The sequence below is a fragment of the Actinomadura rudentiformis genome, assembly GCF_008923185.1.
GTDB classification, from domain to species: domain Bacteria; phylum Actinomycetota; class Actinomycetes; order Streptosporangiales; family Streptosporangiaceae; genus Spirillospora; species Spirillospora rudentiformis.
This window is the reverse complement of record NZ_WBMT01000032.1, coordinates 57,672-115,342: the sequence shown is the minus strand read 5'-3', so window position 1 is coordinate 115,342 and position 57,671 is coordinate 57,672. Positions and strand designations below refer to the sequence as shown.

General features: G+C 69.6%; 49 protein-coding genes and 1 riboswitch. Of the genes, 30 read left to right on the top strand and 19 right to left on the bottom strand.

Translation table 11 applies throughout. The features are described from left to right. Positions 1-31 precede the first annotated feature (31 nt). Entirely contained in the window at positions 32-301 is a 270-nt protein-coding gene (locus tag F8566_RS46580) for a hypothetical protein (protein ID WP_151570335.1), read from the top strand. 282 nt (positions 302-583) lie between these two features. On the opposite strand, the gene F8566_RS46575 is transcribed toward F8566_RS46580, so the two are convergent. Then, on the bottom strand, positions 584-1,237 hold the full coding sequence (locus F8566_RS46575; protein WP_151570333.1) for a hypothetical protein: 654 nt from the start codon (positions 1,235-1,237) through the stop codon (positions 584-586). Positions 1,238-1,748: 511 nt separating this feature from the next. Here F8566_RS46575 and F8566_RS46570 point away from each other — a divergent pair. Beyond that, on the top strand, positions 1,749-3,479 hold the full coding sequence (locus F8566_RS46570; protein ID WP_151570331.1) for an alpha/beta hydrolase: 1,731 nt from the start codon (positions 1,749-1,751) through the stop codon (positions 3,477-3,479). A gap of 99 nt (positions 3,480-3,578) precedes the next feature. Here F8566_RS46570 and F8566_RS46565 read toward each other — a convergent pair whose 3' ends face one another. The 9 genes from F8566_RS46565 to F8566_RS46525 form a co-directional block, all read right to left on the bottom strand. Then, positions 3,579-4,343 carry an enoyl-CoA hydratase-related protein gene (locus F8566_RS46565; protein ID WP_151570328.1) on the bottom strand — a complete coding sequence of 255 codons (765 nt, stop codon included), beginning with the start codon at positions 4,341-4,343 and terminating at the stop codon, positions 3,579-3,581. 17 nt (positions 4,344-4,360) lie between these two features. Beyond that, positions 4,361-5,695: a ferredoxin reductase domain-containing protein gene (locus F8566_RS46560; protein WP_151570326.1), complete on the bottom strand. Its 1,335-nt coding sequence runs from the start codon at positions 5,693-5,695 to the stop codon at positions 4,361-4,363. Continuing rightward, entirely contained in the window at positions 5,692-7,302 is a 1,611-nt protein-coding gene (locus tag F8566_RS46555) for an amino acid adenylation domain-containing protein (RefSeq protein WP_151570324.1), read from the bottom strand. The genes F8566_RS46560 and F8566_RS46555 overlap by 4 nt, the downstream gene beginning before the upstream one ends. 248 nt (positions 7,303-7,550) lie before the next feature. Further along, the gene (locus tag F8566_RS46550) at positions 7,551-8,234 is read right to left on the bottom strand and encodes an SDR family NAD(P)-dependent oxidoreductase (protein WP_151570322.1); all 684 of its coding nucleotides are present in this window, start codon (positions 8,232-8,234) and stop codon (positions 7,551-7,553) included. Next, on the bottom strand, positions 8,231-9,121 hold the full coding sequence (locus F8566_RS46545; protein ID WP_151570320.1) for a cupin domain-containing protein: 891 nt from the start codon (positions 9,119-9,121) through the stop codon (positions 8,231-8,233). The genes F8566_RS46550 and F8566_RS46545 overlap by 4 nt, the downstream gene beginning before the upstream one ends. Further along, positions 9,118-10,476 (bottom strand): amidohydrolase family protein, encoded by a 1,359-nt coding sequence (locus tag F8566_RS46540; RefSeq protein ID WP_151570318.1) that lies wholly within the window; start codon positions 10,474-10,476, stop codon positions 9,118-9,120. The genes F8566_RS46545 and F8566_RS46540 overlap by 4 nt, the downstream gene beginning before the upstream one ends. Before the next feature lie 23 nt (positions 10,477-10,499). Then, the gene (locus tag F8566_RS46535; protein WP_151570316.1) at positions 10,500-11,483 is read right to left on the bottom strand and encodes an alpha-ketoacid dehydrogenase subunit beta; all 984 of its coding nucleotides are present in this window, start codon (positions 11,481-11,483) and stop codon (positions 10,500-10,502) included. Beyond that, positions 11,471-12,451 (bottom strand): thiamine pyrophosphate-dependent dehydrogenase E1 component subunit alpha, encoded by a 981-nt coding sequence (locus F8566_RS46530; protein WP_225994157.1) that lies wholly within the window; start codon positions 12,449-12,451, stop codon positions 11,471-11,473. Before F8566_RS46530 ends, F8566_RS46535 begins: the two co-directional genes overlap by 13 nt. Further along, positions 12,448-13,785 (bottom strand): M24 family metallopeptidase, encoded by a 1,338-nt coding sequence (locus tag F8566_RS46525; protein WP_151570314.1) that lies wholly within the window; start codon positions 13,783-13,785, stop codon positions 12,448-12,450. Before F8566_RS46525 ends, F8566_RS46530 begins: the two co-directional genes overlap by 4 nt. Before the next feature lie 121 nt (positions 13,786-13,906). Here F8566_RS46525 and F8566_RS46520 point away from each other — a divergent pair, with 121 nt between their 5' ends. The 3 genes from F8566_RS46520 (at position 13,907) to F8566_RS46510 (ending at position 15,947) form a co-directional block, all read left to right on the top strand. Then, positions 13,907-14,557 (top strand): helix-turn-helix domain-containing protein, encoded by a 651-nt coding sequence (locus tag F8566_RS46520; RefSeq protein WP_151570311.1) that lies wholly within the window; start codon positions 13,907-13,909, stop codon positions 14,555-14,557. 10 nt (positions 14,558-14,567) lie between these two features. Then, positions 14,568-15,485, top strand: a complete 918-nt coding sequence (locus F8566_RS46515; RefSeq protein WP_151570309.1) for an NAD(P)-dependent oxidoreductase — start codon at positions 14,568-14,570, stop codon at positions 15,483-15,485. Positions 15,486-15,539: 54 nt separating this feature from the next. After that, positions 15,540-15,605: riboswitch (guanidine-III (ykkC-III) riboswitch) on the top strand. 18 nt (positions 15,606-15,623) lie between these two features. Then, entirely contained in the window at positions 15,624-15,947 is a 324-nt protein-coding gene (locus F8566_RS46510; RefSeq protein WP_151570307.1) for a DMT family transporter, read from the top strand. A gap of 80 nt (positions 15,948-16,027) precedes the next feature. Here F8566_RS46510 and F8566_RS46505 read toward each other — a convergent pair whose 3' ends face one another. After that, on the bottom strand, positions 16,028-18,400 hold the full coding sequence (locus F8566_RS46505) for a glycoside hydrolase family 3 C-terminal domain-containing protein (protein ID WP_151570305.1): 2,373 nt from the start codon (positions 18,398-18,400) through the stop codon (positions 16,028-16,030). A gap of 288 nt (positions 18,401-18,688) precedes the next feature. On the opposite strand from F8566_RS46505, the gene F8566_RS46500 reads away from it, so the two are divergent. Further along, entirely contained in the window at positions 18,689-19,696 is a 1,008-nt protein-coding gene (locus F8566_RS46500) for a helix-turn-helix domain-containing protein (protein WP_151570303.1), read from the top strand. Positions 19,697-19,731: 35 nt separating this feature from the next. On the opposite strand, the gene F8566_RS46495 is transcribed toward F8566_RS46500, so the two are convergent. After that, a complete protein-coding gene (locus tag F8566_RS46495) occupies positions 19,732-20,781 on the bottom strand; it encodes a LacI family DNA-binding transcriptional regulator (RefSeq protein ID WP_151570301.1) in 1,050 nt (349 codons plus the stop codon). Positions 20,782-20,817: 36 nt separating this feature from the next. On the opposite strand from F8566_RS46495, the gene F8566_RS46490 reads away from it, so the two are divergent. The 3 genes from F8566_RS46490 to F8566_RS46480 all read left to right on the top strand — a co-directional run bounded on the left by F8566_RS46490 (position 20,818) and on the right by F8566_RS46480 (position 26,050). After that, the gene (locus tag F8566_RS46490; protein ID WP_225994156.1) at positions 20,818-22,041 is read left to right on the top strand and encodes an MFS transporter; all 1,224 of its coding nucleotides are present in this window, start codon (positions 20,818-20,820) and stop codon (positions 22,039-22,041) included. 122 nt (positions 22,042-22,163) lie between these two features. Beyond that, on the top strand, positions 22,164-24,944 hold the full coding sequence (locus F8566_RS46485; protein ID WP_151570299.1) for an ATP-binding protein: 2,781 nt from the start codon (positions 22,164-22,166) through the stop codon (positions 24,942-24,944). A gap of 152 nt (positions 24,945-25,096) precedes the next feature. Next, on the top strand, positions 25,097-26,050 hold the full coding sequence (locus F8566_RS46480) for a phosphotransferase (protein ID WP_151570297.1): 954 nt from the start codon (positions 25,097-25,099) through the stop codon (positions 26,048-26,050). Positions 26,051-26,063: 13 nt separating this feature from the next. Here the strand turns inward: F8566_RS46480 and F8566_RS46475 are convergent, their stop codons facing one another. Continuing rightward, entirely contained in the window at positions 26,064-27,209 is a 1,146-nt protein-coding gene (locus F8566_RS46475; RefSeq protein WP_151570295.1) for a cyclic nucleotide-binding domain-containing protein, read from the bottom strand. Between the two features lie 819 nt (positions 27,210-28,028). Here F8566_RS46475 and F8566_RS46470 point away from each other — a divergent pair. The 7 genes from F8566_RS46470 to F8566_RS46440 all read left to right on the top strand — a co-directional run bounded on the left by F8566_RS46470 (position 28,029) and on the right by F8566_RS46440 (position 36,644). Then, positions 28,029-28,250 carry a hypothetical protein gene (locus tag F8566_RS46470; RefSeq protein ID WP_151570293.1) on the top strand — a complete coding sequence of 74 codons (222 nt, stop codon included), beginning with the start codon at positions 28,029-28,031 and terminating at the stop codon, positions 28,248-28,250. A gap of 125 nt (positions 28,251-28,375) precedes the next feature. Then, positions 28,376-28,705, top strand: a complete 330-nt coding sequence (locus F8566_RS46465) for a hypothetical protein (protein ID WP_151570291.1) — start codon at positions 28,376-28,378, stop codon at positions 28,703-28,705. A 113-nt stretch (positions 28,706-28,818) separates the two neighbouring features. Beyond that, on the top strand, positions 28,819-30,072 hold the full coding sequence (locus F8566_RS46460) for an MFS transporter (protein WP_151570289.1): 1,254 nt from the start codon (positions 28,819-28,821) through the stop codon (positions 30,070-30,072). Then, a complete protein-coding gene (locus F8566_RS46455) occupies positions 30,073-33,153 on the top strand; it encodes an AfsR/SARP family transcriptional regulator (protein WP_151570287.1) in 3,081 nt (1,026 codons plus the stop codon). A 283-nt stretch (positions 33,154-33,436) separates the two neighbouring features. Continuing rightward, positions 33,437-34,081 carry a helix-turn-helix transcriptional regulator gene (locus tag F8566_RS52745; RefSeq protein WP_151570285.1) on the top strand — a complete coding sequence of 215 codons (645 nt, stop codon included), beginning with the start codon at positions 33,437-33,439 and terminating at the stop codon, positions 34,079-34,081. Positions 34,082-34,193: 112 nt separating this feature from the next. After that, entirely contained in the window at positions 34,194-34,667 is a 474-nt protein-coding gene (locus F8566_RS46445) for a response regulator transcription factor (RefSeq protein ID WP_192810241.1), read from the top strand. Between the two features lie 105 nt (positions 34,668-34,772). Further along, the gene (locus F8566_RS46440; protein WP_151570281.1) at positions 34,773-36,644 is read left to right on the top strand and encodes an AfsR/SARP family transcriptional regulator; all 1,872 of its coding nucleotides are present in this window, start codon (positions 34,773-34,775) and stop codon (positions 36,642-36,644) included. A 55-nt stretch (positions 36,645-36,699) separates the two neighbouring features. On the opposite strand, the gene F8566_RS46435 is transcribed toward F8566_RS46440, so the two are convergent. From F8566_RS46435 to F8566_RS46410, 6 genes are all read right to left on the bottom strand, one after another. Beyond that, on the bottom strand, positions 36,700-38,661 hold the full coding sequence (locus F8566_RS46435; RefSeq protein ID WP_192810240.1) for a TOMM precursor leader peptide-binding protein: 1,962 nt from the start codon (positions 38,659-38,661) through the stop codon (positions 36,700-36,702). 68 nt (positions 38,662-38,729) lie between these two features. Next, the gene (locus F8566_RS46430) at positions 38,730-38,948 is read right to left on the bottom strand and encodes a hypothetical protein (RefSeq protein WP_192810239.1); all 219 of its coding nucleotides are present in this window, start codon (positions 38,946-38,948) and stop codon (positions 38,730-38,732) included. 13 nt (positions 38,949-38,961) lie between these two features. After that, a complete protein-coding gene (locus F8566_RS46425; RefSeq protein ID WP_151570277.1) occupies positions 38,962-39,135 on the bottom strand; it encodes a thiazolylpeptide-type bacteriocin in 174 nt (57 codons plus the stop codon). 73 nt (positions 39,136-39,208) lie between these two features. Continuing rightward, positions 39,209-39,391 (bottom strand): thiazolylpeptide-type bacteriocin, encoded by a 183-nt coding sequence (locus F8566_RS46420; RefSeq protein ID WP_151570275.1) that lies wholly within the window; start codon positions 39,389-39,391, stop codon positions 39,209-39,211. A gap of 50 nt (positions 39,392-39,441) precedes the next feature. Beyond that, entirely contained in the window at positions 39,442-39,624 is a 183-nt protein-coding gene (locus F8566_RS46415; RefSeq protein ID WP_151570273.1) for a thiazolylpeptide-type bacteriocin, read from the bottom strand. 85 nt (positions 39,625-39,709) lie between these two features. Continuing rightward, the gene (locus tag F8566_RS46410; protein WP_151570271.1) at positions 39,710-39,892 is read right to left on the bottom strand and encodes a thiazolylpeptide-type bacteriocin; all 183 of its coding nucleotides are present in this window, start codon (positions 39,890-39,892) and stop codon (positions 39,710-39,712) included. A 244-nt stretch (positions 39,893-40,136) separates the two neighbouring features. Between F8566_RS46410 and F8566_RS46405 the strand changes: the two genes are divergently transcribed. The 14 genes from F8566_RS46405 to F8566_RS46345 all read left to right on the top strand — a co-directional run bounded on the left by F8566_RS46405 (position 40,137) and on the right by F8566_RS46345 (position 57,595). Further along, on the top strand, positions 40,137-41,030 hold the full coding sequence (locus F8566_RS46405; RefSeq protein WP_151570269.1) for an ABC transporter ATP-binding protein: 894 nt from the start codon (positions 40,137-40,139) through the stop codon (positions 41,028-41,030). Positions 41,031-41,076: 46 nt separating this feature from the next. After that, the gene (locus tag F8566_RS46400) at positions 41,077-41,814 is read left to right on the top strand and encodes an ABC transporter permease (protein ID WP_151570267.1); all 738 of its coding nucleotides are present in this window, start codon (positions 41,077-41,079) and stop codon (positions 41,812-41,814) included. A gap of 162 nt (positions 41,815-41,976) precedes the next feature. Next, entirely contained in the window at positions 41,977-44,259 is a 2,283-nt protein-coding gene (locus tag F8566_RS46395) for a TOMM precursor leader peptide-binding protein (protein ID WP_192810238.1), read from the top strand. Next, on the top strand, positions 44,256-46,196 hold the full coding sequence (locus F8566_RS46390) for a TOMM precursor leader peptide-binding protein (RefSeq protein ID WP_151570263.1): 1,941 nt from the start codon (positions 44,256-44,258) through the stop codon (positions 46,194-46,196). The genes F8566_RS46395 and F8566_RS46390 overlap by 4 nt, the downstream gene beginning before the upstream one ends. 43 nt (positions 46,197-46,239) lie before the next feature. After that, a complete protein-coding gene (locus F8566_RS46385; protein WP_151570261.1) occupies positions 46,240-47,880 on the top strand; it encodes a SagB family peptide dehydrogenase in 1,641 nt (546 codons plus the stop codon). 25 nt (positions 47,881-47,905) lie between these two features. Continuing rightward, positions 47,906-50,698, top strand: a complete 2,793-nt coding sequence (locus tag F8566_RS46380) for a lantibiotic dehydratase (protein ID WP_225994155.1) — start codon at positions 47,906-47,908, stop codon at positions 50,696-50,698. Then, positions 50,695-51,822: a lantibiotic dehydratase C-terminal domain-containing protein gene (locus F8566_RS46375; protein ID WP_151570259.1), complete on the top strand. Its 1,128-nt coding sequence runs from the start codon at positions 50,695-50,697 to the stop codon at positions 51,820-51,822. Before F8566_RS46380 ends, F8566_RS46375 begins: the two co-directional genes overlap by 4 nt. Beyond that, positions 51,819-52,967: a M50 family metallopeptidase gene (locus tag F8566_RS46370; protein WP_151570257.1), complete on the top strand. Its 1,149-nt coding sequence runs from the start codon at positions 51,819-51,821 to the stop codon at positions 52,965-52,967. The genes F8566_RS46375 and F8566_RS46370 overlap by 4 nt, the downstream gene beginning before the upstream one ends. 244 nt (positions 52,968-53,211) lie before the next feature. Then, positions 53,212-54,150, top strand: a complete 939-nt coding sequence (pfkB, locus tag F8566_RS46365; protein ID WP_151570255.1) for a 1-phosphofructokinase — start codon at positions 53,212-53,214, stop codon at positions 54,148-54,150. Between the two features lie 61 nt (positions 54,151-54,211). Beyond that, complete coding sequence (gene mtlA, locus F8566_RS46360) at positions 54,212-55,411, top strand: PTS mannitol transporter subunit IICB (RefSeq protein ID WP_225994154.1); 1,200 nt, start codon at positions 54,212-54,214, stop codon at positions 55,409-55,411. A gap of 33 nt (positions 55,412-55,444) precedes the next feature. Next, a complete protein-coding gene (locus F8566_RS51995; protein ID WP_225994153.1) occupies positions 55,445-55,753 on the top strand; it encodes a PTS sugar transporter subunit IIB in 309 nt (102 codons plus the stop codon). Then, positions 55,746-56,234: a PTS sugar transporter subunit IIA gene (locus F8566_RS46355; protein WP_151570253.1), complete on the top strand. Its 489-nt coding sequence runs from the start codon at positions 55,746-55,748 to the stop codon at positions 56,232-56,234. The genes F8566_RS51995 and F8566_RS46355 overlap by 8 nt, the downstream gene beginning before the upstream one ends. Then, on the top strand, positions 56,231-57,268 hold the full coding sequence (locus tag F8566_RS46350; RefSeq protein ID WP_151570251.1) for a zinc-dependent dehydrogenase: 1,038 nt from the start codon (positions 56,231-56,233) through the stop codon (positions 57,266-57,268). Before F8566_RS46355 ends, F8566_RS46350 begins: the two co-directional genes overlap by 4 nt. Positions 57,269-57,307: 39 nt before the next feature. Further along, positions 57,308-57,595: an HPr family phosphocarrier protein gene (locus F8566_RS46345; RefSeq protein ID WP_151570249.1), complete on the top strand. Its 288-nt coding sequence runs from the start codon at positions 57,308-57,310 to the stop codon at positions 57,593-57,595. Positions 57,596-57,671: the final 76 nt, after the last annotated feature.

Sequence of the window (57,671 nt, the reverse complement as noted above, 5' to 3'; positions counted from 1 at the left end):
TGATGTACCTGTGTGAGGCAAGGGCCTTGCTGTGCAGGTCCGGCGTCTGTGGCGGAGGCTTCGTCCGCAGAGACTGCCCACCTACCGTGCCATCGGCATCTCCGCAGACCTGCATATCCTGGTCAACCCGCCCGCCGGCACGGGCACCACCCGCCTCGCCGCCACTGCCGCCCGGCGCGACATCCTCACCCACCACCGCGCCGGGCCCGCGCACGGCCGACCCGCAGCCCTGGTGATGGGCTACAGCAGAATCACACCCCACCAATCGAGGAAGGCACCCACCACCTCGCCACCACCCTGAACTCAGACAGCATCCACTTGCCCCACCGAGGGCAGCCACGGGTAACGACGGTGCAGTGGTGGACGAGACTGCGCGAGGCGGTGGCGCGTCATGTGCTGGTCATTGATGCGCTGATCGTGCAGCGTGGATCGATCGTTTTGGAAAACAGCCAGTGCGACCGCGCAGCGCAGCCTGTCGGAGCCGCTCCCATTACAAGCCCCGGCACGACTTCCGCCGCCCGGAGGACGGACGGCGGAAGAGAGCACGATCAGCGGAGGCCCGGGGTTCAGTTCCGGGCGCCGGTCACGCCGTCGGCCGGAACCTGACCTCCATCGCGCCGGGTCCTCCGCACCAGCCTGCCTCGCCGGTCCCCTGCCCGATGTTTGCCCTGCGCTGGAAAACGCCGTATCCCCCCGAGAACTTCACCGTCTTGTTGACCCTGATCGTCTGCGTCAAGGATCGGCCTCCGCGAATCTTCACGATATTGCCGACGTCATTCCGCAAGAGGTGCTTGCCGTTGTCCTGCCAGAGATTCTGAGCACCCAGGAAGACATTCTTCGAAGGAATCGGGGCCGAGTACTTCGTGACGATTTTGACGATGTGGGCGCTGGTCCGCGTCACGTCCTTGACCGTGAAGATCGCGACCATCCTCCATGAATCCCCGCGGATACAGGAGCTCTGAGTGCCCATGGACACCGACATCCCGTCGCTCTGATGAGTGAATGGTCCCTTCCCCCGGAGGAAATTAAGGAAGGAGACGGGACGCTCAGCCATGCCCGCTGTCGTGGAGGTGCCACTCCCGGTCGCCGCATCGGCGCCCGTACCGCCCGCTAGGCCGCCGTTCCCGGAGGCAGTCGCCGCCGTCGTGTCCTCCCGATCGGCGACCGCCCAGAGGCCTCCGCCCGTAGCCGCCATTCCCACGGCGCCCGCCGCGACGAGCAACGCCATCTTTTTCATGTGCCACCTTTCTCTTTTAGGGCCAGCTGGCTTGCGCTCCACTGTTACAGCCCTGTTTTCTCCAACTGTCAGGACCGTACTGAGCGCAACGAAGCTCCCACTAGGGCCCTAAGGCCCTACTGCAGACCTCAACGCCAAAGGGCCGTACGATTTTCCTAAGAGAAACAGATGCAAATTGACACGACCAGAGAAATCTCCATACCAACGCGCATTACGCACTGACGGCGACTCTTCCAGAACTGCATGCTGAACGAGTGCAGTAAAGGCGCTGTGCCTCAACGGCGGCGGACTCATGTTGGCACTGTGATTCAGATCTCACAGGCTCGTGTACTCCGGATCGTTCAGGTAGGCGTCCTAACCACTTGACCTGCGGCTCCCCTGGAAGGGCCGGCGAGTTCGCATTCACCGGGCCCGACAAGGGTTGATTACAGAACGTGAAAAGCCAGAGGGAACAGCGTGGCGGCCGTCGAGGTCTCGGCACTGACGGTGATCAGGAAAGGTTTATTGGTTGATGCGCAGGTCGTGGCAGGTGGCCGTGCTTGGAGTGGCACTGGTCGGCGCGAGCGTGGTCGTTCCCATGGCACTGTCGGAGGCTGCGGTCAAACACTCCGCGACCTACGCCTACGGGTCACATGTGCGGCAGAAGCTGGATGCCTACTGGAACGACCCCAAACCGGGTACCACGCAACCAGGACTGATCATCATCCACGGCGGCTACTGGAACAGCGGCGCGCGAGGCGACTGGAAATCCGCCGCGCAGTGGTATGCCAACCGGGGATTCGCGGTCTTCTCGATCGACCACCGGTTCAACACCGACGCGGCCTGGCCCGCGCAACGCGACGATGCCACCGCCGCGATCAGGTGGATCAAAAGCCGGGCCAGGACCTTCAAGGTGCATCCAGACCGGATCGCCGTGCTGGGCTCACAAGCCGGCGGGCAACTGGCGACCCAGGTCGGCAGCCAGGTGCGAGGCGTGATCGGGTTGTCCCCGATCGCCGATCCCGCGTTCGCGTACGAGGCGGCGCAGACCACCGGGGCCAACACTCATCGGCGGAAGATCCGTGACCAGGTGGTCGTTCTGGCCAACTGCGCCCCGAGCTTCACCGAAGCGCGATGTACCGGGCGCCTCCAGGACATGGCCGCCGCCTGGCCCGTGCCGCACTACCTCATCCACTCTGCCGGGGACACCGTGCCGGTGGCACACAGCGAACGGCTACGCGACACCCTCGCACGCAAAGGCATGCTTGACGTGAGGGTCCAGACCGTGCCCGGTTCAAGCAGCGGCGGCACGCTGTGGACCGACCAGATCAAGACACGGACCCTCGCCTGGCTGCGGGCCAAGACGGCGGCACGGGCAACCCCGCCGGCGGCTGCGGACCTGCCCACCACACCCGCTGAACGCATACCGGCCATGCGCGCCAGCGACGACGGCGCGGTGACACAGCGCGCCGCAGCTCGGGCGACGCGGATCGAGCACAACGGGCTTGCGTACGGCCGCCACCCGCGGCAGAAAATCGACGCCTACTTCTACAAGCGCACCTGGAAACAGCCCGCGATCCTGATGATCCACGGTGGTTACTGGTATGAGGGAGACAAGTCCAACTGGGCCATGCACGCCCGCTGGTTCGCCGACCGCGGCTACGCCGTCTTCTCCCTCAACTACCGGTTCAACACCCAGGCCCCCTGGCCCGCGCAACGCTCCGACGTACTGGCAGCGATCAACTGGATCAAGTCCCGCGCCGCCACCTACACCCTCAACCCCAGCCGGATCGTCCTGCTCGGCACCTCCGCCGGCGGCCACCTGGCCACCAACACCGGCACCTACGGCGACGGACGCAAGACCGTCAAAGCGGTCGCCGCCCTCTCCCCCGCCGCCAGTCCCTACCACGCCTACTGGGACGGGCAGACCGCGACCGCCGACAACACCCGGCACAGACTCCGCGACACCTCGATGCTGCTCCTGCGCTGCACACCCGACAAGGCCAACACCACCTGCTGGAACCGCTGGGTCGACGCGGTCAGCTTCAACCGCGCCAGTACCTACGACCCGCCCATGTACCTGATCCACTCCCAGCAGGACTTCGTCCCACCCCACCACTCGACGAGGCTCTGCGAACGGCTCCGAGCCAAGCGCGTACCCTGCACCGCCCGCACCGTCGCAGGAGACGCCCACGGCATGGGCCTCCTCGTACTCCCCGGCGAACGCGACACCCTCCTCAAATGGATCAACGCCAACGACTGACCCCTGCCGGCCGACACCTCGCTCGCTCATGGAGAGGGCGTGCCCCCTCGCCGGGCGGCGGCGAGGGGGCGTTCTCGTGGGTTGCCACTTATGTCAGTCTCATCGGCCTGTGAAACGCGGCTCCCTCTTTTCCAGGAAGGCGCGCATGCCCTCGGTCTGGTCGTCGCCCGCGAACAGCGCGTGGAAGAGCCGCCGTTCGAACAGCACGCCCTCCCGCAGGGAGGTCTCCTCGGCGCGGTTGACCGCCTCGCGGGCGGCCAGGACCGCGGGCTTGCTGTACGAGGCGATCGTCGTGGCCGTCTCGGCGGCCTCGGCCCGGAGGCGGCCGGCGGGCACGACGCGGGACACCAGCCCGGCGCGTTCGGCCTCGGCGGCGTCGATGGTCCGGCCGGTGAGGATCATGTCCATCGCACGGGCCCGGCCGACCAGGCGGGTGAGCCGCTGGGTGCCGCCGATGCCGGGGATCACGCCCAGGCGGATCTCGGGCTGGCCGAACCGGGCGTCGTCCGCCGCGATGATCACGTCGCACATCATCGCCAGCTCGCAGCCGCCGCCGAGCGCGTGGCCCGCCACCGCGGCGAGCTTGGGCGTGCGCAGCGCGGCGAACGCCTCCCAGCCGGAGAAGAAGTCCTCTTCCAGCAGTTCCATCGGCGTCTTCGGCGCCATCTCCCTGATGTCGGCTCCGGCCGCGAACGCGCGCTCGGATCCGGTGATGACGAAGCAGCCGACGTCCGGGTCGCGGTCGAGCGGCGCCAGCGCGCCGACCAGGTCCTCCATGAGCGCGGTGTTCAGCGCGTTGAGCACCTCGGGACGGTGCAGGCGCGCGGTGACGACCCGGCCCTCGCGTTCGATCTTGACGTTCATGTGTCCCTCCGTGTTCCTCAGGAGTCCCAGATCGCGCCGAACGCGGGGATGCCGCGCCGTTCCATGCCCTGCACGACCTGCCAGGTGAGCTTCTTGTTGGAGATGCAGATGACGGCCTCGGCGCCGAACTCCTCGTACGCCTGGTAGGCCAGCCGCACCATGTCGGGCTTGCCGCGGTCGGCGGTGTCCCACAGCACCGCGTCGGGCTGGACGGAGAGGATCTCGTCGAGGAGCGCGTCGCCGAACGTCTCCCGGTGCCGCCGCGCCGACCACACCAGCCGGGCGGGCACCTCCTGGGCGAGCAGATGCGGCAGGCACGGCCCGATGCCGCTGCCGGTGGCCACGTAGACGACCTTCGTGAACAGGGTCTCGATGTTGGCGACGCCCGCGGTGGTGATGCCCTTGACCCACACGTGCGAGGGCATGTCGTCGATGAACGATCCCGTCCAGTCGCCCGCGCGGGAGATGGTGAGGCGGAACCCCGACCTGCCCGGCGAGGGAACGTTGGCGAACGAGTGCCATTCCAGCAGCGGGTTCCGGCTGACCGCGGTCGAGGATCCGGCGAAGGGGGTCACACCGTGGTCGAAGTGCGCCAGCACCACATGCGACGAGGGACGGTCGAGGACGACCGGCACCCGCCGCAGCCGCAGCCACGGCAGCGCGATGCTGAACGTGATCACACTCAGGACCCACACGCTCGGCGCCGTCGCCAGATCCTGCCCGGTGGCCCGCGCGAACAGGATCGTCTGAGCCCAGAACAGCGCGAGCACGGCCCAGCCCGCGAAGCGGTGCGTCCGTTCGAAGACGTCGTGGTGCTTGGCGCGCAACGGCGGCAACGCCGTGACGACCATGGCGGCGAGCAGCCCGACGAGCGCATAGGAGACGGCAAGTGTGCCCGCCGTGGCACCGCCGCCCAGGTCGCGTGCGGCGTGGTGGGTCAGCCCGCCGACCAGGGCCAGGAACCAGAGCGTTCCCGCGACGGTGCCGCCGACGTGCATGCCGCCGAAGTGGTACACCTTCCCCAGCGTCCAGCGGATCTTCAGCGGCCAGCTGGTGGGCGGTCGCGTGGCGATCCAGAAGAACAGGTTGATGACGTACTGCTGGCGGACGATCACGGCGAGCGCGACGTTCGCCAGCGCCGCGTACGACAGGGCGCGCAGGTCGACGCCGCCGCGCGTCCACCACCCGCCCGCGCCCAGCCCGTACGCGAGCGGCACGAGGTTGGCCGCGAGCACCAGGGCGGCGAGCCGGTTGTAGTGCATCAGGCGCGGATGTTTGAACGCGCGCCGCAGCGGCGAGGCCGGCGGTGGTAGCTCGACGTTCGTCCCGAGGTCGGCGTGGGTGGTCGTCATGAGGCGACCTCCGCCCTCGCGGTCGCCAGGCGCAGGAGCGCGCCCTTGTCGACCTTGCCCCGGCTGGTCATCGGGAGTTCCGGCAGCATGTGCACGGCTGCCGGGACGCAGTAGTACGGCAGCGCGTCGGCGACCGCGCGGCGAGCCGCCTCCGGATCGATGTGAGCGGGCGCGACGAACGAGACGAGCGTCCGCTCGTCCAGCTTGAGCGTGGCCGCGCGGCCGCATCCCGGCACCGACTCCAGGACGGCCGAGACCGAGTCCAGCTCGACCCGGAACCCGCGGATCTTGACCTGGTCGTCGGTACGGCCGAGGTGTTCCAGCTCGCCGTCGGGGGTCCAGCGGCCGAGGTCGCGGGTGCGGAACATCATCCGTCCGCCCCCGAGGAACGGGTCGGGGGCGTAGCGTTCGGCGTTCAGCTCGGGATCGCGCAGATACCCGGCGGACACGCAGTCGCCTCCGGCCCACATCTCGCCGACCTCGCCGATCGGCAGCGGACGCCGGTGCTCGTCGAGCACGTAGACGGTGTTGTTGGGCGTGGGACGTCCGATGGTCAGGCGGATCGCGGCCGGGTCGTGCCGCTGCATGGTGTTGACGATGGTGGTCTCGGTGGGGCCGCACGCGTTGTGGAACGTGCAGAAGGACGCCCAGCGGTCGGCGAGCGTGCGCGGGCACGGCTCCCCCGCCACGGCCGCCACCTCGACACCGCCGCACCGGGCCGGGTCGACCGAGGCCAGGATGGTGGGAGTCGCGATCACCACGTGCACGGTCTCCACGGTCTCGGCGATGTCCTTGCCGCGGATCACGACCGTCGCGCCGTGGCTCAGCGCGCCCAGGATCTCCCAGGCGGCCATGTCGAACGCGATGTTGAGGATCTGCCCCACCCGCTGCCCGGGCCGCATGCCGAGATCGCCCGGCGCGGTGAGCAGGATGTTGCAGACGTTGCGATGCGTCACCTTGACGCCGTTGGGCCGTCCGGTGGTGCCCGAGGTGAACAGCACGTAGCAGCCGTCGTCGGGACTCGGCTCCGGCGGCTCGCCGTCGACCGGACGGTCGTCGATGTCGACGGGAAGGCGGTCGACGGGAAGGCGGTCGACGGGAAGGCACACGTGCCCATCGGGGACGGGCACACGATCGCTGACGTCCGACTGCGTCAGGATCACCCGGGTCCCAGCCGTGGCGATGACATGACGGAGCTGGGCCTCCGGGGCGACGCCGACGTCCTGCGGCACGTACGCGGCGCCCGCCTTCAGCGCGGCCAGCAGGCCGACCACCATCGGGACGCCGCGCCGCACGAACAGCGCGACGTTGTCGCCGGGCCGGACGCCGTGCCGGGCCAGCAGGACGGCCAGCCTCCCCGCCCGCCGGTCGAGCTCGCCATAGGTGATCGTCTCGTCGCGGTGCTCGACGGCGACGGCGTGCGGGATGTCGGCAGCCCATTGTTCGACCGCGTGATGGATGCGCGTGTGCGGGACGGGCTGCGCCGGCCCCTGTCCGAACCGCCGGAACAGCCGGCGGTCCTCCGGGGAGAGGTGGTCGAGGAGTGGCGTTGACCAGGGGATTCCGCTTGATCCGCTTGGGCAGGGGAGGGTTGTGTGATCTCTCATGACTCTCCTTAACGGGAGGTGTCAGAGATCACAATGAGAACAAAAGGTTCATTCTTTAACAACCGTCACAGGCGTTATTTCTGTATTTTTCAACCACCTACGTCCCCACCACGTGCGTCGCGCGAGCCTGGTTCACCCGGCCTGAAAGATCGTGAAAACATGCCGTGATCGTGCTGCCGGTCCCGTCAGATCTCGACGGCGGGACGGGATCCCGTTCGCTCTGGGCGGCGGGCGGGGTCCCGTTCGTTCTAGGTCAGCAGCCAGCCTCCGTCGATGCTGAGGTTCACGCCGTTGACCGAGCGGTTCCGCAGGAGGAAGGCGACGGCGTCGACCACGTCCGCCATGGTGGTGAGACGGCCGAGCGGGGTCCGGGAGACGATGGCGTCCAAGGGCTTGTCGCGCCAGAACGGGCTGTCGCCGACGATGCCGGGGTGAACGGCGTTGACGCGGATCGGCGCCAGTTCCACGGCGAGGGTGTGGACGAGTCCCATCACCGCGCCGTTCACGGTGGAGACCGTGGTGGAGCCCGGGTAGGGGCGGTCCTTGGCCAGTCCTCCGAAGATGACGATCGACGCGTCGCGGCTCATGCGCGGGAGCAGTGCGTGCACGACCTCGGTGTAGCCGACGAGCTTGAGGGTCGTCAGGCGTTGCGCGCCGTCGAGACGGTAGTCGGCGGCGGTGTTGTGGTCGCGGTCGATCGCGGTGAGCACGAGGTGGTCGACCTGCTCCACGTCGGCGAGCGCGGGCGCGATCTCGTCGGGTCGGGTCAGGTCGAACGCGACGCCGCGGGCGCCGTCGATCTCCTTCGCGGCGGTGGCGGCACGCGATGCGTCGCGCCCGGTGATGACGACGTCGGCGCCCTCCGCGGCGTAGTGGCGGGCGAGCTCGTGGCCGATGCCGGAGGTGCCGCCGACGATCACGATGGTGGTCATTGCCCTGTCCCTTCGGTGCGCAGAGGTTCCCAGTCGCGGACGAATCTGTAGGAGTGGCGGGACGGGGGTTGCGGTGCCTGCGTCTCCAGCCAGCGGACGCGACCCGGTCCCGCATTGGTGAAGGAGTGGACGCATCCGGCGCCCGCCCAGGCGATGTCGCCGGGGCCGAGAAGGTGGCGTTCGCCGTCGAAGACCGCTTCGGTGCTGCCCTCGAGGATGAGGTAGGTCTCCTCGAACGGGTGGTCGTGCGGGCCCGCCACCCCCTCGGGGTCGTACTGGACCATGAACATGGTCGACAGCCGGGCGCCGAGGTCGCCGTCGACCATCATCTTGACGGTGATGCCGCTGTAGACGAGCAGGGCGGTGCGCATGCTCGCCGAGACGGCCAGAACGTCCTGGGTCTGCTTGTCCGGGTCCATGTTGGCGGGTTCGATGTGCCCGTAGCGGCGCGTCCGAGGGTCGCGGACGTTCACCGGAACCGGCGCCGGCATCGGCATCGGCATCGGAGGCGAGGCCACCAGGAACGTGTCGTCGTCGTAGCGCGATCGGGGCTGCGGCGCCTGCATCTCCGCCCAGCGGCACAGGACGTCGTCGTCGTTCCGCCAGGTGTGGGGCACGCCGACAGGGACGATGCCGTAGTCGCCCGGAGTCAGCCGGACGGAACCCTCCGGTGTGGTGAGGACGGCCGAGCCTTCCAGCACGAAGAAGGACTCCTCGAACGAGTGCAGGTGCGCGGCCAACGTCCCGCCCGGCGGCAGTTCGCAGATCGCGAAGCCGGTGTGCACGGCGCCGGTCTGCTCCCCGACGGCTGGCCACACGCGGCAGCCGGAGGCGCGGGCGGCGAAGTCGGCCTCCGCCGCCCGGCGCACAACGTGTCGTACCGTCATGCCTTGCTCTCCACAGCGGCGACCAGACGGTCGCGGGACGCCTCGACGAGGCCGCGCGCCCGGTCGACATCGGCCAGCAGGCGGCCGTCGCGCTTGCGGAAGGTCCCGCCCACGATGACGGTCTCCACGTTGGAGACGTCGGCGCACAGCGTGACGGCGGCGACCGGGTCATGGACGGGCGCCATGTTGAGCGACGAGGCGTCCAGGACGACGATGTCGGCCTGCTTGCCGGGCGTCAGGGAGCCGGTGCGATCTTCGAGCCCGGCGACGTGCGCGCCATGGACGGTGGCCATCTCCAGCATCTGGCGGGCGGTGAGCATGGTATCCGGGACGGGTGTGTCGGCCTCCCAGCAGGCCGCGTTGACCCGTGCGCGTTCCGCGCCGAACGCCGCGCGCATCTGGGTGAACATGTCGCCGGGAACGGTGGTGACCACGTCGATGGACAGGCTGGGCCGCAGCCCGTTCTCGATGGCCTTCATGACGGGCGGCCAGCCGTGCCCCATCTGCAGCTCGACCTGGGGCGCGATGGAGATGGTGCCGCCGCTGTCGGCGACCAGCCGCCATTCCTCGTCGGAGAAGTAGCAGCAGTGGATGAAGGTCGTGTCGGCGCCGAGGAGGCCGAGTGCGTCGAGCTGCTTGACCATGCCGAAGCGTCCGGCCAGGCGACCCATTCCGACGTGGACGGTGATGGGGATGTCCAGCTCGCGCGCGAGGGCCCATTCGGCGCGTACGACGTCGTCGACGCAGAAGCCGGGGCCGCGGGTGGCGAGCGCCATGGTGAGCAGGCCGTCGCCGGAGGAGAAGTACGTGCTGCGGATACGCGCCACGTCGTCTTTCGGGATGACCAGCTTGCTCTCGAACCAGTAATCCGCCAGCGAGGTGTTGGCGGACCCGTAGGCGTACTGCGCCCGTATCCCGGCCTCCTGCAGGCCGCGGATCGCGGCGTCGGGATGTTCGGGTGTGTTGTTGATGTGGGACCAGTCGACGAGCGTCGTGATGCCGGCGTTCAGGCATTCGAGGGCTCCGGCGAGGTTGCTCGCGTAGACGTCCTCCGGGCCGTAGACGGGCGCGAAGGTGTCGAGCACCTCGACGAAGTAGTCGTCCAGGGTGGCATCGGGCGCGCAGCCGCGGATGGCCGCCTCCCACGTGTGCCGGTGGGTGTCGACGAAACCGGGGATGACGATGCGTCCGCCGACGTCGACCACGTCGGCGTCGGCGTCGATCCGCCGGTCCACGGCGGCGATCGTGTCGCCCTCGATCAGGACGTCCCCGACCGGCAGGTCGCCCAGGGCCGGGTCCATGGTGAGCACGTGGCCGCCTCGGAGAAGCGTGCGGTTTTTCGCGGACGGGGTCATGGCCGCCTCCAGAAAAGGGGGGATCAGTAGCGGACGAGGGCCTGTGCGGCCTCGGTGACCTTGTCGACGGTCGGGATCACCTCGTCCTCCAGGGCGTCCGCGAACGGCAGCGGAACGCAGGCGGCGGCGACCCGGCGGACGGGCGCGTCGAGCAGCTCGAAGCCCTCGTCGGCGACGATCGACGCGACGGTGGCGCCCCAGCCGCCCTGGTACGGGTTCTCCTCGACGATCAGCAGGCGGGAGGTGCGCTCGACCGACTCCAGCACGGCGGTCATGTCGAGCGGCACGAGACAGCGCAGGTCGACGACCTCGGCGTGGACGCCGTCCTGCGCCGCGAGCCGGTCGGCGGCCGCCAAGGCGGTGGGCACGGTGGAGGCGAGCGCGACGATGGTGAGGTCGCCGCCGGGACGCGGCACGGCCGCCCGGCCCAGCTCGACGACATGGTCGCCGCGCGGCAGCGGTCCCTCGACCGCCAGCAGGCCCTTGTGCTCGAAGAACACCACCGGGTCGTCGCTGCGGATCGCGGCGGCCATCAGCCCGATGACGTCGGCGGCGGTGGACGGCGCGGCGATCTTCAGTCCGGGCACGGTGAGCGCCCAGTTCTCCACGGCCTGCGAGTGCTGGGCGCCGAAGCCGAGCCCGCCGCCGTTGGCGGTCCGCACCACCAGCGGTACGGTGACCTGCCCGCCGGTCATGTACCTGACCTTGGGGATCTCGTTGGCGAGGTAGTCCCAGCAGCAGGCCAGGAAGTCACTGAACATGATCTCGGCGACGGGGCGCAGCCCGGTCATGGCCGCGCCCATGGCGGCGCCGGCGATCGCCTGCTCGGAGATCGGGGTGTCCCAGACGCGGTCAGGCCCGAATTCCTTGTAGAGGCCCACCGTCGTCTTGAAGACGCCCTCGGCCTCGCCGATGTCCTCGCCGAGGCACACCACGGCCGGGTCGCGGCGCATCTCGCGGGCGATGCCCTCGGCGACCGCCGCCCGGTAGGTGATCACGTCCGCCATGCCGCGCCTCCGTCGGCCCATACGTCCGTGAACGCCTCGGCGGGATCCGCGTCCGGTGCCTCCTTGGCGGCCGTGACCGCCGCCTCGACCGTTTCCCGGGCGCGTGAGTCGGCCTCCGCGACCGCGCCGGCCGGGACGCCGAGGGCTTCGAGCCGCGACCGGGCGATGTCGAGCGGGTCGTGCTTGAGCCACCGCTCGACCTCCTCCCCCGGCCGGTACTTGGCGGGATCGGTGCGGCTGTGCCCGTAGTGCCGGTAGGTGTGCGCCTCGATCAGCGACGGGCCGCCGCCGTCGCGTGCTCGGGCCGCCGCGCGCGAGACGGCCTCGGCGACCACGATCACGTCGTTGCCGTCGATCACCTCGCCCTTCAGCCCGTACGCGGGCGCGCGGTCGGCCGCCGGGTTGGCGACCGCCGTCACCCGCCCGATCGGCGTGTACTCCATGTAGAAGTTGTTCTCGCAGAGGAACACCACGGGCAGCGACCACACCGCCGCCAGGTTGAGGGCCTCGTGGAACGCTCCGATGTTGGTGGCACCGTCGCCGAAGAACGCCACCGCGATCTGGCCGGTGCCGCGCAGCTTCGCCGACCAGGCCGCGCCCGCCGCCATCGGGAGATGCGAGCCCACGATGGCGTACGAGCCGAGCATCCCGGCCGACGCCTTGGTCAGGTGCATCGAGCCGCCTTTGGCCCGGCATATCCCGGTGGCCTTGCTCATCAGCTCGGCCAGGCATTCTTCGGCGCTCGCGCCCCTGGCCATGGCGTGGTGGTGGCCGCGGTACGTGGCGAACACGTAGTCGTCGGTCCGGAGGGCGGCGGACGCACCGACCGCCACCGCCTCCTGCCCTGCCGCCAGGTGCGTCGTGCCCTTGACGAGCCCCGCCATGAACAGGTCGTGCGCGGCCTTCTCGGTCCGGCGGATGAGCGCCATCTGCTCGTACAGGCCCAGCAGTTCCTCCGCCCCGATCACTGCGGGCCTCCCCCGTTCGGACGGCTGAGGTGCGGGCCCTCGTTCGGACGGTTGAGGTGCGACTCGGGCTCGCGCAGCGTGTCGAGAGGGCCGGCGGCGGTCCAGTAGCGGCGCCCTGCCACCAGCAGATCCTCGGCGGGGAACTTGGTGATGACCTCGCAGCCGTCGGCCGTGACGACGACCTCCTCCTCGATCCTGGCCGCCGACCAGCCGTCGGACGCGGGCCAGTACGTCTCCAGCGCGAACACCATCCCCGGCTCCAGCGTCTCGGGATGGTCCAGCGAGACGAGCCGGCTGAAGATCGGCTTCTCCCAGATCGACAGGCCGACGCCATGGCCGTACTGCAGCGCGAACGCGGCGGTCTCGTCGGCGAACCCGAACTCCTGCGCGCGCGGCCAGACCGACACGATGTCGGCCGTGGTCGCGCCGGGCTTGACCAGCGAGATCGCCTCGTCCATGTACTCGCGGCAGCGCGTGTAGGCGTCGCGCATCGCCCGCGACGCGCTGCCGACCGCGAACGTGCGGTAGTAGCAGGTGCGGTAGCCCAGGTGGCTGTGCAGGATGTCGAAGAACGCCGGGTCGCCGGGACGGACCAGCCGGTCGCTGTAGACGTGCGGGTGCGGGGAGCAGCGTTCGCCCGAGATCGCGTTGACACCCTCGACGTACTCGCTGCCCAGGTCGTAGAGCACTTTGCTGACCAGGCCGACGCACTCGTTCTCGCGGACGCCGGGGCGCAGGAACCCGTACAGCTCCTCGTAGGCCGCGTCCACCATGGAGCATGCCTGGGTGAGCAGCGCGATCTCGTCGCGGGTCTTGACGCGGCGGGCCTCCAGGAACACCTGCTGCCCGTCGACGACCTCGATGCCCTCGTCCCGCAGCGCGAACAGCACCGGCGGTTCGACGACGTCGACGCCCAGCGGCGCGTCGGCCAGGCCGTGCTCGCGCAGCACGGCGGCGACCTTGCGTGCCACGTCGGCGGCGATGCCCGCCTCCGGGTGGAACGCGCCGCGCAGCGTGGAGATCCCCGCGCGCGCCCCGTCGCCCAGCCACGGGTTGTAGATCTGGTGGTGGCGCGCGGCCGACCCGAAGTCCCAGATGACCGGGTCGCCCTCCCGGGTGAGCAGCGCGAAACGGATCAGCTTGTCCATTGCCCACGTGCCGATGTGCGTGGCCGTCATGTAGCGGATGTTGGCGAAGTCGAACGAGAGCACCGAGCCGAGGTCCGAACGGGCGAGTTCGGCGCGCAGCCTGGCCAGCCGGTCGCGCCGGAGCCGATCGAGGTCCACGCGTTCTTCCCAGTCGACGGCGTTCGGCCCGAAGGTCTTGATCGCCATGGCGGGTCACCTCCCAGCGTGGTTTTGAGTGAAGTCTCACTGAACACTGCTGTCAATAGTGGTGGACGTTCCCGGCCAGTGTTCATGACTGCTGTACACTCGGGGCGGAAGGAGGCCGCCGATGAACGTCCCGCCCGTCGGCGCGCGCATCCGGGAGGAGCGGCGCAAACGCGGCCTGTCCCTGCGCGCCCTGGCGCGCGCCGTCGGCGTGTCCGCGAGCCTGATCTCGCAGATCGAGACGGGCAAGAGCCTGCCGTCCGTGAGCACGCTCTACGCGATCACCCAGGCGCTGGAGATCTCCGTCGAGGACGTCTTCGACGCGGCCGAAACCGCCGAGGCGGCCCCCGCCGCAGTCACTGTCGTTCCCGCAGCACCTGCGGGAGCGGTGGCCGAGGCACTCCGCCCGCCGGCGCCGGGCACGGGGCCGCTCGTACGGCCCGGCGAGCGCGAGGTGCTGGAGCTGGAGTCAGGTGTCACGTGGGAGCGGCTCGGCCACGTCCCCGGCACGGACGTGGACTTCCTGCTCGTCACCTACGCGCCGGGCGGATCGTCCTCGGGCACCGGAAAGCTCATGAGGCACGGAGGCGTCGAACACGGCTACCTGATCGAAGGGGAGCTGACGCTGACGCTCGGCTTCGACACCTACAGCCTGGAGCCCGGCGACGCGGTCTCCTTCCCCTCGGTCACACCGCATCGTTACCGCAACGAGGGGGACGTCCCGGCTGTGGGCGTCTGGTTCGTCCACGAGACCGAGACCTCCTGGCCGCGTTAGGAGGACGCGCATGCACGTCGGCTGGATCGGTACCGGACGCATGGGCACGGCCATGGCCGAACGGCTGGTCGACGCCGAGGTGGAACTCACCGCCTGGAACCGTACGCCCGCCAAGGCCGAGCCCCTGCGCCAGCACGGCGCCGCAGTGGCACGAACGCTCGGCGACCTGCGCGGCAAGGACGTCGTGTTCACCATGGTCTCCGACGACACCGCACTCCAGGAGGTGCTCCTGGGCGAAGACGGCCTCCTCGCCGACACGTCCCGCGTGCCAAGCGTGATCGTCGACTGCTCGACGGTCTCCCCGGAGGCGTCGGCCTCGGTCCGCCGGGAATGCGCCGAACGCGGGGCCGAGTTCCTCGCCGCCCCGGTCAGCGGTAACCCCGTGGCCGTCCGAGCGGGGCGGCTGGCTCTTGTCGTCTCCGGACGCCGGGACGCCTACGACAAGGTGGCGCCTCTGCTCGGCCATCTGGGCAGGTCGGTGTCGTACGCGGGCGAAGGCGACGTCGCCCGCCTCGTAAAGATCGCTCACAACCTCCTGCTGGGCGTGCTGACCCAGACACTGGCGGAGATCACCGTGCTCGCCGAAAAGGGCGGAGTCCCCCGGCACGCTCTCCTGGAATTCATCAACAACAGCGTTCTGGGCTCGGTGTTCACCCGCTACAAGACCAACGCGTTCGTCAACCTGGACTACACACCCACGTTCACCCCGCCGCTCCTGCAGAAGGACTTCGACCTCGGCCTCTCCGCCGCACGCGACCTCCAGGCACCCATGCCCACGGTGGAACTGACGGCAGGGCTCGTCCAGGCCATGGTGGAATCCGGCCGTGTCAACGAGGATTTCGCGATCCTCCTGGATCTACAGGCAGCCGCAGCCGGCCTGGAACTCACCCCGGAGAACGTGACACCCGACGACGACCTCGGAACCTGACCAGGAGCTTGTACCGACACGGGAATGAGCGCGCGTTCGCCCTCGTTGTGGACGGTGCGGGGCCGAGCTGGTTCCGTCCGGACGAGATGCGCCGTACCCGGCCTGCGAAGACGACGCTCCTTGAGGAAGGGAGCCGTCATGGCCTGGCTCATGATCATCGCTGCCGGTCTGTTCGAGGTGGCCATGGCCTTCTCGCTCAAGCACAGCAATGGATTCTCCGTGCTGCTGCCGAGCATCGGCTTCGTCGTCACCGGCGCGCTCAGCTTCGGCCTTCTCGCGGTCGCCCTCAAGAGTCTCGACGTCGGCACCGCCTATGCCGTTTGGACAGGCATCGGCGCCGTCGGCACCGCCACTCTGGGCATGATCGCGCTGGGAGAGGGCGTCTCCCTCATCAAGATCGCCTCAATCGCTCTCATCCTCGCCGGCGTCGCCGGCCTCAACCTGGCGGGCGGAGGCCACTGACCCCGAACTCGCCGGTCACCGCCATCGATCCGACCGCGTCGCCACCTGAGATCGTGGCCTTGCCTGCCGGGTCGTGGCCATCAGGGCTGTATGGGGAGCTCGCCGAGAATCTCTCCGGCTGAGTGGGCGAGGTGGAGAGTGAATGGGCCGGGTTCGGTTTCCCAGCTGTGGCCGTTCCAGTGTTGGAAGGATCGTTCGGCGATCGGGAGGGTGACCTCGACGCGTTCTCCGGGCGCGGCGTGCAGCGTGGTGTAGGCGGTGAGCCAGCGGGCTGGGCGTTCGATCGTGGAACCGGGGCGGGACAGGTAGAGCTGGACGACGTGCTTGCCCGGCCGGTCGCCTGTGTTGCGCACCGTGACGTGGGCGGTGGTGCCTTCGACGGTGAATTCCTCGTGGTCCCAGCGCGTGTAGCCGGTGCCCGCGCCGAACCAGTAGGCAGGGGTCAGGCCGTCGCGTAGGTAGGCGCGGTGTCCGATGTGCAGGCCTTCGGTGTAGGAGAGCACTCCATCGGCCGGTGTGACGTCGTCGACCGGCACCCGGGCGGCCTCGGCCGGCCAGGTGGTGGGCAGCCGCCCGCCCGGCTCGGCCGCTCCGGACAGCACGTCGGCCAGGGCGTTGCCGAATTCCATGCCGGGGAACCATCCGAGCAGCACGGCGGCGACATCGGCGCGCCAGGGCATCAGTACCGGCGCGCCGGAGTTGACCACGACCACGGTGCGGGGGTTGGCCGCCGCCACGGCGGTGACCAGCTCGTTCTGCCTGCCGGGCAGGTTCAGGTCGGCGCGGTCAAAGCCCTCGCTCTCGATCGCCTCGGTCGTCCCGACCACCACCACGGCCACATCCGCGTTCCGGGCGGCCTGGACGGCGTGGTCGAACTCTTCCTGTGCTGGAAGTTCGGGCCGGCGCAGCCCCACGTGGGCACGGAACATGGGGAGCTTGGCGGGCCAGGTGAAGCGGACGGTCACCGTGACCTGGTCCCCGGCCTGGAGATCGATGCTGGTGCACGCTTGTGGTGGATCGAAGAAGGTAGCGATCAGGTCCCGGGGGTCGGTGACGGTGTGCTCGGCGACGACTGGGCCTTCGTTGAGGCGTACCTGCAGGTCCCCGGTGCCCGAACCGCCCAGCTGCCAGGTGCCCGACTGTGCGGCGCGCAGGGTCGCCCGCAGTTGGCAGGCGGTGCTGCCCGCCGGTGTGGTGGCCGCGCTGCGGAAGACGGCCGCGGTGTCGGCGGGCTCGGTCGCCAGTTCGGTGCCGTCGGCCGACAACCACGTCAGGGTGCCCGAGACGATGTCGCCCTTGCCCGGCCGGCGCAGTCCAGAGTTCAGGCGCACCCCGTCGGCCTGCACCAGCCGCTCGCCCCACACAGCCCGCATCCCCTGCTCGGGCGTCACGGTGTACGGGGCGGTGACCGCGGCGCTGCCGCCGCCCTGGATACGCGGCTCGCGGGACCCGGGGCCGATGAGGGCCACCGTCGCATCGGCCGCCAGAGGAAGGACACCGCCTTGGTTGCGCAGCAGCACCATCCCCGCCGAGCACGCCTCCCGCGCCAACGCGGCCATTTCGGCAGGGCCGGGCGCGGCGGGGCGGGGGCGGTCGGCGGGCAGATCCTGGAGGGCTCCGACCCGCTCGGCCAAGAGCAGCAAGTGGCGCACCTTCCGGTCGATCGCCTCCGCCGGGACCGCGCCTGAGCGAACGGCCTCGGCCAAGGGCCTCCCCCAGCGGGCTTCGGGGCCGGGCATCGCCAGGTCGACGCCGGCGCGGGCGGATGCCGTGGTGGAGTAGACCGCACCCCAGTCCGACACCACCACGCCATCGAAACCCCATTCGCTGCGCAACGGGTCGTCGAGAAGCGGATTCTCGGTCATGGGGGCGCCGTTGACACCGTTGTAGGCGGCCATGATCGACCACGGCCGGCTCTCGCGGACGACGTGCTCGAACGGGGCGAGGTAGAGCTCACGCAGCGTGCGGTCGTCGACGCGGACGTCCACCGTGGTGCGCTCGGTCTCAGAGTCGTTGGCGACAAAGTGCTTGGGGCAGGCGGCGACACCATGCCGCTGGACGCCGTCCACATAGGCCGCGGCGAGCCGCCCGGTCAGCAAGGGATCTTCGGAATAGCACTCGAAGTGGCGGCCACCACGCGGCACCCGATGCAGGTTGATGGTCGGGCCCAGGACGACATCGACCTCCTTGGCCGTGGCCTCCGCCGCCAGGAACTCACCGATGCGCCGGAGCAGGCCGTCGTCCCAGCTGGCCGCCAGCGCCGTCGGTGACGGCAGGCTCGCAGAGGTATTCCGTTCGTTCTCCGACACCCCGCGAACGCCGACGGGGCCGTCGGACAGGTTCATCGCGCGCAGGCCGATCTCGGGTATCCCTGCTGTGGACCACAAGCCCGTCCCGGTGATGAGCCGAAGCTCAACGTCCAGGTCGAGGCCGGCCAGAAGACGGTCGATCATGTGTGGTGGTCTCCGTTCAACGCTCCCACACCCATGATGGCACCGCAGGTGATCATGTGGAGTCAGGACGGCGGTCGCGCCGGGCGGTGCCGAAGTCCTGGTGGACCAGACCGCTCCATCCCCTCCGCAGGTCTCGCGCCGGCTCTGGGTTGCTCAGGGGCTAATCGACCGATGAGGGAATGCGCGTTGATCTATGTCTGAGGGGCGGCGGACACTGCTTGTGGCCCGCACGCGGACCGCCGGACTGGGGCTCGTGTGCGGTGAGGGTCTCGGCGATGGGATAGGTGAATGGAGACGGTTGACGTCACATGGCCACTGGCGGAGGACGAGGGGTTCTCGCCCTGGCTGGAGCGCCTCTCGCAAACGACTCTTCCCGTGAAGGTTCGCAGTGACGACACGGCCGGCATCAGGGCGAGGATCCAGACCCTGCAACTAGGGGAGATCCGGGTGTCGTCGGTGGCCTTGCCCGCGCTGGAAGCGCAGCGGACCCCCCAGTTGATCCGGCGTAACGACCCTGAACTGTTCGAACTCCTGGTTCAGGACCACGGCTCAGCGCAGTACAGCCGGCACGGCCTCACTGCCGCGACGGAACCGTCGGACATGGTGCTGCTTGACAGCTCACACCCGTTCCACAACCACGTCGGCGATGGCGGTGCGGGAACGGTGGTCCTGTTCCCCCGCACGCTGCTGCCACTGCCCGACAGCGCAGCCGGCAAGCTGGTGATGACCGCACTGCCCGGCAGGGAAGGGATCGGCGCGCTGGTCACCAGCCATGTGCGCCACCTGATCAAATACTCCGATCGATACCTTCCCGCCGACGCCGCCCGCCTGGGCACCGTCACCGTGGATCTGATCGCGGCGATGCTCGCGCACCATCTCGACCAGGGCAAGGCCCTGCCCGAAGACACCCGGCGGCACGCGCTGCTGGCCCAGATCCACGCCTTCATCGACCGGCACCTGTCCGACCCCGAGCTGTCGCCACAGACCATCGCGGCCGCCCACCACATATCACCCCGGTCCCTGCACCGCCTGTTCCAGGCCCAGGACACCACGGTCACCGGCCGCATCCGCGCTCGCAGACTCGAGCGCTGCAAGCGCGACCTGAGCGATCCCCAGCTCGCCGGCCAACCGATCAACGTCATCGCCGCACGCTGGGGATTCACCCACGCCGCGCACTTCACCCGGGCCTTCCGCAGCACCTACGGGCTTACACCCAACGAATACCGCAGACAACATCGGACAACCGGCCCTGTCACTTCAGGCCGCACCGTCAAGCAGGTCGGCACTGACCGGTAACGCCCCACCAAGAAAACCTCTGCCGCTCTCGGCCGTCATTGGCGCGTGCTGCCTCTGCGAACGATGGACCACGACGCGGTTTGTGCGTTCGGTTTCTCTCCAAGCGCGGCGTGAGCGCATGCCGCGCCCTGCTCGCGCAGTGATTGCGCGACCGTTGTCAGGCCGAGCCGTTCCGCCACCGCCGCGTCGTCCCACCCGGTGACCGCCAGATCGTCAGGGATGGCACGACCGGCGGCGCGGGCAGCGTGGACGACCCCAGCCGCTTGCTGGTCGCTCATGGCGGCGATCGCGTCGGGCGGCTCGGCGGAGGCCAGCAGAGTCGCCGCGACTCGCTCGGCCTCGGCCGCGTCATTGCGTGCGCATACGGCGATGACCACGTCGCGCCACGCGATGCCGGCGCCCTCAGCTGCTTGCCGGTAACCCTCCAGCCGCTCACGCGTCACCGGGAACAGGACCTCCGTGATGTCCCCGCCACTGGTGATCGTGCTGATCCGAGCTCGGGAGAGCGGAAAGCTCACCACGGCCGGACGTCCGGCGCCCGCGAACGCGACGGCGCCCACCGCGCGTGCCGCGGCGCGGTTGTCGATGCTCACCAGCTCCATCCCGCGGACGGCAGGGCCGCCGTGGACCACGGCGGGCCGCTTCATCGCCCGGACGGCCGCCAACACCGGATCGTCGTCAGATGTCGTCCAGACAATGAACCCATCGACCGCGGCGGCCGTGATCCGCGGGACGTCATCGGCGGCACCTGTGATCGGCAGGATGGTCATGCCATAGCCGCGATCCGCGCAGACATCGGCGATGCCGGCCAGGAACGACACCGCCTCGGGGTCTTCGAACGCGTAGCTCAGATGCTCACCCATCACGACACCGAGCGTGCGGGTACTGCCGCGGCGCAGCGACCGGGCGCTCGGGTCAGGTCCCGCGTACCCCAGCTGTGACGCGGCGGCGAGCACCTTCGACCGGGCCTGTTCCGATACGCGGTCCGGCTGGTTGTAGGTGTAGGAGGCGGTCATGACCGACACGCCGGCCTGCTCTGCCACCTGGGCGAGGGTCACCCGCTTCGAGCCCGCGGACGAGTTCATGACGTCCACCCTAGCGGCTTGTGTATCGTTACACATATGACCACCGCCAGCCGACCCCGCCACATGATCATTTCGGTGTTCGTGGCCTTTGCCTCGTTCGGCGCGTTCTGGGGTGTGTGGGGTGCCTCCGTACCACGGGTCCAGCACCAGGCCGGTGTCACGGACGGCCAGCTCGGCATGGCACTGCTGTTCGTAGGCGCGGGCGCTCTTCCCGCGATGTTGCTCACGGGCAGAGCACTCGATCGATGGGGGCTGACGGTCGCGGCCGTGGCCATCGGCACCCTCGGTGTCACCGGGGCCGGTCTGGCGCTGACCGCGATGAACCTGGCGAGCCTGTGCGCCGGGCTGACCCTCGTCGGCGCCACCAGCGGCGCGGCCGACGTGGCCATGAACGCGGTCGCCGGACGGGCCGAGAAGATCACCGGCCGACCCGTCATCACCCGCGCCCACGGCGTCTTCTCCACCCTGGTGGTCCTCGCAAGCCTTGCCACCGGACTGGCATCGGCGCAGCCGCTCGCCGTCCCCTTCACAGCCGTGGCCCTTGCCTCGCTGGCAGCCTGCGCCTTCCTGCTGAAGACACTGCCCGCAAGCGTTCACGGGAACGATCGCACCAAGACGGCACCGCCCGATCGGAGGATCACCCCGTTCGTCCTCATCGGCGTGCTGGGTGCGCTCGCGTTCGCGAGCGAGAACGCACACCAGAGTTGGAGCGCAGTCTTCGCCCACGCGGAACTTCGAACGGGACTAGGTCCGAGCGCCGTCGCCCCCGCCGTGTTCGCGGGCGTGGTCGCGATCACACGGTTCTCCATCGGCGGCCTCAAGCCCGACCACGCCCGCACCGTTCTCCTCGCCGGCGCCTCGACCGCCGCAGCCGGCACGGCCGTCATCGCCACCGCGCCCACCCTGCTCATCGCCGCACTGGGTCTCGCGGCGGCCGCCGCCGGGACCGGAGTGCTCTTCCCGACTCTCCTCAGCGTCGTCTCCCTGAACGTCGACGAGTCCCGCCGCGGCAGCGCGACCTCGATCGTCACGACCGTGTCCTACCTCGGATTCCTCTTCGGCCCGGTCTACGTCGGACTATGGGCCGACGTTGTGGGCCTGCGCGGAGCCATGTTCGCGGTCGCGGCACTCGCGGCAGCCCTTTCCCTCCTGGCTCCAGCCCTCCTGCGCGTCAGCGGCTTTGCCAACCCAACGCACCGCAGCAACAACGAGGCAGCACGCAGCACTCCCCTAAGCGCAGGCCAGCAGCCATGCTGTTGATTCGGCTGGACTGCTGAGTCCTGCTACGTCGGTGCTCCTGCAAATTGTGTCGCGCTACACGGTTTCGGTGGTGGGAGCACGGTACGTTCTCGGGCAAACCGACGGGCAGGCGAGGGTCTCAGATGGCGGCCTATCCGGGCAAAGCCAGGTTTGCGGGCGATTCGGTTGCCCGCGACAAGATCATCCACGTCGGCGGTTCCGCGCCTGAACCGTCTCAGCCTCCCCCACGGCAGCTCCCGCTCGACATCCACGGGTTCTCCGGGCGAGCCGAGATCCTCGCCACGCTGAACACCCTGATCGAGAAGTACCAGCACTCGCTCTCGCCGCTCATCATCGCCATCACCGGGATGCCCGGTGTCGGGAAGACGACCCTGGCCGTGCACTGGGCCCATCTCATGGCGGACCGGTTCCCGGACGGGAACATCTTCATCGACCTGCGCGGCTACTCGCACCGGGCCTCGCTCTCCTCATACGAGGCGCTCGGGCAGGTGCTCCGCGCGCTGAACGTCCCTTCCAGCAGGATCCCCGTCGACGAGGACGAGCTCACGGCTCTCTACAGGTCACAGCTTGCGAAGAAGGACCTGCTCATCGTGTTGGACGACGCGGCGGGCTCCCAGCAGGTGTACCCGCTTCTTCCCGGCAGCTCATCGTGCGTCGTCGTCGTGACCGCGCGCGACGACCTCGCCGGTCTGGTCGCACGTGGCCACGCCCGGATGATTCCGCTGGACCTGATGCCCGCGAGCGAGGCGGTCGAACTCGTTCGCACGGTCGCCGGGCACGAACGGATGGACGCCGAACCCGAGGCGACCACCGAGCTGGTCCGGATCTGTGCGCGGCTGCCCTTGGCCTTGAGCGTCGCCGCGGCGAACCTCGCGACGAGGCCGCAGCAGTCGGTGGCCGACACCGTGGCGGCGCTGGCGAAGGGAGACCGGCTCTCCAACCTCACCCTGGGCCGGGATCTGGACGACGCCGTCGGAGCCGCCTTCGACCTGTCCTATCGGGGGCTCAGACCAGACCTCGTCGCGACGTTCAGGTTGCTGGGCCTGGTCGAGGGTCCGACCTTCACTCCTGAGGCGATCGGGGCCCTCTGCGCGGTCACACCGGATGCCGCCCTCAGCATGCTCAACGACCTGGAGGCCTCGAACCTCGTCCAGGCCGTCTCCTCAGGCCGCTATCAGCTCCACGAACTGCTCAGGGAGTATGCGAGGGGTCGTGCGGAGGCGGAGGACGATCGCCTGGTCCGTGAGGCGGCCCTTCAGCGCCTGGCCACCTGGTACCTGACCCGGGCCCAGCAGGCGGGTCGCTTCCTCGACCGGTACCGGCGGACCATCGGCCAGGAGCTCGCCGCGCCGCCGGTGGACGTCGACCCGGCCGAACGCACCCGCCAGCTGGAATGGTTCAACGCCGAGTACCGCAATCTCATTGAGATCGTCCGCCAGACCTCGCAGCTGCGGTGGGACGGGCTCACGATCGGCCTGGCCGACGCGGTGTACGACTACTTCGAGCTTCGAAGGTACTGTCACGAGAACATCGAGGTCCATCGCCTCGGTCTCGAGGGGGCGGAACGGCGCGGACACATTCCGTCCCAGTTCTTCATGCATCACCACCTCGCAGTGGCCTTCCGGGAGATGGGTCAAGTACGCGAGGCGTTCGCCGAGGCGGACGTGGCTTGCCGGCTCAGCCGCCAGGTCCGCGACAGCTACGGCGAGGGCGTCGCCTTGGACAACATCGCACGCATCCACCTGCACCTCAGCGAATACCGCGAGGCACTCGCCGTCACGAGGGTCGCGCTGGCGATCCGCCAGAAGATCGAGGACCGGCACGGCGAGGCCACGACCCTCGACACCATGGCGCGCGGTTACCAGGGATTGAGCGAATACGAAGAGGCCTATCTCAGGGCCAAGGCCGCTCTGAAGATCAGACGCAGGATCGGAGATGTACGCGGCGAGGCCGAAACCCTCGACAACATCGCCCACATCTACCACGCCTGGGGCCGCGCCTCGCCGGCTCTCGACTACGCGCAGCAGGCCTTGAAGCTCCGCCGTGAGATCGGCGATCGCCATGGCGAAGGCGAGACCCTCGCCTTCATCGGCCACCTCCACATGTGGCTGGGAAAGCACGAGCAGGCGCGCGACTTCGTGGAGTCCGCCCTGCAGATCCGCCAGTCGATCGCCGATCGCCATGGGGAGGGAGAGGCCCTCGTGTACCTCTCGACCATCCTGCGCAGGATCGGCCGCGAGGGCGAGGCGGTCTGGGCCGGCTTGGAAGCCCTCGACATCCTTCAGGAGCTGGGCGACCGTCACGGCGAGGCGGAGGCCCTCATGAGCCTGAGCCGCAGTTACCGCCGGTTGCAGACCTACGACCCGGCCGGTGAGGACGCCGTGCGGGCCCTGAAGATCAGCCGATCGATCGGTGACCGTTTCGGTGAAGCCGACGCGCTCAGAGCTCTCGCCCTCGTCGAACGCGATCTCGGCAATCTGAACGCGGCGAGGAAGGGCGCGACGCGATCCCTGCGCCTCTGCCGGCAAATCGGAAACAGGCGCGGCGAAGCCGATTCACTTGATGTTCTCTGCAAGGTCTTCCACCGCCTCGGACTGCTGGAGAAGGCACATCGGACCGCAATCCGATCTTGCGCCATCGCCGCTGAGGTCAACGACGGTCACGGCAGAATGGCGACGATGGTGGCATTGGCCCGGATTCTTCGCGACATGGGCGATCTGGAGCACGCCGCATCTCACCTAGAGGAGGTCTTGCGGCTCGGTGAGGAGCTCGGCCAGCAGCGCCGCCAGCGCGAGGCATGGAGGCTCTATGGCGAGATCCGCGCCCAGCAGGGAGACAGAGAGGCCGCCGAGAAGGCGTTCGCCAAGGCCGTCCTTATCGAGGAGGGCCAAGGCGGCGATTGACCGCCGGTGTCCATTGATCGCCGGTGTCTTACGCCGTCTTGACGGAAATCCGCCGCAGGCCCACCAGTCACTGTGTTCTCATGGACCCCACTCATGGGCGACGACGCCCAAGGTCCCACTGCCTTGCACCTCGACAGACGACCTGACGATCGGTGGCAGGCACCTGCCGCCGGAGATGCAGCTTGGTCGAACGATCGTGGCTCGAGGTTCTGGCGTCTCACTACGACCACCATCCCGCGCCTGCCTCCACAGACCGGCTGAGATGCCACAGTCTCCACTTCATTTATCGTTGGCGAGGGCGCAAATATGTGCTCTCGAAGGTCCATAAGGACAGCCGAAGAGTTCCATTCCACTATCAATTCGCACTGACTGCGTTCCTGAGCGAGCACACCGGGACGGTCCGGCCCGCACATCCTCCGGTCGGCCGCCACAAGACTCCTTGGATCGAGCACCGTTCTCACTACTGGTTCGTGAGGTCGTTCACCGACCACGCCCCGTCACCTGATTGGCGTGACCCGCAACTCATCGAGGACTGGGCCGCGAAGCTGGCCGACATCCATAGGATCGCGCAAGGTCATCGGCATCCGGACCAGCCGTCACCCGAAAGCCTCGCGCCCTACCATTGGCCACTCCGGGCCGTCCTGACCAGGCGCGACGAGTTCGTCGCCGACATGACGGCCCGGCTGCGGGTGGAGCAGGACGTGATGGTCGTGCGTGCGGGTCTCGACCAGCTGTCCAAGGAGGCGAAGCGTCTGGACCTCGGCCCGGTCGGGATCACGCACCAGGATCCGAGCCCTGGAAACGTCCTGGTCAAGGACCGTGGGGTGGTCGCGGTCATCGACTGGGACCGGGCACAGGAAGACCGCCTTCTCTACGACGCCGTTCTGGCGGCCCTGCACCTGTCCAGATGCCAGCCCGCCAGCGACCGCTTCGGCGCGGCAGATCGATTCATCAAGACCTATCAGCGCACGTGGGACGTGGACGACCAGGCGGTCGGATGGATGTTCCGCTACGCCGTCCTGCGAAATCTCGCGGTGAGCCGTTCCCCGGAGAAATGGCGGGCGATCCAGCCGGAGGTGGAACGCCACTGGGGCGGTGATCATTGAGCGGCGCCGGCGCTCAGTCGCGAATAATGATCTTGTTTCCCATGACCAGGTCGCCCTCCACCTTCAGGTCGCCCTCGAACAGCGGGCCGGCGGGGGCCGAGGGCCTCACGGAGGGCCGTGCGCGCAGTTCCGGGGTGCGGTTTCCCACGCCGGCGCTCAGATAGATCCACGCCTTGGTCTTGGCCTCCTTCACGCGGACCTTGATGCGGCGGTAGGCGAGCGGATCCACCGAACCAGGGGCGTGCTTGACGACCGAGTCGTAGACGAAGTGGGAGACGACGAAGCCGAGATCGGCTCCAGTCCGGGCAAGCTCGGACTTGAGGATCGGCGCGTCGAGCAGCCGCGCGGCCTGGCTGACGGCCTCGCCTGAGACCCCCTCCTCCTCGCTGGTCACCGGGCCGACATGCAGGGCGGCTCGCAGCTGGAGCTGGACGACGTCACCGGCCCGGCGGTTGTGCGACCTCAGCCGTACAGCCAGCTTTGACACGAGCGGGTCGACCAGCCGGGTGGTCGGCACGGTCGGCGGGACGACCAGCAGCGCTCCATCGCCGCGGTCCTCGTGGTGGCAGCCGGTCCACTGCACCCCCGACTCCGCGAACGCGTCCCTCAGCACCTCGTACATCACTCGCTTGACGATCCGCCTGTCCTCGTCAGTGCGTCCTGGATCGTTGAACGAGGCGATGTCGGTGAAGAAGATCGAGCAATTCTGGCCGGTCCATTCGGTGTCTCGGGACCCGATTCGTTCGAGCGGGCCGGAGACGCGGTCCTCGTTGAGCCGCCCGTAGAGTTGCTGCTCGAGCAGGGCGGCGGCCCTGGGGTGTTCTTCGAGGAACCCGGCGAACCCCTCCGCCGGCACGACGAGGATCTCCACCGCGTCGCGCGTGACGACCGTGGCCGAGCGGGAACGGACCATCAAAGCGGCGCGCTCCCCGAGGAGGTCCCCAGGGCCGCGCAGGGCGACGATCCGTTCCTCGGAACCCGTGCCGCAGCACACCTGCGCCCAGCCGTCCAGGATCACCATGACGTCGGTCGCGGAGGCATCCTCATGGCACAGGACCGTTCCCGGCGGATGGCTTGCACGTTGCCCCAGCCCCAGAAGTTCTTGCTGCTCGACCTCGCTAAGGGAATGCCAAAACCTCCCAGCCGCGGTCCGCTCCACCGGATCCCCCTAACAGGGTCGTCCGCCATCGCCCGCTTCCTGCCTACCAGTCGCGCGATGCCGAAACCGCGGCGCGCGACACAATCAGGGCAACGCGCCGCCCGCGGGAATCTGCGCTTCACCAGGGTGAATGCGATGTCATGTGACGTCTGCGGGTGGCTCTGCCGCCAATGGCACGGGATTTTGCGCTGCGGAAGCCTTCGAGCGGTGAGCCTTTGGGCCGGTGGGAGCCGTTCTATCTAGAGGAGGTGACTCAGGTGGCTTCGGCGGCCTGGTGAGGCGAAAGGGGCGATCGGAACCGTGAGAGGTCGGCATCAGGGCAAGGGGCCGTTCCAGCGCACTCTCGACCGATCCGGCAGGTTCCTCGCTGCCGCCGCTCGCCAACCGACTGGACGGCAAGTATTCGCCGTAGGGGTCGCCATCACCGTCGTGTTGGCGGCGGCGACCGTGGCGCAGGCCCGTTTCCGCTCTGATGAACGGCCGTCCGCCGCACCTGTTTCGCCGAAGGCCAGCGCGAGCGGCGGTTACCGCACTCCCACTCCGATGGGTTCGATGTCCTCACCCACGCAGCCGACACCCACCCGTTCCAGTCCTCCCTTGCGTTCCAGTCCCTCCCCGCGCGCTCAGCCAACCACCACCGCGCTTTATGAGGTCGTCAGCGGAGCGGACGCTGACGGTCCCACGGGCCTGCGGCGGACCGCGACGCTTGCCGGACGCAGGTCCGCGAACAGCACGAGCTTCTGGGTGGGCTGCCGGCAAGCGCCTGCCGTCACGAGGTTCAGGCTAGGGCGGTCCTTCACGCGCCTGTCCACCGTCCTGATGCTCGACCCGGCAGCCCCGGCGGCGCTGAAGGTCCGGGTCGTCCTGCGAGGGGACGGGGCAGTGATCGCACAGCGGGTCGTGACGCCAAAATCGGCGACCGCGGTGCTGGCCCCGGTCACCGGGGTGCGGACTCTCGCTCTGGAGGCGACCGCGATCGCGGGCAGGTGCGGGACGGCCCCAGTCGGATACGGCATCGCCTACGGCGCCGCCCTCAAATGAGCCCGAAAGCGAGCGATCGCGCCACTGGCAGACCGATGGCGCAAATGTGGCTTGGCAGGATCTAGACAATGCACCCAGCACGCGATACATCTTGTCTCGTGGCGGGACGGGAAGAGGATGAAGACTTGCGGGCGGCGCTGGCCGTGCGGAAGGAGCTCGGGTCCGACTTCGAGCCCGAAATCATCGAGTCCTTTCTCGAACGGCTCGATGACAGGATCAAGGCCCGGGTCGACGCGCAGGTGGAGGCCCGGCTGGCCGAGAGCAAGGCGGTCAAGGGCGAGCGGAAGGGAACGTCCCCGGAGCTCGTCTTCGCCTCGATGTTCGGCGGCTTCCTCGCCACCGCGGTGATCGGCGGGACCATGGACGCGGCCGGGCTGCCCGCCGTGATCCTGGTCTGGATCGTCGTGGCCGTGGTCAACGTCGCGCACGCCATCGCCGGCCGCCGGCCCGGCTAGCCGACGTGGTCCGGTACGCGCGGACGTGCATCTGACCGACGGTCTATGCTGTTATCCCCTGGATCACACCGAGATCCCATAGTGTCGCGAGGACACGATCCCCGGGACTCGCCATGAAGACACCCTTCGCCGCGGGTGCGTCGACCGCCCAGGCTCCAGCCGTTCCCGTGCGCTTTCCGTACTCGTGGCTCCTCGCACTCTTCCTGGCGACCCTCGGAATGTGGATCGGACTGCTGGCCTCCGCGCAGATCCTCCTGCCCAGCCAGATCGAGTCGATCGACCCCGCGAACAAGGTGTGGCTCCTCGGGCTGGTCACCGGTGTCGCGGCGGCGGCCGCCGTGGTCTCGTCCCCGGTAGCGGGAGCTCTGTCCGACCGCACCACCTGGCGGTTCGGGCGTCGGCGCTCCTGGGTCGCGGCCTTCTCACTGCTCTGCACGGCCGCGCTGTTAGCCCTGCCGTGGCAGTCGACGGTGCTCGGCGCGGGTGTGTGCTGGATCGTCGTGCACGCCAGTGTCAGCGGCATGCACGTCGCACTGTGCGCGGCTGTCCCCGACCGCATCCCCGTCCATCAAAGAGGGATGGTGTCAGCCGTGGCCGGGCTTGCCCAGCCTCTCGGGCTGGTCGCCGGAACGCTGCTGGTCTCCAGCGTCGACACTGCGACCGGATACCTCCTGGTAGCCATGCTCGTCCCGGCCCTCACCGTTCCATACGCGCTGCTGGCTAAAGATGTCCCCGGCTCGCTTGAACCAAGCGCGGACCGGCAATCGTTCCGAATCTCCCTCGCCGACCTGTACGTGAAGCCCCGGCAGCATCCCGACTTCGCGTGGGCGTGGGCTGGACGCTTCATGGCCCAGCTCGCGACATCACTGGCCACGGTCTATCTGCTCTACTTCCTCCGCGACAAGGTGCGGGTGGCTGATGCGGCCGAGGGTGTCGCCGTCCTCAGCCTCCTGTTCACTTCGGGCCTCATCGTGGCGAGCCTGATCGCCGGGCGGCTCTCCGACCGGATCGGCCGCCGCAAGGTGTTCGTGATCGTCTCGTCGCTGCTGTCGGCCACCGGGCTGGTCACCATGGCCCTGGTCCCGGTATGGCCCGCCGCCATGGCCGCTGCGGCCATGCTCGGCGCCGGATACGGCGTCTATTTCGCGATCGACCAGGCCCTGGTCACCGAACTCCTGCCGCGGGCCCGTGACCGGGGCAAAGACCTCGGAGTGATGAACATGGCGGGCAGCGGCGCCGTCGCGCTCGCACCGCTCATCGCTGCGAACGCCGTCGCCCTCGGCGGATACTCAGCGCTCTTCATTCTCGCCGCATCGCTGGCCGTGGCGGGCGGCCTGTTCGTATGGCCGGTCAAGGCGGTTTCCTAGATGTCAGAACAAGGTGTCTGCTTCCGGGTGCTGGGGCGCCTGCGGGTCAGCGTGAACGGCGCGAGCGTCCCCCCTCCCGGTTCCAAGGTCCTCCAAGGGCTGCTCGGCGTGCTGGTCCTGGCGCGTGGGGAGCCCTTGTCGGCCGAACGGCTCGCGCACCTGGTGTGGGCCGATCGTGCCGAGTCGACGAGCCGGGCGTCGGTGCACGTCGGCGTGTCCCGCCTGCGCAAATGGCTGGAACGGCTGGACACGCCGGCAACGGCGAAACCCGCGATCGAGTACGCGGACGGGTACCTCCTGCGGGGCGCAAGTGTGGACCTCGACCGTTTCCTCGACCTCATCGGCCGTGCCCGGACCCTGACCGAGCCGGAGGCGCGGACCCGGATGCTGGCGTCCGCCCTGGAGCTCCGCCGGGGACCGCTCCTCACCGGACTGGATCAGCTGAACCGCACGGACGGCCTGATCCGGACGGCCGAACACCTGATCCGGGAGGCGGTGATGGACCTCGCCGACGCGGCGCTGTACGCGGGCACCCCGGAGGCCGCGCTCACCTCCCTCACCGTGATGGCCGACGAACTCCCGTTCGACGAGCCCCTGCACGCCGCCCTCATCGATGTGCTGGCGGCGAGCGGGCGGCCCGCCGAGGCATTGCACACCTTCCGGCACCTCAGCAAACGCTTCGGGGAGGAACTCGGCGTCGAGCCGAGCGAGAAAGTGCAGGAAGCACATCTGCGCGTCCTGTCCGCCAACCAGCCACTCGGGGCGCACCCGGGTGGTGCCGCGGGGACGCGCATGCCGGTTCCCGCCGAACTCCCGCCCGGCATCTCCGATTTCACCGGCCGGGAGGCCGAAGCGGCGCTCCTGGCCGAACGGCTGGACGGGACCGGCGGCACCCGCCCGCGTACCGTCGCCGTGGCCATGGTCGCCGGCATGGGCGGCATCGGAAAGACCACGCTCGCCGTGCACGTCGCGCATCGGCTCATCGACGCCTTCCCCGGCGGCCAGCTCTACACCGACCTGCGCGGCGACTCGGAGAACCCGGCCGAGCCGGGCGAGGTGCTCGGCAGGTTCCTGCGCACGCTCGGGACGGCGGGCTCCGGCGTGCCGCCCTCCCTTGAGGAGCGCACCGCCCTGTTCCGCAGCCGGCTGGCGGGCCGCAAAATGCTCGTCGTCCTCGACAACGCCGCGAGCGAAGAGCAGGTGCGGCCGCTCTTGCCCGGGACACCGGACGCGGCTGTGCTCATCACGAGCCGCCACCGTCTCACCGGGCTGGAGGGGGCGACGCTGCTGAACCTCGACGTCCTCGCCTCGGCGCAGGCCGTGGAGTTGCTGGCGGGCATCGTCGGCGAACGGCGCGTCGCGGCGGAGCCGGACGCCGCGGCGGAGATCGTGCGGCTCTGCGGTCACGTCCCGCTGGCCGTGCGCATCGCCGCGGCGCGGCTGCTCGGACGGCCCTCCTGGACGCTGGCACACCTCGCGAGCCTCCTGCATGAGGAGCGGCGCCGCCTGGACGAGCTGGCGGTCGGCGATCTGGAGGTGCGAGCCGGTTTCGAGATGAGCTACCGGCCACTGCCCGCGGCGACGAGGCGAGCGTTCCGCCTGGCGGGCCTGCTGTACGCGCCCGACTTCGCGTCCTGGGCGGTCGCCGCCCTGCTCGATGTGCCGCCGGCCGAGGCCCAGGACCATCTCGAGGCGCTGATCGACGCGCATCTGGTGAGCGTCGTCGACGTCGACGCGACAGGCCGGCTCCGGTACCGGATGCACGACCTCATCCGGCTGTACGCGCGGGAGCGCGCCGAGGCCGAGTGCCCGCCCGCGGAACGCGCCGCCGCGTTGCAGCGCGCCCTCGGGGCGTGGCTCTGGCTGGCCGAACGCGCCGCCGACCACGTCCCCGGACCGTGCTATGCCGCCATGCACGGCGCAGCCCCTCGCTGGCCGCTCCCCGCGGCGGAGGCGGCACAGCTTCTGAAGGATCCGATGCTCTGGTTCACGGCCGAACGCCCGGCACTCGTGGCCGAGGTCCGGCAGGCGTGCGAGCTGTCGCTGGATGAGGCGGCGTGGGACCTGGCGGCCTCCATGGAGAAGTACTGCGACGTCAGGGGTTTGTACGAGGACTGGCGTCACATGCACGAGCGGGCCCTGAGACTCTGCCAGGAGACGGGCAACAAGCAGGGCGAGGCGGTCCTGCGGCGCGGGCTCCTTGAGGTGACCACCTGGACCTCTCCCGTACGCTCCGGACCCGCGATGGTCACGATGCGCGAGTCAGCCGAACGGCTGCTTCAGCTGTTCACCGAGCTGGACGACCCGATCGGGATGGCCGACGCGATGGTGGCGATCGTCTGGGGCCTGGCGGCTCAGGGAGCGGAGAGCGAGGCGCTCGCTGTGGCGGAGCAGTCCCTGCGCCTCTCCCGGACATCCGGCTATCCGGGTGGGCAGGTTCGGGCCTACCACGTCATGGCGGTTGTGCATGGGGAGCGCCACCCCGACCGCGCGCTCCCCTGTCTTGAGCGAGCGCTGGAGAACGCCAAGGTCCTCGGCAATCCTCGTGTCATGGCCACCGTCATGCAGTTCCTCGGCGCCGCCCGGGCGCTGTGCGGCGACGTCGAGGGCGGCCAGAGACTGCTGGACGACTCGATCGTGATCGCACGCGAGCTCGATGACCGTTACCTGGAGACGTTCTCGCTGCTCTATCTGGCGAAGACGTATGCCGCGACCGGAGACGACCGGGCAAGGCCGACCGCCGAACTGGCGGTGTCCTACAGCCTTGTCGGCAACTTCCGCCATCATCTCGCCGACGCGCTCGCCGTGCTGGGCGAGCTGACCTTGGCGGCAGGGGATCTTCCTGCGGCCATTGCCTGCCTGGAACGATCGGTGCAGGTCTGGCGCACCCGCGGCTGGCTCCCCTACCTGGCCGGCGCCCTGCGTACGCTCGGTGACGCCCATGCCGCCGCGAACGACTTCGCAGCGGCCCGCGAGGCGTGGACGGAGGCACGCGACCTGTTCGCCCGATCCGCTGACGACACCGGCCGGGATTCGGTGGACGAACGACTCGCGGCCCAGAACGTCACCGGCCGCCCCTAGCGTGACCTGCCCGTCCTGGTGGTCGCAAGGCTCCTGTTAGCGTCCGGTTAGCAAGCCCCGGGTACCGTTGGTGTTCCGTCGGTTCTACCAAACCACGATTCGATATCCGCTCCCAGTCACCCTTGCAAGATCCGCTCCCAGTGACCTTGCGAATCCGCTCCCAGCCACTCAGCGATTTCTCCCGTGTGGTCGCGCCTGGTGCGCGACCGAGAGGGACCTGCGGCTCCGGCGACCCCGGTCCGCGTTGACCCGCCACTCCGAGGGACCGCCACCGGAGGCGAACATGGCAACGGAATCCCTGGAACCAGCCGACTACCAGCGGATATTTCGGGTCCTGGAGACCACCGCGGATGCGGCGGGACACCCGTCGTTCTTCGACCGGATCCGGGGAGCGCTCGCTCGTCACCTCGGCTGGAGCGACACCCTGGTCGTGCGAATGCCGGTGGGCGCGATGCCCTTCTCCGCCGTGTTCCAGCACGCCGCGGTGCCCCTTGGCAGGCAGACGTTCCGCGACGACCCAGCGCGGCACCAGGGAACCACCCGAGCCATGATGGGCATCATCGACGCCGGAACGGCGGCGAGGGCGCTCATCTGCGTGCACTTCTCCGGCGACGCCGGTCCCGGCGCGCGCGATCGGGCCATCCTGCACCGGCTCCAGCGCCATCTCGCTCCCTGGCTGGGTGAGCACCTCGCCCGCGTCCAGGCCGGTCAGGAGCCCGCGGAACTGACCAGACGCGAGTACGCGGTGGTGGGCCTGGTCGCTCAGGGCATGGCCAATCGTCAGATCGCGGAACGGCTCAATATCACCGTCGACACCGTCAAGAAGCATCTGACCCATGCCATGGCGAAGACGGGCTGCACCGGGCGGGCCCAACTCGCGTTGTGGTGGCACCGCCGCCACGGGAGCATGGCCCACGCCCTGGCGTAGCAGGCGTGACGAAGGAATCATGTTCGAGAGGCACAGTCGGCCATCGGCCCCTGCGGACCCGACAGGGCCGCCCTCGCCCGCAGACCCACTCGAACCCGCGGACTACAAAGGGATGCTGGGCGTACTGGACGACGTTCTCGGAGCCCACGACACCGAGGAGTTCCGCGAACGGCTTCAACGGGCGCTCTCGAAACACTTCGGCTGGGCCGGCACGGCCACGCTCAGGTGTGACCGAACGGGATCATCGGCGAACGGCGAGGAGACTGCGAACCTCGCGATCGGGGCCCGCCAACAGGCGATCATGGAACTGCTCGGCCGGCACCTGGCCCCGCTGGCCAGAGACCTCGCCGACGCCAGCAGGGCCGTACGGCCTCCGTTGACCCCGCGGGAGGCGCAGGTCACCGAGCTCGTCGCGGCCGGGCTCAGCAACGGCCAGATCGCCGACCTGATGGACATCTCCGTCAGCACCGTGAAGAAGCACGTCACGCGGGTCCTGACCAAGAGCGGCTGCACCAGCCGCATGGAGCTCGCGGTGTTGTGGCTGCGCCTCAACGGCGAGGGTTCGGGGACGGGCGCGACCGGATAGCGGCCCTGGCAACCGACCGATATTCCACCTTCGGACAGTACCATTGGTCGATTTGGTCATGGACACTCGGAACAAGGACCCTGGACTCTGGTCCGGTCGGGAGTCATGGTGACCGCGCAATTCAGGCTGCTGGGATCAGTGGAGATCGCAAACGGCAGGCACACGTTCGCGCTGCCGGCCACCAAGCCGAGCGTCGTGCTGGCGGCACTCCTGCTGCACGCGAACGAGTTCCTCTCCAACGAGCGCCTCATCGAGATCGTGTGGGGCGAGGAGAACCCGCGCGCTCCGCGCAATCCACGTTCCAGCCTCCAGACGTACGTGATGCGGTCACGCCAGACCCTGCACGCCAATGGAGTGCCCGGCAACCCGATCCTGACGCTGCCGAGCGGCTACACCTTGGAGGCGAGCCCGGAGACCTTGGATCTGCTGCGCTTCCGCCAGCTGCTGGAACGCGCCAGACGCGGTGCCGGCGATCTGGAGGAGTCGCTGCGCCTCCAGGAGGCGCTCGCCCTGTGGCGTGGCCCCGCCCTGGCCAACATTCCCTCGGACGTGCTGCACCGGGAAGAGGTCCCGAAGCTGACCGAGGAGTGGCTGGGGGCCTGCGAGCGCCGGATCGACATCGAGCTCTCCCTCGGCCGCCATCGCAGTCTCACCGCCGAGCTGCACGGCCTGACCGCCGCCCACCCGCACCGGGAACGGTACTGGGAGCAGCTGATGGAGGCGCTGTACCGGGCGGGACGCCAGTCCGAGGCCCTGGCCGCGTACCGGAAGATCAAGGGCATCCTGCTGGAGCAGCTCGGCGTGGATCCCGGGCCCGGCCTGCAGCGGATGGAACTGGCCATCCTGAAGGGCGAGCTTCCGGTGTCCGACCCGGCACCCGACAAGGCCGCCGATCCGGCACGGGTGTCGCCGCGCCCGGCGGCACGGTCCCTGGGGCCGTCCTGCCGGCTGCCTCCGCCCGACCGCGGCTTCGTCGGGCACAGCAAGATCGCGTCCCGGATCGCCGACGAGCTGACCCGCGTCGCCGACCAGGAATCGGCCGTGGTGACGGTGATCCGCGGAGCCCCCGGAGTGGGCAAATCGGCCCTGGCACTGCGCGTCGCCTACGATGTCGCGGACCTCTTCCCGGAAGGGCAGTGGTATCTGCGGCTCAGCGACGACAGCGGCCGGCCGCGCCCCCCGCAGGAGCTGCTGGGCGAGTTGCTGGTCTTCGCAGGACTGCGGCGCCCCGCCATCCCCGAGGGGCAGGCCGAGCGGCAGGCCGCCTTCCGAACCGCGCTGGTGGACCGGCGCATCCTCCTGCTGCTCGACGACGCGGTGGACGCCCGGCACGTCGAGCCGCTGCTGCCGGGGAGCGCCGGCATGGCGGTGCTGGTGACGAGCAGGACGAACCTGGCCGAGCTGACGGCCCGGTGGCGGCTGCGCTCGCACCAACTCGACGCGCTGCCGGTGGACGGCTCGCTGGAACTGCTGGCCGGACTGCTGGGCCGGATGACGGTGGACCGGAACCGGGCGGCCGCGGTCACGCTCGCCGAGATCTGCGGCGGCCTGCCGCTGGCGCTGCGGATCGCCGCGGCCAAGTTCACCAGCCGCCCGGGACAGAGCCTCGGGGAGTTCGTGAGCTGGATCGCGGCGGACCCCCTGGGGCGTTTGTCGGTGGGAAGGCGGCCGAGGATCTCGGTGCGCCGGGCGTTCGACCTGTCCTCGGAACGGCTCGGCCCGGAAGCCAGGCGCCTGCTCAACGCCATCGCCGAGGCACGCACCGGGCCGGTCTTCAGCGTCGAGGACGTCGCACGCCTGACCGGTACCCGATCGCGGCACGCCGAGGAGCTCCTGGAGGAACTGTTCGAAGCCGGGCTCCTCCAGGGCCTCGACCTCGACCGGTTCTCCATGCCGCCGCTCCTGCGCTCCTATGCCCGCGAACTGAGGGCCGACGGTGAGACTCCACGCGTCGCCGGCACCACGGTGGCGCGCTAGAGCACGTCTCGAGGTGGCATGTCTCAAGGTGGCGTGTCTCGCGCTCGGTGCCAGATCAGGGAAAGGGATGCGGAACCCGATGGAGGTCCCCCTCCTCCAGATCCGTGCTCCGCCAGCCCGCCCGCCGGAACGCCGTCCGCATGCGCGGCATGTGGAGGGCACGCTGCTTGTGCCAACCGAAGTCGATGGGGAGCAGGCCCGGCACGATCACGCAGACGTTGCGGAGCCCGGCGGCCGCCTGTTCCGGGCAGGTCTGCTCGACCACGATGACGTCGAAACCCGCGCCGATGAGCAGGTCGCGGCAGAAACGCAGGTCGTCGAGGAGATTCAGGGTCTGGGGACGGAACCGCTCCCACTCACGGTAGAGGTCGGTCATCGCCTGGCCGGTCCGCTCGGCGAGGAAGAACCTGGCATGGCGCTCCATCTCCGGCAAGCCGAACAGGGCCGCGTGGTGGGTCAGGTGCGAGACCTTGGCGAAGTCCACCGCCATCCCGGCGAGCTCGTCGCGGAGCCGGTTGACCCGTTCAGGCAGCGAAGGGATGTAGGAGGCGATCTCGCAGAGGGCGGCGCGCACCGCTCCCGCGGGATCGAGGCCGGCGCCCGCGGCGAAGCACAGGGTGCCCAGCCCGCCGTCGCGGCGCCGGGCGACGGCCGTGACGACCGGGACCGGGAGGTCCACCCGGTTGTCGAAGAGCCGGACGTCGTATCCGTGCATCCGCATCCGGTCCATCATGATCCGCGCCGCCGGATCGCCGACGCTCTCGGGGAGGATCTCGGGCAGCCGTGCCTTGCCGTACCAGGCGAGCAGGAAGGCGTCTCGCTCGATCAACTCCAGCATGCCGAACAGGACGGCCTCCTCCACGCATCCGCCGCCGGCACAGCCGTTGGAACATTCGTGGACGAAGTCCCCGTCACCGACGCGCCGCTCCATGTAGTACGAGATGCGTTCCGGGACGAGGACGGGACGCTCGTCCCGGAGCGAGTATCCCCACACCCAAGAGATCGGCCGGTCGGGCGCGAACGCCGTGAAGTCGGGGTCGGAACGGTAGACCTCGTCGTCGTACAGGCCGCATTCGCGGGGGTCCAGCGCGTCGGAGCCCAGCCTGTCGTAGGAGTCGACGACGACATGGTCGAGCCCTCGCCGCTGGCCGCCCGCATAGCGCTCCAGGCCCTCGAACACGCCACAGGCCAGGCTTTCGTCGTATGAGTCCGCGTGCCCGCTCCAGTGCACGTCGAAGAGGCGCTCCGCGATGCGCAGCTTCATCTGGCCGTTGACCGGCGCGGTGGTCGGGCTCGTCACGTCGTAGTGGGCCGACCGCCCCAGCACCCCGCAGATCGGATTGATCAGCGCGTCCAGTGGCAGCGGGACATCAGTGGCCGCGCGCAGATGGTAACTGTCGGGTGCGCGCTTGGCGCGGTCGACGAAGTCGAGCCGGGCGGCCTCGCGGTCACCCGGGCGCGACCGCCCGCACGAGGGGCAGTCCGGGTCCGCCATGAGCCTGAAACGCCGCACCCCGAGGGAGTCCAGCCGCAGCTCGTGAACGAACGGCAGGCGTTCACTCACCGGTGGCCGCGCGGTGGCGAGCCGCGCATACAGGTGCCACATCATCTCCAGCGCGTCGGAGGTGAGATAGGGCGAACCGGCGACGGCGTGGACGGCACGGCCGCTCTCCAGGGCCTCCCGTTCCTCGGTGCTCTGCAATCGCTGCCAGCGTCGCGCAAGGCACTCCGGGCACGGAGATCCGGCTGCGGGCTCCGACGCGGACGGCCCGAACAGCACGGCGCTCTGGGTCAGATGGACCGGATATGACACCGGATATGACCGGGTGTCGGCGCGATTCCGGTCACCGTCGAACACGTCGAACGCGCCGAGCACGGCGACCTGTGGCCTGATCTCCCCACCCGCCAGGGTCACCCGCTCATCGAGGAACCGCTCGACACGCGCCCGGTCCTGTTCGCGAGACGAGATGGCGTCGACGGTCTTCTGGACGTTCCTCGGCACGGTCGCTGTTGCCACGCTCAACCTCTCCTGCATGCGGACGTGAGCCGAGCGGGCCGTACCACGGCGACCCGCTCGGCGGCCTGCTACGCACAGCTTGCGGTGCTGGTACAGCTCGTGGTGCTGCTGCTGGTGCTCGTGCTGCTCGTACTGGAGCCGGTGCTCGTGCTGCAATCGCAGCTCGTCCAGCCGAGGAGGTCTTCGGTGGCCTCGACGTGATCATGGATCTCGAACGTCTCCGCTTCGAGCATCGCCATCCCGGCATGCAGCTCCGACAGCGGCTCGCCGTCCTTCGCGTGCGCCATGCCAGCCACTCCCCTACGCGCAGCTCGCGGTGCTGGTGCAGCTGGTCGTGCTGCTGCTGGTGCTGCAGCTGCTGGTGCTACAGCAGTCCGCCAGCACTTCGGGGGCCTCCTCGTAGTCGAGGATCTCAAAGGTCTCCGCCTCGAGAAGCTCGAGGTCGTTCCGGAGATCGACAAGGTCGGCGCTCATCGCTTCACTCCCTTCCGTGGGTCCGTGAGTGATTTCGTTTCTCGTTTGCCCGCGGTCGTCGGTCGCCGCCAGGTCAGGAGCAGCTGGTGCTGCTACTGCTGCTGCAGCTGCTGCATGTGCTGGTGCAGCTCGTGGTGCCCGCAACCTCCTCGATGGTCTCGACGTAGTCACTGATCTCGAAGGTCTCGGCCTCCAGCAGGCCCAGCTCCGCCTGGAGGACGGTGTGGGTACCGCGGTCCTCGTCGGTGTCGCTCACGGCTTGGCGCTCCTTCCTCTGTCTCAGTGGGTCGAGGTGCCGGATACCGCCTAGTCGCAGCAGCTGGTGCCGCTACTGCTGCTGCAGCTGCTCGTGGTGCTGGTGCAGCTGCAGGTGCCGGCCAGCTCCTCCGCGACGTCGGAGTGGTCGCGGACTTCGAAGGTCTCGGCCTCCAGCAGGCCGAGGTCCTCCAGGAGTAGGGATCTAGTACCGCTGTCGTCGGTCTCGTTCACGGCTGTGCTCCTCGTTGCTCCTCGTTGCTCCTCGTCGCTCCTTGTGTGTTGAGGCGTCCGTGGCACGGTTCGCCGTTATGGCGGGCTAGTCGCAACAGCTGGTGCCGCTGCTGCTGGTGCAACTGCTCGTCGTGCTGGTGCAGCTGGTGGTGCCGGCGAGCTCCTCCACGACGTCGTTGTGGTCGCGGATCTCGAAGGTCTCAGCCTCCAGGAGGCCCAGCTCGTCCTTGAGCACCGAGAGCGTGTGGTCTTGCTTTTCCTGACGCATGAACCGCTCCTTCCCTGAGTTTTCCGGCGTTGTCCGGAAGCATGACACCGGCCACTGTCAGCGCTGGGACGTGGCACTAGCATTTCGCTCTCAACCCGCTGTCAGTTCACTGGAATCGCGATGCGGGGTATCGACCGGATTTGCTGCCGCTGTTCTACTTGGTTTAGCGGCTGACCCCGTAGGAGTTTTACAAGAAAACATTCCTTGGGAAATGGATGGCCGTCGAGAACCGAAGGAGCCTGCCATGGCCGAAACGCTTGCCCGGGCCTCCGGAGCCACCCGCCGTTATGGCGAGGTCGTGGCCGTCGACCAGGTCTCGGTGGACGTCCGCGCGGGAGAGCTGGTCGGCCTGCTGGGGCCCAACGGCGCCGGCAAGAGCACCTTGATCAACATGCTGGTCGGGCTGCGCCGCCCCACCGCCGGCACGGTCGAGCTCTTCGGCGGGGATCCGCGTTCCCCGGCGAACCGCCGTGCCATCGGTGTCACTCCGCAGGAGACGAGCCTGCCCGCGACACTGCGGGTCGCCGAGTGCTACGACTACGTCGCCGCGCACTTCCCGGACCCCGAGGACCGGGACGAACTGCTCGGCCGCCTCGGCCTCGACGGGCTGGAACGGCGCCAGACCGGCGGGCTCTCGGGTGGGCAGAAGCGACGGCTCGCCGTGGCCCTGGCGTTCGCCGGCCGCCCGCGGATGGTGTTCCTGGACGAGCCGACGACCGGGCTGGACGTGGAGGCCCGGCACGCCCTGTGGCAGAGCATCAAGGCGTACCACGCCGGCGGCGGGACGGTGCTGCTCACCAGCCATTACCTGGAGGAGGTCGAGGCGCTGGCCGAGCGGGTCATCGTCATGGGAGACGGCCGGATCCTGACCGACGACACCGTCGAATCGGTGCGGGCCATGGTCGGCGTCCGGCGCGTGAACGTCCAGCTCGACGAGGTCCCGCCCCTGCCCGGGCTCCTCGGCGTGGAGCGCGAGGGTGCGCGCGCCAGCCTGCTCACCGCCGACGCCGACCAGCTCGTCCGCGATCTGGTGGCCACCGGAGTGGCCTTCTCGGATCTGGAGATCAAGACGACGTCTCTGGAAGAGGCGTTCCTGTCCATCACCACCTCGGTCGGCGCCGACTCGGCGGCGGTCTGAGCCTGCAGGAGTCCCGGAGGATCGCCGGGGGAGGAAGGAACCTGCGATGCATCTCGTGGCCACGCACGCGAAGTACCAGTTTCTGGAGACTGCCCGGATCCCCATCGCCGTCATCGGCAACGTGTTCTTCCCCGTGGCGGTGATGGTGTTCTTCGTGGTTCCGTTCACCCGGGACGACCCGGCGGAGGCCACGCAGGCCGCGGCCTCGGTGGTGACGTTCGCCCTCATGATGAGCTTCCTGTTCCAGTACGGGGTGGGCGTCGCCGAGGATCGGGCCCAGCCCTGGGACGCCTACACCCGGACGCTGCCCGCCGGGCCCTGGCCGCGGTTCGCCGGCCGGATCCTCTGCGGGTTCGCCTTCATGGCGATGTCCCTGCTGTCGGTGGTGATCGTCGCCGCGGTGGCCACTCCGGCGACGCTCTCCCCCGGCGAGCTCGCCGCCACCCTCGGTGCCCTGGTCGTCGCGGCGGTGCCCTTCGTCCTGCTGGGCCTGGCGATCGGCTACTCGCTGCCCGGCAAGGCGGCGCTGGCGCTCACCCAGATCGTGTTCTTCCCGCTCGCCTTCGGCGGGGGGCTCCTCGGCCCGCCCGGCGAGGCACCCGAATTCGTGGAGACGGTGGCTCCGTATCTGCCGACCCGGGGCGCCGTGGAGCTGGTCTGGGCCGCGGTCGGGGACTACCGGATCAACCCCACCGCCATGGTCATGCTCGGCGTGTGGATCGCCGCCACCGGTGCCCTGGCGGTCTGGGCCTACCGGCGGGACGAGGGGCGCCGGTTCACCTGAAACGCGTCACCTGAGGCGCGGCGGCCGCTTCCGAGCGGGGCCTGTGACAGCAATTTGACAGCGAACTGCGGGCGGTCCTCAAAGGAGGCCACGACAGTGGAAACAACGACGGTCAATGGAGCAGGTATTGCGGCGGAGTTCTCCAGCAATGGTCTCCAAGATGTGCGTCCCAGACTCCGGCATGATGTCCTCTTCGCCGATACCGGTGACGGCGTCCTTTTCCGTAACAGCGACAACGGATTCATCGTGCATGGGCGCACCGCATACCGTTTCGCCACGATGCTGGCCCCACATCTGACCGGCCGCAACACCGTGGCCGAGCTCACCGGCGGGCTGAACGAGGCGCAGCGCACGATGGTCGTCGACTTCGTGCGAACGCTGCTCGAACGGGGCTTCGCCCGCGACAGCCGTCCGGCCGGCCCGGCCGATCCGGCGGTCCTGCCAGACCGGGTGCTGGAGCGCTTCCAGCCCCAGCTCAACTACGTCGAGCACTATGTGGACGACGCGCAGGGCCGGTTCATCCGGTTCCGCGACGCCGACGTCCTGGTCTTCGGCCGGGGCGGCATCGCGATGGCGGCGGCGTTGAGCCTTCTGCGCAACGGGATGCGCACGGTGCATGTGACGGCGACCGAGGCCGAGGCCGCTGCCCTTCGCGAGGAGGCCACGGCCCTCACGGCTCTGGGGTGCGAGGCCGAGATCCGGCTGCGGACCGGAGACGCCCCGGAACTGGATCCGGCGTCGTACGACCTGGTGATCGCTGCCGTCGAGGGAGCGGGGGCCGCCGATGCCCTGCGGCTCGCCTCGGCGCCTCCGGCCAGGGGAATCGTGCTGCCCGCGACAGTGATCGGAACTCGCCTGACGGTCGGACCGCTTGTACGTCCTGGGACGACTCCCTGCTGGACGTGCTCCTTGCTGCGGCTGGACGACAACCTGGACCCGGCATCGATGGCCGCCCTGTGGCGGGGCATCGGCCTGCCGGGGCTCGGCGCGGGCACGGCGCGCCCGAGCGCCCCGGTCGCCGCGATGTTCGGGACCATGCTCGGGTACGAGGCGTTCCGCACGCTGACCGGCTGCCTCCCTGCGGAGACCGAGGGCGCCGTCATCCTGCAGGACCAGCTGACCCTGGAGACCTCACGCGAGCCGGTCCTTCCACATCCCCGCTGCCCTTCGTGCGGCGACCCGCAGCGGAAGATCATCGAGGACGCGCACACGAGGACGCGGCGGACCACCGCCGAGGAACTGGAGCCTGCCGACCCGGAGGAGGCCGGCGACCCAGATGAGGCCTCCGAGTCCACGGAGCACGCCGAGCCCGCAGGAAGCACCGAGCCCGCGAAGCCCGCGGCGGCGGCCGGAGTGGTGGTCGCCCCCGAACAGCTCCGGGATGAGCTGACGACCATCCTGGAGCTGGTGTCGGAGCACGCCGGGGTGTTCACGGTGTTCGACGACACGTCGATCGACCAGTCCCCCCTGAAGGTCACCCGGCTGAGGGCGGGTTCCACCGCGTCCCCGGGCTCGCCGCCTCGTTCGATCGCCGCCGCCGACCTGCACTACGTGACGCGGGCACGCACCCGCGCGGTGCACGCGGCCGCGCTCGCCTACGTCGGCCGAGCCGGGCCCGGCTCGATTCCCGAGGCCGGGGCGGATGCTCGCCCGGGGCTTGCCTCCGTCTCCTTCGATCGGCTGCTGACCTGGAGCGGCCGTTCCGTCGATGACGATCAGGCCGGGCCCTGGCTGACCGCGAGGTCCCTGCTCGACGGACGGGAGTTCGGGGTTCCCACTGGTGCCGTTCACCCCTTCTCGGCGGCGAACGCGGAGCTGTACGCCGAACCCACCGCGGCCGGTGCGGGGGCCGGGGCGACCGCGGCGGAGGCGATCCGGCAGGGCCTGCTGTCCGCGCTGGCCTACGCGGCGCTCCGCACGGCGGCCGGCGACCCGGCCGTCGCCCGGACGATCACTCTCGACGCGGCGCCGCACGGCTCAGAGATCGACTTCCTGGTGCGCACGACGCGGAACCTGGAACACCCGGCCGAGCTGATCGACCTCGCCCCGGACGGCCCCGCACATCTGGTACTGGCGCGGGCAACCGGTTCCGACCTCGAGCCCGTGCCGTGGTCGGTGGGCGCGGCGCTGTCCCGCGACGAGGCCGTGACGATCGCGCTGCGCGACCTGATCGCGTGCGAGCAGCTGCGACGGGAACTCGGCGAGACGGCCGAGGTGGATTTCGGCGATCCGGTGTTCCCCTCGCTGGACGTGCGGGCGATTCGCAGCCCGGGCCCGGCGTCCGCCCGGCCGGGCTCCACTACGGTGGCCGCGATACTGGACGACCTGCGGGCACGCGATCTCGACGCCCTCGTGGTGCCCACCGCCACCGCGGACCTGGTCCGGCATGGCCACGTCGTCACCGTTCGTGTGCTGATGGCCACGAGCCGGGGTAGCCGGGGATGACAGTGACAGCGGAGCGTCCTGCCCGGCTCACCCTGGAGGAGTCGCGGCAACGGGTGCAGCGCCGTCTCCAGGCCCTCGCCGGCGAGAACGGGCCCGAGATGCACGTGGCCTTCCTGGGAGTCACGGACGCGCTCGCCGAACCCGCCGCTATGCCCGCCGTACCGCCCGGCGCGGACGTGCTGATCCCGGTCCGGCTGCACGACGACAAGGCGATCGTCGGGCCGTACACCAGCAGGAGAGGCACCAAATGGTCGCGCCCCTGCTTCAACTGCCTGGCGCGGCGCTGGCAGGCCATCCGCTCCACCGACGAGCGCGACGTCCTCGAATTCGGTGCCCGGGTGCACGCGGTCGCCCCACCGCCCTTCCTCAACGAGTTCGCGCTCGAATGCGTCCGGCGGGTGGCGGACCTCGTGGCGGCGGGCCGCCCGGCCGACCCCGCGGGCCATCCCCTCGTCTATGAGATCAGTCTCGACACGGCTCAGATCCGGCGTTACCCGTTGCTGGCCGACTCGGACTGCCCGTTGTGCAACGACCGCCCGCCGGACCACCCTGACCGCGTCGTCGAGCCGCTGCGATCGCGGCCCAAGAGCGGCACGGACGCCTTCCGCCTGAAGACGCCCGAGGACTACCGGTTGGCAGTGGAGGCCTACGTCAATCCGGTCTGTGGCGCCCTGGGTCCCCAGGCCCGGCACCGCCTTGAATGCACCACGACCGCTCCGACCATCGGGCACTTCGCCGTTCGCGGCACGGGTTACATGCACGACTCGTTCTGGGGAGGCCACGCCTACAACTACGACGAGAGTGTGCTCCTCGGCATCCTGGAAGGGCTGGAGCGGCATGCCGGGATGCGTCCGCGGCATGTGGCCAGAACCGTCGTCGACACCTACGAGAACCTGGCGGCCGACGCGGTCGACCCGCTGGAGTGCGGCGTCTACACCGACGAGTACTACGAAGGGGACCCGTACCACGTCAGATACACCCCGCGCCTGAGGATCCCGTGGGTGTGGGGCCATTCGCTGCGCGACGACCGGCCCGTGCTCGTGCCCGAGATCCTGGCGTACTACCACGTGGACGATCCGGTCAACAAGTTCGTGCAGGAGTGCTCGAACGGGTGCGCAGTCGGGAGCTGCCGGGAGGAGGCGATCCTCTTCGGCCTGCTCGAACTCCTCGAGCGCGACGCCTACGTCCTCAGCTGGTACGGCAAGGCGCGCCTGCCGGAGATCGACACCCGTTCGATCCCCGACCCGCGATGCCGCATGATGATCGACCGGATCGCCCTGTGCGGTTACGACGTCCGGCTGTTCGACACCCGCGTCGAGTTCTCCGTCCCCGTCGTCACGGCGGTGGGGGTCCGGCGGGACGGGGGTCCGGGAACGCTCTGCGTCGGTGCCGGGACAAGCCTGGATCCCGAGAGCGCCGTCAAGGCCGCCCTGGGCGAGATCGCCAACACGATCCCCGGGTTCGACGTCCATTCGGCGGCGGGAACCGCCGAGTTGCGCGCGATGGCGGCCGACTACCACCGGGTGGTGACCCTGGCGGACCACCCGCGGCTGTTCGGGCTGCCGGAGATGGCCGCGCAGATGGACTTCCTGCTGGACCACCCGGCCCCGCGGCCGATGACGGAGATCTACCGCGGCTGGGCCGCGCGCCGGCCGCGCCATCTGGATCTGCTCGACGACCTGCGCTTCGTGGTCGGCGAGGTGACCTCCGCCGGCTTCGACGTCATCGTGGTCGACCAGACCTCCCCCGAGCAGCACGACGCCGGGGTGCGCGGCGCCTGCGTCATCGCGCCGGGCCTGCTGCCGATCGACTTCGGCTGGGGGCGGCAGCGGGCGCTGCACATGCCCAGGATGCGCGACGCGTTCCGCCGGGCGGGGTGGCGGACCACCGAGCTCGACGAGTCGGAGCTGCATCTCGTGCCGCACCCGTTCCCCTGACCCTGCCTCTGCCCTTGATCCCGGCCAGCGAAATGAGACCTCGATGAGCGTCGTCAACGACTACGTCAACGCGATCGTCCGCCGCCGGCGAGAACCCATGGAGCCGTTCGGATTCGAGCCCGACTGGGCCGACAAGCCACGCAGGCACAAGGTGTACCCCGGTGCCGTGCGCTTCCCGCTGCCGGACGGGCGCTGCGGCGAAGGCGCCGCGCTGGACACCGGACTGCGGCCGGCGCCGGCCGGTGGGCGCTTCACGCTCGACACCCTGGCCGGGATGCTCCGCGACTCGTACGGGCTGCTTGGGCGCAGGCTGGGCGTGCAGGCCAACAACGACGAAGAGATGCTGCCTCGATACCGCAGCGCGGTGTGGTGGCGCGGGACCGCCTCCGGCGGGGGCATGTACCCCGCGGAGATCTACTGGGTGTGCGGGCCCCGGGGGCCGATGGTGCCGGGCGTCTACTACTACTCGACGCCTCACCACGCCATGCAGCGCCTGCTCGCCGGCGATGTGGTGGACCAGGTGCGCGCCACCCTCGGCGACGACGGCGCGGCCGGATCGACCGATCAGTTCCTTCTGGTCAGCCTGAAGTTCTGGAAGAACGCGTTCAAGTACAACAGCTTTTGCTACCACGTGGTCACGATGGACGTGGGAACCCTTCTCGGCACCTGGCAGATGTGGTCCCGGGCCCATGGGCTCGCACTACGGCCGATGCTGCATTTCGACGAACCCGCGCTCAACCGGCTGCTCGCCCTGCAGACCCGCGCGGAGAGCGTGTTCGCGGTCGTACCGCTGCCATGGACCGAGCCGGGTACCCCCGGGAAACCGGACGCGGCACCGGCAAGGCAGGCGAGGGTGACCCTCCAGGAGAACGAGCGGTCCCGCAGAGTGATCCGCTTTCCGCTGGTGGAGGAGGTCCACGCGGAGATCGTGGCCGACCACCGGCCCCGGCCGACCGCCGAAGAGCTGGCGCTGGCAGCCGCCGTGATCCCGCCGTATGGCAACGGCGGCCGCGGTCACGAGAGTGGCCGCGGCCTCGACGGCGACAGCGGGCGACTCGTGCTGCCCCCCGCCGAGCCGCTGAAGGCCACTGTGCCGGCGTCGTTGCGGGCACGGCGCAGCAGCTTCGGCCGCTTCAGCGGGCACCGTCCGCTCACCCAGGCCGAGCTGAGCGCCGTGCTGGCCGCAGGCACCGCGGGTGGACGGCTGGTATCCGACGTCAAGGACGGCGACGGCGGGCCGGCGCTCACCCGCCTGGTGGTGTTCACCAACCACGTAGGCGGCATGCCACGCGGCGGCTACGCCTACGACCCGGCGCGCAACGAACTGGGTGTCGTGTCGCCGGGCGACGCGGCGCAGTTCCTGCAGCACAACTACTTCCTCCCCAACTACAACCTTGAGCAGGCGGCGGCCGCCCTGGTGGTGCTCGCACGGCCCGAGGCGGCGTTGGAGGCAGCCGGTCCTCGCGGCTACCGCTACGTCAACGCCGAGGTCGGTGCGGTCGCGCAGGCGGTCTACACCGCGTGCGCGGCTCTCGGCATCGGCTGCGGTGCCGCGCTCGGATTCGACAACGTCTCGTACGCCGAACGGCTTGGGCTGGAGGGCACCGGCGAATGGCCGCTGCTGCTCCTGATGATCGGCAACGAGCGGCCCGGCGAACCGAACATCGACCACCGGATCGGCTGAGACCGGCACGAGAGAGGTTGGGGCAGTGAGAGAGAGCGTGCGGACGGCTCCGGAAAAGCGGACGGCTGCAGAAGCGGCCCAGACCGACGGCTTGCTGCTGACTCCGTTGTTCATGCTCCGGCTGGGCGGGCTGCCGGTCGACGCGGTCCAGCCACTGCGGTTCACCGAGACGACGCGCTGGGCCTCCGAGGTCCTCGTGCTGGAGGACCGGCTGGAGACGAGCAAAGGCGAGGCCGCCGACGCCCTGGGGGAGGCGGTCGGCGGCACCGATGACGAACGCTTGCGGCGCGGCATGCTCGAACTCCGGCGGGACATCTTCAACCGGCGCATGCCCCGCGAACCCGACCGGGCGCGACGCCTGGTCGCAGAACTCGGCCTGGGCGGTCCCGGCGAATGGCTGGAGCTGCGGACCCGCTACCAGGAGCTGCTGGCCGCGGGCGAGCGGATCCTCGGCGGCGAGGTGCGCCAGCGCCGCGAGTACCTGAGAGGGCTGGCCAGGGACCCGAGGCTGAGGCACGGGCTGCTCCTCGCCTCCCCGTCGCTCGACCGCTACCTCTCGGCGTACCTGGAGGCGCCGCCCGGCCCGCTCGGGAAGCGCGCCCGGCGGATCGAGCGCTCCCTGCTGGAGTACGTCTACCGCAGCGCCTGCAAGACCAGCCCGTTCAGCACCCTCACCACGGTGGCCCTGGGCCGGTTCGAAACCGGAACAGGGACGGTGGTGTCGGCCGAGGGAGTCTCCGGGCCGGGCCGCAGCCATCCGCGAATCAACGTCGCGATGCTCGCCCGGCTCGCCGAGGTCATCGCCGACGACGCGGGGTTGCGTGCCGACCTCCCGGTGGAGGCCACCTCGGGATGGCGGGGCGACAGCGACCGGATCCGCTACGTGCGCCGGATCCGGCAGGCAGGGGACGCCGAGGCGGCGGTGACGTTCGACTCCCTGCGCGAGAACCTGTTCTATCTGTCTCGCGGCACCGTGCTCAACGAGGTCCTCGACCTGCTGGAGCGCCATCCCCGGCTCCGGCTCGGCGAGCTCGCCGAGCAGCTGCTGCTGGTGGACCCGGAACAGCGCGACCGCGCGGAGATCGAGCTGTACCTGAGCCGCTTGCTGCGGCTGAGCCTGCTGACGGTGCCGCTCCTGCAGGTCGACATCCACAGCGATGACCCGCTGCGCGGCTTCCGCGACCGGATCGCGCGGATCGGCCGCCCCTGGGCCGGGGATCTCGCGGATCGGCTCGATCTGATCGCCGGCCATCTCGGCCGGTTCCCCGGCGCCGATCTCGGCGAGCGCCGCCGGCTGGTGGACGCGGTGCGCGCCGAGTTCGTCGAGGCGCAGCACGAGCTCGGCCTCGACGAGGTCACCACGCCGCGGACGCTGATCTACGAGGACGTGGCGCATCCCGGCGCGAAGGTGGTGGCCGATCGCGACAGCTGGGAGGACACGCTGCTGCCATCGCTGCAGGGTCTCTCCCGGATCCTGCCCCTGTTCGACATGACCCTGCCGCAGCGGCTGAACCTCAAGGGATTCTTCCTGGCCCGTTACGGGCGGGGCGGCCGGTGCGAGGACGTCCTGCGTTTCATCCACGAGTTCCACCGTGACTTCTTCGACCAGTACATCAAGGCCGCCCAGCGCCGCCGTGCCTTCGACGACGACGGCGAGTACGTGCCGCTGGAGAACTGGCTGCGGCTTCCTGAGATCACCGCACTCGACGACGCCCGCCGCACGCTGACCGAGCGGATGCGGCGGGCATACGCCGAGGTGCCCGCCGGGGCCCGGGAGCTCGTCCTGGATGAGGAGTTCGTCGACGCGGTGGCGCGGGAGCTGCCACCGTCCCTGGGGGACTTCGACCCGCGCAGTTTCTTCCTCCAGGTGGCCGACGTCGGCGGCCGGCCGCTGGGCGTGCTCAACCGCACCTACTCGGGGCTCACGCTGCTGTTCTCCCGGTTCGCCCACTGCTTCCCGGGCGCGGCCGACGGCGGGCTGGCGGAGCAGGTGCGGGACATCCTCTCCGATCTGCAGCCGGAGGGTGCGGTGTTCGCCGAGCTGACCGGCGGATACGACACGACGAACCTGAACCTGCATCCCCCGGTCACCTCGTACGAGCTGGTGTGTCCCGGAGAGACCAGTTTCCGTCCCCTCGGCGACCAGCTGGCGATCGGTGACCTGGTGATCGAGCACGACGAGGACAGCGATCGTGTCCGCCTCCGCGCACCCGGACTGGACACCGAGGTCATCCCCGTCTACCTCGGGTTCCTCGCCCCCATGGCGCTGCCCGAGGTCCAACGCGGTCTGCTGCTGTTCTCCCCCACGACGATGGCCTCTCTGGATCTGTGGCACGGGGTCGACAAGCCTCTCCTCGGCGCGGCGATCGGAGGCCACCCGCGCGTCCGCTACCGCGACCTGGTGCTGACCCGGCAGACCTGGAAGATGCATCCCGACTCCCTGCCGGACCGGGCGAGTGCGGGCTCCGACGCCGCGTGGTTCCTGGACTGGCAGCGCTGGCGGCGCGACAACGGGCTGCCTAGCCGCGTCTTCGCCACCGTCGACACCACCGCGGTGGAGCGGGGCGGCGGCGCGGACCACGCGGCCAACGCTCCGCGCAAGCCGCAGTACGTGGACTTCGACAGCTACTTCTCCCTCGGCCTTCTCGACCAGCTCGCCAGGCAGGCGGGCCGGCGGGTGGTCATGCAGGAGATGTTGCCCGACCTCGACCAGCTCTGGCTGCAGACCGAGGAGGGCGCCTTCGTCACCGAGCAGACCATCGAGATCACGCGGGCGAACCGCCGGCTCGGCGGGCCTGCGCCAAGGAGGCCGAGATGACGAACACAACGACCGGGACCGCAGGGACGGTCGGCGCCGGGACCCCTGCCAGTGGTGGCCGGTGGCAGTCCATTCACATCTTCTACGCCAGCGATCCGAAACCTCTGCTCTCCGAATGCGTCGCGCCTCTGGTCAACGATCTGCGCGACCGCGGCCTCCTGGCCCGGTACTTCTTCATCAACTACTGGCTCGAAGGCCCTCATGTGCGGCTGCGGCTCAAGCCGGTCACCGAAGGGGCCGAGGCCGAGGTGCGCCGGCTCGCCGAGACCGCGATCGAAGCCTTCCTGGCCCGGCGGCCTGCGCTCTACGAGGTCGATTCGGAGTTCCTCGCGGGCTTCTATGACGACATGTTCCGGCTGGAGTACAGCGAGGAGGAACGGATCGCGCGGTACGGGAAGGACGGCCCGATGCCGCTGCGGCCCAACAACTCCTACCACTACATCCCCTACGAGCCCGAGTACGGCAAGTACGGCGGGCCGGACGGCGTCGAGCTCGCGGAATGGCATTTCGAGCGTTCCAGCGATCTGGTGCTGGAGCTCATCGAGCGGGCGAATCTGCACCTGCGCCCCTCCACGCTCGGGCTCGCCACCCAGCTCATGATGATCATGTCCACGTCCTTCCTGGGTGACCGGGAGGCCATCGCCGACTTCATGGAGCGCTATCACCACTACTGGCATGACTGGTTCAAGCTCGGCAACGGTGAGCGCGACACCGCCTACGACGACAACTACGCCGAGGTGGCCGACGACCTGCGGCACCGCTTCGAGGACATCTTCACCGCGCTGACCACCGGCCGGCGAGCCCGGCTCACCAGCTTCAGCCACGCGTGGGCAGAGCACTGCGCGGAGCTGCACGCCCGGATCACCGACCACGCCGAGCGCGGCCGGCTGGTCTTCCCGGTCCGCGACGGAGGCGCGTACTGGGCCCCGGCAGGAGCGGACGCACGCAGCGCGACCCTCACCGATCCGGTGCTGGTCCGGCAGATCCTGCTGGCGCCGTACATGCACATGACCAACAACCGGCTGGGCGCGAACGTGGTCGACGAGTCCTACCTGTCATATCTGCTGTACCGGTCGCTGCGGGAGGACGACCTCGTTCCGGGCGGCAAGGGAGAGCGCAGATGACCGCGGCCAGCGCGATGGACGCCGCGCGACCGCAACTGCGCGGCGACATCGTGCTCGGCCCCGCCGTGCGAAGCGGAGCGGCTCTCGTGCACAACGTGAAGGATCCGGCCGCCGCGAAGTACTACCAGATCGGGCCGCGGGAGTACTTCATCATGACCCGGCTGGACGGCCGCACTCCCCTGAAGCGGATCGGCCTCGAATACGCCGAGGAGTTCGACCGGCGTCTCGGCGAGGAGCAGTGGCGGCAGATCCTGACGAGCCTGGCCGGCCGCCGGTTGCTGACCGGGTCCGGAGAGGTGGCCGCACCGGGGGAAGCCGGCCCGGCGCCAGCATCGGCGCCTGACCGGCGCACGCTGCTGAACGCGCGGGTGACGCTGTTCGATCCCCAGCGGTTCTTCGGGCGGATCCTGCCGTTCTTGCGATTCCTGTTCTCCGCGTACTTCGTGGTACCCGCGCTCCTCGCGGTCACCGCTCTGCAGGTGCTGGTCGCCGTGAAAGCAGGCACGCTCGCGGGCGAGGCACGGCAGTTGTGGGAGGCGCCGGCGGCAGGACTGGCGGTCATGCTGATCCTGTGGCTCAGCGTGGCCGTCCACGAGGCCGCGCACGGTCTGACCGCGACGCGTTTCGGCGGCGCCTCGACAGAGATCGGCATTCTGTGGCGCTTTCCGGTGCTCGCGCCCTACTGCCGGGTCAATGACGTGCTGCTGTTCAGGCGCCGATGGCACCGCGTGTGCACGGCGTTCGCCGGTCTCTTCGCCAGCCTGCTCCTGATGCTCCCTGCGGCACCGCTGTGGATGCTGGCTCCGGAGGGCAGTGCCCTGCGCCACGCCGCGGCCGCCCTCCTGCTTTTCGGGAGCCTTTCGGCGGTCGCCAATCTCATCCCGTTCCTGCAGCTCGACGGCTACTTCATGCTCAACCACGCTCTCGGGATGCAGAATCTCCGCCTGGAGAGCTACCGCTTCATCCGGCTGGCGCTGCTCCATGCGAGGCAACGTGACGCCGGCACCGCGCAGCGGCTGAAGACCTACCCTCGCCGTGTCAAGCTGATCTACAGCCTCTACGGGTTGGGCTCGATCGTCTTCGGCGCCGTGCTGGCATGCTGGTTCGCCTACTGGCTGCTCACGTTGACGCTGTCCTTCTTCTAGGGCCCTTCTTCTCGGGCGCTGGGCGCCGGAACGCCACAGCGCCTCCTGTTTTGACCGCCTCGGCCGCCACTCACGGTCGAGGCGTTCGTTCTCTCCGGCTTGCTTCTGTGCAGCTCACTGTTGACATTCCAAGCATGTGGGCGTAAACACAGGTAAATCAACACAAGCCGGAGGGAATCAACATGCACGCTCGGGAGCGGCGGGGCGAGAGCCTTCGTGCGGGCCGAGCCCGGACGGGTCCGGCATGATCGTGACTCTGACGCTGAACCCCAGCCTGGACCGGACCGTCGAGGTGGACGCGCTGACCCGCGGCGCCGTCATCCGCACCCGGTCGGCGCGACTGGACCCCGGAGGCAAGGGCGTGAACGTCTCGCGCGCCCTGCTGGCCAACGGGGTGCCCTCGGTGGCGGTGATCCCGGTCGGCGGTCCCGACGGCGACCAGCTGCACCGGATGTTGCTGGCCGAGGGGCTGACCGCGCACGCGGTGCCGGTTGCCGGGCGCACCCGTTCCAACGTGACCATCGCCGAGCCCGGCGGCGTGGTCACCAAGCTGAACGAGCCGGGCGGGCCGCTGTCGCGCGCCGAGCTGGACGCGGTCGCCGAGGTCGTGGTGACCGAGGCCGAACAGGCCAGCTGGGTGGCCGCCTGCGGAAGCCTTCCGCCCGGTGTCCCGGACGGCCTGTACGCCGAGCTGTGCAAGGCCTTCGCCCCGGAAGGGATCCGGGTGGCCGTCGACAGCAGCGGCCCCGCCCTCATGGCGGCCGTCGCCGCCGGCCCCCACCTGATCAAACCGAACCGGGAGGAGCTGACCGAGGCGGTCGGCCGGCCACTGGACCGGCTGTCCGACGTGGTCGAGGCCGCGGAGAAGCTGCGCGCGCTCGGCGCCAGGTCCGTCCTGGTCAGCCTGGGCGCGGACGGGGCGCTGCTCGTCGACGACGACGGGATCATCGCCGGCACGGCGCCGGTGCACACGCCGAAGGGCACGGTGGGCGCGGGCGATGCCCTCCTCGCCGGCTTTCTCTCCGCCGGCGCCCGGGGACCGGGCGCGCTAGCCGAGGGCCTGGCCTGGGGCGCCGCCGCCGTCCGGCTGCCCGCCAGCCGCATGCCGGGCCCCTCCGACATCGACCGCGACGACGTACGACTCCACCCAGAACCCGACCTGGACCGTCCCCTGCTCGCCTAGGTCCGCCCACCCATCCCTTGTCCCATGCTCCCGACCCCACCCCGACCGACAGGAGGCCCCGATGGCCACTGCGTACACACCCAAAGTCACCGGTGACGGCGTACGGGCGCGCATCCAGCGCGTAGGCGGCTACCTGGCCGGCATGGTGATGCCCAACATCGGCGCGTTCATCGCCTGGGGCCTGATCACCGCGCTGTTCATCGAGTCCGGCTGGCTGCCCAACAAGGAACTCGCCGAGCTCGTCGACCCGATGATCAAGTATCTGCTGCCGATCCTGATCGGCTACACCGGCGGCCGGATGGTGCACGACCAGCGCGGCGCGGTCGTCGGCGCCGTCGCCACGGTCGGCGTGGTGGTCGGCGCCGACGCACCCATGTTCCTCGGCGCGATGATCATCGGCCCGCTGACCGCGTACCTGCTCAAGCTGTTCGACGGGCTCCTGGAGGGCCGGGTGCGGCCCGGGTTCGAGATGCTGGTCGACAACTTCTCCGCGGGCATCATCGCCGGCGCGATGGCGGTGGTGGGCCGGGCCGCGATCGGCCCGGTCGTGCGGACCGTCACCGGCTGGGCCGGCGACGCGGTGAGCTGGCTGATCGACCACGACGTGCTCCCGGTGGCCTCGCTCCTGATCGAACCGGCCAAGGTGTTGTTCCTCAACAACGCCATCAACCACGGCGTCCTCGGGCCACTGGGCGTCCAGCAGGCGGCCGAGCACGGCAAGTCCATCCTGTTCACCCTGGAGTCGAACCCCGGCCCAGGCCTCGGCGTGCTGCTGGCCTACCTGTTCTTCGGCCCTCGCCGCCTGCGCCCCACCACGCCGGCCGCCATGATCATTCATTTCTTCGGCGGCATCCACGAGATCTACTTCCCGTACATCCTGATGAAGCCCCGGATGATCCTGGCCGCGATCGCCGGCGGCGCCACCGGAGTGGCGATCTTCCTGGCGTTCGACACCGGCCTGGTCGCCACGCCCTCCCCCGGCAGCATCTTCGCCTACCTCGCGCAGACCCCCAAGGGTGCGAGCAACTGGATCGGCATCTACACCGGCGTGATCGCCTCGACCGCCGTCTCGTTCGGCGTCGGCGCCGCGCTGCTCGGCTTCGGCAAACTCGCCGATCCGAGCGAGGACGGCGACGCGCCCACCGGCGCAGACGCGGACACCGGCGGCACCACGGACACCGACGACGGCAGGGACGCCGGCGGCAGCAAGGACGCCGGCGACGGCAAGAGCGAGCCCGCGTCGCAGCCGACCTCGCCCTAGACACCTCACCTATCCCACGTTGGAGATCCGATCATGACCACCATCAACGGCAAGGACATCCGCAAACTCGTCATCGCCTGCGACGCGGGCATGGGCAGCAGCGTCATGCTCGCCGGCCAGCTGCGCAGGGCGCTCAAGAAGCAGCCGGTCACGGTGGAGCACACCCCCGTCGACTCCATCCCGGCCGACGCCGACGTGGTGGTCTGCCACACCGGGCTGGCCGAGCGCGCCCGCCGCGGCGCGCCGGACGTGCCCGTCGTCCCGTTCGAGGTCTACCTCGGCGACCCCGCGGTCGACAAAGTGATCAAGGCGATCAAGGACGGCGGCGATCTGAGTGTCTGAGCCCGCCGCCGCGCTGCTCCACCCGCGCGCCGTCCGGCTCGACGCCGTGGCGGCGGACCGCGACGACGCCGTACGCCAATGCGGCTGGCTGCTCGCCGAGGTCGGCGCCGTGACCAGCGCGTACACCGACAGCATGCTGGAACGGGAACGATCGATCTCCACCTACCTCGGCGAGGGGGTGGCGATCCCGCACGGCACCGCGTCCGGCAAGAACGCGGTACGCCGGGACGCGCTCGCCGTCCTGCGGTTCCCGGACGAGGTCGACTGGGACGGCCACCCCGTCACGCTCGCCATCGCCATCGCCGCCCGCGGCGACGGCCACATGGCGATCCTCGCCGAGCTCGCACAGATCCTGCTCGACCCCGACCGGGCCCGGGGTCTGCGCGAGGCCACCACCGCCGACGAGATCATCCGGCTGCTCCAGCCCGCCGAAGACCCGGAGCCGGAGAAAGAGCCCGAGGAAGAAGGTTCCGCGCTATGAAGGTCGCTCGTTTCTATGCTCCCGGTGACATCCGCCTGGAGGACTCCGCCGAGCCGGAGCCCGGGCCCGGCGAGCTCAAGCTGCGCATCCGCAACTGCTCGACCTGCGGCACGGACGTCAAGATCTCCCGGTTCGGGCATCACCACATCGCGCCGCCGCGCGTGATGGGCCACGAGATCGCCGGCGAGGTCGTCTCCGGGGACGCGCCGGGCTGGGAACCCGGTGACCGCGTCCAGATCATCGCCGCCATCCCCTGCGGTGAGTGCTCCGAATGCCGGCGCGGCCGGATGACCGTGTGCGCGCGGCAGGAGTCGATGGGCTACCACTACGACGGCGCGTTCGCCGAGTACATGATCGTGCCCGCCAAGGTCCTGGCCGTCGACGGGGTGAACCGCATTCCCGGCAACGTCTCGTTCGCCGAGGCGTCCGTGGCCGAGCCGCTGGCCTGCGTGCTGAACGGGCAGGAGCTCGCGAACGTTCGCGACGGCGACGACGTCGTCGTCTTCGGCTCCGGTCCGGTCGGCTGCCTGCACGTGCGGGTGGCCCGCGCCCGCGGCGCCGCCCGGGTGTTCCTGATCGACGTCAACCGCGACCGGCTCGACCAGGCCGCCGCCATCGTCAAGCCCGACGCCGCGATCTGGGCGACCGAGGACACCGACGTGGTCGAGGCCGTCCGCGATCTCACCGAGGGCCGCGGCACCGACGTGGCCATCACCGCCGCCGCCTCAGGCGCCGCCCAGCTCACCGCGATCGAGATGGCCGCGACGGGCGGCCGGATCAGCTTCTTCGGCGGCCTGCCCAAGGACGACCCGATCATCGCGTGCGACTCCAACCTGGTGCACTACCGCGAGCTGACCCTCGTCGGCGCCAACGGCTCCAGCCCGTCCCACAACGCCCGCGCCCTGGAAATGATCGGGTCCGGCCGAGTCCCGGTGGAGGACCTCATCACCCACCGTCTCCCGCTCACCGCCGTACACGACGCCCTGCACCTCGTCGCCCGCGGCGAAGCGATCAAAGTGACCATCGAGCCCTGAACGTGACCATCAAGCCATCGAGCCCAGACGGAGGACGTCGTGCCCGAACGAATCGTCACCATCGCCTCGGCCCAGGGCCTGCACGCCCGGCCGGCCAAGATCTTCGTCGAGGCCGCCGCGCGGCAGCCCGTCGCCGTGTCCATCGGCGCCGGCGACCGTGCGCCCGTCCCGGCCACCAGCATGCTGAGCGTGCTGGCTCTCGGAGCCGCCCAGGGCACGCAGGTCATCCTGCGGGCCGAGGGCGACCAGGCCGACGCCGCCCTGGACGAGCTCGCCGACCTGCTCTCGCAGGACCTGGACGCCGAGGCGGAGCCCGACCATGTCTGAGTGCCCGGCTGAACGAGCGCCGCCAGCCCAACATGAACAAGAATGAACCCACACGAACACGGCCTCCTCAAGGACG

Bases quoted from the DNA above. Each gene is read 5' to 3' on its own strand.
- F8566_RS46575 (WP_151570333.1), bottom strand. From the start codon at position 1,237: ATGAAAAAGATGGCGTTGCTCGTCGCGGCGGGCGCCGTGGGAATGGCG.
- F8566_RS46570 (WP_151570331.1), top strand. From the start codon at position 1,749: ATGCGCAGGTCGTGGCAGGTGGCCGTGCTTGGAGTGGCACTGGTCGGC.
- F8566_RS46565 (WP_151570328.1), bottom strand. From the start codon at position 4,343: ATGAACGTCAAGATCGAACGCGAGGGCCGGGTCGTCACCGCGCGCCTG.
- F8566_RS46560 (WP_151570326.1), bottom strand. From the start codon at position 5,695: ATGACGACCACCCACGCCGACCTCGGGACGAACGTCGAGCTACCACCG.
- F8566_RS46555 (WP_151570324.1), bottom strand. From the start codon at position 7,302: ATGAGAGATCACACAACCCTCCCCTGCCCAAGCGGATCAAGCGGAATC.
- F8566_RS46550 (WP_151570322.1), bottom strand. From the start codon at position 8,234: ATGACCACCATCGTGATCGTCGGCGGCACCTCCGGCATCGGCCACGAG.
- F8566_RS46545 (WP_151570320.1), bottom strand. From the start codon at position 9,121: ATGACGGTACGACACGTTGTGCGCCGGGCGGCGGAGGCCGACTTCGCC.
- F8566_RS46540 (WP_151570318.1), bottom strand. From the start codon at position 10,476: ATGACCCCGTCCGCGAAAAACCGCACGCTTCTCCGAGGCGGCCACGTG.
- F8566_RS46535 (WP_151570316.1), bottom strand. From the start codon at position 11,483: ATGGCGGACGTGATCACCTACCGGGCGGCGGTCGCCGAGGGCATCGCC.
- F8566_RS46525 (WP_151570314.1), bottom strand. From the start codon at position 13,785: ATGGCGATCAAGACCTTCGGGCCGAACGCCGTCGACTGGGAAGAACGC.
- F8566_RS46520 (WP_151570311.1), top strand. From the start codon at position 13,907: ATGAACGTCCCGCCCGTCGGCGCGCGCATCCGGGAGGAGCGGCGCAAA.
- F8566_RS46515 (WP_151570309.1), top strand. From the start codon at position 14,568: ATGCACGTCGGCTGGATCGGTACCGGACGCATGGGCACGGCCATGGCC.
- F8566_RS46510 (WP_151570307.1), top strand. From the start codon at position 15,624: ATGGCCTGGCTCATGATCATCGCTGCCGGTCTGTTCGAGGTGGCCATG.
- F8566_RS46505 (WP_151570305.1), bottom strand. From the start codon at position 18,400: ATGATCGACCGTCTTCTGGCCGGCCTCGACCTGGACGTTGAGCTTCGG.
- F8566_RS46500 (WP_151570303.1), top strand. From the start codon at position 18,689: ATGGAGACGGTTGACGTCACATGGCCACTGGCGGAGGACGAGGGGTTC.
- F8566_RS46495 (WP_151570301.1), bottom strand. From the start codon at position 20,781: ATGAACTCGTCCGCGGGCTCGAAGCGGGTGACCCTCGCCCAGGTGGCA.
- F8566_RS46490 (WP_225994156.1), top strand. From the start codon at position 20,818: ATGACCACCGCCAGCCGACCCCGCCACATGATCATTTCGGTGTTCGTG.
- F8566_RS46485 (WP_151570299.1), top strand. From the start codon at position 22,164: ATGGCGGCCTATCCGGGCAAAGCCAGGTTTGCGGGCGATTCGGTTGCC.
- F8566_RS46470 (WP_151570293.1), top strand. From the start codon at position 28,029: ATGCTCGACCCGGCAGCCCCGGCGGCGCTGAAGGTCCGGGTCGTCCTG.
- F8566_RS46460 (WP_151570289.1), top strand. From the start codon at position 28,819: ATGAAGACACCCTTCGCCGCGGGTGCGTCGACCGCCCAGGCTCCAGCC.
- F8566_RS46455 (WP_151570287.1), top strand. From the start codon at position 30,073: ATGTCAGAACAAGGTGTCTGCTTCCGGGTGCTGGGGCGCCTGCGGGTC.
- F8566_RS52745 (WP_151570285.1), top strand. From the start codon at position 33,437: ATGGCAACGGAATCCCTGGAACCAGCCGACTACCAGCGGATATTTCGG.
- F8566_RS46445 (WP_192810241.1), top strand. From the start codon at position 34,194: ATGCTGGGCGTACTGGACGACGTTCTCGGAGCCCACGACACCGAGGAG.
- F8566_RS46440 (WP_151570281.1), top strand. From the start codon at position 34,773: ATGGTGACCGCGCAATTCAGGCTGCTGGGATCAGTGGAGATCGCAAAC.
- F8566_RS46430 (WP_192810239.1), bottom strand. From the start codon at position 38,948: ATGGCGCACGCGAAGGACGGCGAGCCGCTGTCGGAGCTGCATGCCGGG.
- F8566_RS46425 (WP_151570277.1), bottom strand. From the start codon at position 39,135: ATGAGCGCCGACCTTGTCGATCTCCGGAACGACCTCGAGCTTCTCGAG.
- F8566_RS46410 (WP_151570271.1), bottom strand. From the start codon at position 39,892: ATGCGTCAGGAAAAGCAAGACCACACGCTCTCGGTGCTCAAGGACGAG.
- F8566_RS46405 (WP_151570269.1), top strand. From the start codon at position 40,137: ATGGCCGAAACGCTTGCCCGGGCCTCCGGAGCCACCCGCCGTTATGGC.
- F8566_RS46400 (WP_151570267.1), top strand. From the start codon at position 41,077: ATGCATCTCGTGGCCACGCACGCGAAGTACCAGTTTCTGGAGACTGCC.
- F8566_RS46390 (WP_151570263.1), top strand. From the start codon at position 44,256: ATGACAGTGACAGCGGAGCGTCCTGCCCGGCTCACCCTGGAGGAGTCG.
- F8566_RS46385 (WP_151570261.1), top strand. From the start codon at position 46,240: ATGAGCGTCGTCAACGACTACGTCAACGCGATCGTCCGCCGCCGGCGA.
- F8566_RS46375 (WP_151570259.1), top strand. From the start codon at position 50,695: ATGACGAACACAACGACCGGGACCGCAGGGACGGTCGGCGCCGGGACC.
- F8566_RS46370 (WP_151570257.1), top strand. From the start codon at position 51,819: ATGACCGCGGCCAGCGCGATGGACGCCGCGCGACCGCAACTGCGCGGC.
- pfkB (WP_151570255.1), top strand. From the start codon at position 53,212: ATGATCGTGACTCTGACGCTGAACCCCAGCCTGGACCGGACCGTCGAG.
- mtlA (WP_225994154.1), top strand. From the start codon at position 54,212: ATGGCCACTGCGTACACACCCAAAGTCACCGGTGACGGCGTACGGGCG.
- F8566_RS51995 (WP_225994153.1), top strand. From the start codon at position 55,445: ATGACCACCATCAACGGCAAGGACATCCGCAAACTCGTCATCGCCTGC.
- F8566_RS46350 (WP_151570251.1), top strand. From the start codon at position 56,231: ATGAAGGTCGCTCGTTTCTATGCTCCCGGTGACATCCGCCTGGAGGAC.